General features: G+C 67.0%; 53 protein-coding genes and 1 other RNA gene (1 of these 54 running past the window's edge). 21 read left to right on the top strand and 33 right to left on the bottom strand.

The window, feature by feature from the left end:
- Positions 1–50 precede the first annotated feature (50 nt).
- The 3 genes from aat to RZE77_RS13040 are packed head-to-tail and all read left to right on the top strand — an operon-like array spanning position 51 to position 2428.
- Positions 51–806 carry a leucyl/phenylalanyl-tRNA--protein transferase gene (gene aat, locus RZE77_RS13050; RefSeq protein ID WP_319432318.1) on the top strand — a complete coding sequence of 252 codons (756 nt, stop codon included), beginning with the start codon at positions 51–53 and terminating at the stop codon, positions 804–806.
- Entirely contained in the window at positions 803–1552 is a 750-nt protein-coding gene (locus RZE77_RS13045; protein WP_319432316.1) for an arginyltransferase, read from the top strand. Before aat ends, RZE77_RS13045 begins: the two co-directional genes overlap by 4 nt.
- A 30-nt stretch (positions 1553–1582) precedes the next feature.
- On the top strand, positions 1583–2428 hold the full coding sequence (locus RZE77_RS13040) for an IclR family transcriptional regulator (protein WP_319442186.1): 846 nt from the start codon (positions 1583–1585) through the stop codon (positions 2426–2428).
- Between the two features lie 58 nt (positions 2429–2486).
- On the opposite strand, the gene RZE77_RS13035 is transcribed toward RZE77_RS13040, so the two are convergent.
- The 8 genes from RZE77_RS13035 to RZE77_RS13000 all read right to left on the bottom strand — a co-directional run bounded on the left by RZE77_RS13035 (position 2487) and on the right by RZE77_RS13000 (position 12080).
- Complete coding sequence (locus tag RZE77_RS13035; RefSeq protein ID WP_319432312.1) at positions 2487–3668, bottom strand: serine hydrolase; 1182 nt, start codon at positions 3666–3668, stop codon at positions 2487–2489.
- A 115-nt stretch (positions 3669–3783) separates the two neighbouring features.
- Complete coding sequence (locus RZE77_RS13030) at positions 3784–5322, bottom strand: 2-isopropylmalate synthase (protein ID WP_319442185.1); 1539 nt, start codon at positions 5320–5322, stop codon at positions 3784–3786.
- Between the two features lie 51 nt (positions 5323–5373).
- Complete coding sequence (leuA, locus tag RZE77_RS13025) at positions 5374–7077, bottom strand: 2-isopropylmalate synthase (protein WP_319442184.1); 1704 nt, start codon at positions 7075–7077, stop codon at positions 5374–5376.
- 184 nt (positions 7078–7261) lie between these two features.
- Entirely contained in the window at positions 7262–8086 is an 825-nt protein-coding gene (pssA, locus tag RZE77_RS13020) for a CDP-diacylglycerol--serine O-phosphatidyltransferase (protein WP_021007106.1), read from the bottom strand.
- A 184-nt stretch (positions 8087–8270) separates the two neighbouring features.
- A complete protein-coding gene (ilvC, locus tag RZE77_RS13015; protein ID WP_093019123.1) occupies positions 8271–9287 on the bottom strand; it encodes a ketol-acid reductoisomerase in 1017 nt (338 codons plus the stop codon).
- Positions 9288–9340: 53 nt separating this feature from the next.
- Positions 9341–9613, bottom strand: a complete 273-nt coding sequence (locus tag RZE77_RS13010) for a DUF4282 domain-containing protein (protein ID WP_319442183.1) — start codon at positions 9611–9613, stop codon at positions 9341–9343.
- A 55-nt stretch (positions 9614–9668) separates the two neighbouring features.
- Entirely contained in the window at positions 9669–10160 is a 492-nt protein-coding gene (gene ilvN / locus RZE77_RS13005) for an acetolactate synthase small subunit (RefSeq protein WP_012747479.1), read from the bottom strand.
- Positions 10161–10295: 135 nt separating this feature from the next.
- Positions 10296–12080, bottom strand: a complete 1785-nt coding sequence (locus tag RZE77_RS13000; RefSeq protein ID WP_319442182.1) for an acetolactate synthase 3 catalytic subunit — start codon at positions 12078–12080, stop codon at positions 10296–10298.
- 284 nt (positions 12081–12364) lie between these two features.
- Between RZE77_RS13000 and RZE77_RS12995 the strand changes: the two genes are divergently transcribed.
- The 6 genes from RZE77_RS12995 to RZE77_RS12970 are packed head-to-tail and all read left to right on the top strand — an operon-like array spanning position 12365 to position 15874.
- Positions 12365–12931 (top strand): RNA polymerase sigma factor, encoded by a 567-nt coding sequence (locus RZE77_RS12995; protein ID WP_047783529.1) that lies wholly within the window; start codon positions 12365–12367, stop codon positions 12929–12931.
- Positions 12928–13350 (top strand): DUF3619 family protein, encoded by a 423-nt coding sequence (locus RZE77_RS12990; RefSeq protein ID WP_319442181.1) that lies wholly within the window; start codon positions 12928–12930, stop codon positions 13348–13350. The genes RZE77_RS12995 and RZE77_RS12990 overlap by 4 nt, the downstream gene beginning before the upstream one ends.
- A 50-nt stretch (positions 13351–13400) precedes the next feature.
- Positions 13401–14267: a DUF3106 domain-containing protein gene (locus RZE77_RS12985; RefSeq protein ID WP_319442180.1), complete on the top strand. Its 867-nt coding sequence runs from the start codon at positions 13401–13403 to the stop codon at positions 14265–14267.
- Positions 14268–14281: 14 nt separating this feature from the next.
- The gene (locus RZE77_RS12980; RefSeq protein WP_319442179.1) at positions 14282–14848 is read left to right on the top strand and encodes an RDD family protein; all 567 of its coding nucleotides are present in this window, start codon (positions 14282–14284) and stop codon (positions 14846–14848) included.
- Positions 14845–15252 (top strand): diacylglycerol kinase, encoded by a 408-nt coding sequence (locus RZE77_RS12975; protein WP_021007099.1) that lies wholly within the window; start codon positions 14845–14847, stop codon positions 15250–15252. Before RZE77_RS12980 ends, RZE77_RS12975 begins: the two co-directional genes overlap by 4 nt.
- Positions 15253–15283: 31 nt before the next feature.
- The gene (locus RZE77_RS12970) at positions 15284–15874 is read left to right on the top strand and encodes an LOG family protein (protein WP_319432289.1); all 591 of its coding nucleotides are present in this window, start codon (positions 15284–15286) and stop codon (positions 15872–15874) included.
- Between the two features lie 24 nt (positions 15875–15898).
- Here the strand turns inward: RZE77_RS12970 and RZE77_RS12965 are convergent, their stop codons facing one another.
- Entirely contained in the window at positions 15899–16237 is a 339-nt protein-coding gene (locus tag RZE77_RS12965) for a P-II family nitrogen regulator (protein WP_012747471.1), read from the bottom strand.
- On the bottom strand, positions 16234–17928 hold the full coding sequence (locus RZE77_RS12960; RefSeq protein ID WP_319442178.1) for an NAD+ synthase: 1695 nt from the start codon (positions 17926–17928) through the stop codon (positions 16234–16236). The genes RZE77_RS12965 and RZE77_RS12960 overlap by 4 nt, the downstream gene beginning before the upstream one ends.
- A gap of 19 nt (positions 17929–17947) precedes the next feature.
- On the opposite strand from RZE77_RS12960, the gene RZE77_RS12955 reads away from it, so the two are divergent.
- A complete protein-coding gene (locus tag RZE77_RS12955; RefSeq protein WP_319442177.1) occupies positions 17948–19129 on the top strand; it encodes a GNAT family N-acetyltransferase in 1182 nt (393 codons plus the stop codon).
- 30 nt (positions 19130–19159) lie between these two features.
- Here the strand turns inward: RZE77_RS12955 and ppa are convergent, their stop codons facing one another.
- The gene (ppa, locus tag RZE77_RS12950) at positions 19160–19687 is read right to left on the bottom strand and encodes an inorganic diphosphatase (RefSeq protein ID WP_021007095.1); all 528 of its coding nucleotides are present in this window, start codon (positions 19685–19687) and stop codon (positions 19160–19162) included.
- A gap of 254 nt (positions 19688–19941) precedes the next feature.
- On the opposite strand from ppa, the gene RZE77_RS12945 reads away from it, so the two are divergent.
- Together RZE77_RS12945 and RZE77_RS12940 are read left to right on the top strand one after the other, a co-directional pair.
- Positions 19942–22467: a sodium-translocating pyrophosphatase gene (locus RZE77_RS12945; RefSeq protein WP_319442176.1), complete on the top strand. Its 2526-nt coding sequence runs from the start codon at positions 19942–19944 to the stop codon at positions 22465–22467.
- The gene (locus RZE77_RS12940; protein ID WP_319442175.1) at positions 22467–22835 is read left to right on the top strand and encodes a nuclear transport factor 2 family protein; all 369 of its coding nucleotides are present in this window, start codon (positions 22467–22469) and stop codon (positions 22833–22835) included. The genes RZE77_RS12945 and RZE77_RS12940 overlap by 1 nt, the downstream gene beginning before the upstream one ends.
- 10 nt (positions 22836–22845) lie before the next feature.
- Here the strand turns inward: RZE77_RS12940 and RZE77_RS12935 are convergent, their stop codons facing one another.
- The gene (locus RZE77_RS12935) at positions 22846–23478 is read right to left on the bottom strand and encodes a TetR/AcrR family transcriptional regulator (protein WP_319442174.1); all 633 of its coding nucleotides are present in this window, start codon (positions 23476–23478) and stop codon (positions 22846–22848) included.
- Between the two features lie 114 nt (positions 23479–23592).
- On the opposite strand from RZE77_RS12935, the gene RZE77_RS12930 reads away from it, so the two are divergent.
- Entirely contained in the window at positions 23593–24429 is an 837-nt protein-coding gene (locus tag RZE77_RS12930; protein WP_319442173.1) for a metal-dependent hydrolase, read from the top strand.
- Here the strand turns inward: RZE77_RS12930 and RZE77_RS12925 are convergent.
- From RZE77_RS12925 to RZE77_RS12890, 8 genes are all read right to left on the bottom strand, one after another.
- On the bottom strand, positions 24423–25004 hold the full coding sequence (locus RZE77_RS12925) for a hypothetical protein (protein ID WP_319442172.1): 582 nt from the start codon (positions 25002–25004) through the stop codon (positions 24423–24425). The genes RZE77_RS12930 and RZE77_RS12925 overlap by 7 nt on opposite strands.
- Positions 25005–25226: 222 nt before the next feature.
- Entirely contained in the window at positions 25227–25457 is a 231-nt protein-coding gene (locus tag RZE77_RS12920) for a hypothetical protein (protein ID WP_012747462.1), read from the bottom strand.
- Positions 25444–25812: a hypothetical protein gene (locus RZE77_RS12915; RefSeq protein WP_319442171.1), complete on the bottom strand. Its 369-nt coding sequence runs from the start codon at positions 25810–25812 to the stop codon at positions 25444–25446. Before RZE77_RS12915 ends, RZE77_RS12920 begins: the two co-directional genes overlap by 14 nt.
- Before the next feature lie 17 nt (positions 25813–25829).
- Positions 25830–26729: a DUF6999 family protein gene (locus tag RZE77_RS12910; RefSeq protein ID WP_319442170.1), complete on the bottom strand. Its 900-nt coding sequence runs from the start codon at positions 26727–26729 to the stop codon at positions 25830–25832.
- Positions 26713–28656 (bottom strand): 3-oxoacyl-[acyl-carrier-protein] synthase III C-terminal domain-containing protein, encoded by a 1944-nt coding sequence (locus RZE77_RS12905; RefSeq protein WP_319442169.1) that lies wholly within the window; start codon positions 28654–28656, stop codon positions 26713–26715. Before RZE77_RS12905 ends, RZE77_RS12910 begins: the two co-directional genes overlap by 17 nt.
- A 3-nt stretch (positions 28657–28659) precedes the next feature.
- The gene (locus tag RZE77_RS12900; RefSeq protein WP_319442168.1) at positions 28660–29616 is read right to left on the bottom strand and encodes a fatty acid desaturase; all 957 of its coding nucleotides are present in this window, start codon (positions 29614–29616) and stop codon (positions 28660–28662) included.
- Positions 29600–30388 carry a sterol desaturase family protein gene (locus RZE77_RS12895; RefSeq protein WP_319442167.1) on the bottom strand — a complete coding sequence of 263 codons (789 nt, stop codon included), beginning with the start codon at positions 30386–30388 and terminating at the stop codon, positions 29600–29602. The genes RZE77_RS12900 and RZE77_RS12895 overlap by 17 nt, the downstream gene beginning before the upstream one ends.
- 9 nt (positions 30389–30397) lie before the next feature.
- Entirely contained in the window at positions 30398–31972 is a 1575-nt protein-coding gene (locus RZE77_RS12890) for a phospholipase D family protein (protein ID WP_319442166.1), read from the bottom strand.
- 44 nt (positions 31973–32016) lie between these two features.
- On the opposite strand from RZE77_RS12890, the gene RZE77_RS12885 reads away from it, so the two are divergent.
- A complete protein-coding gene (locus RZE77_RS12885) occupies positions 32017–32571 on the top strand; it encodes a peroxiredoxin (RefSeq protein ID WP_319442165.1) in 555 nt (184 codons plus the stop codon).
- A 20-nt stretch (positions 32572–32591) separates the two neighbouring features.
- A complete protein-coding gene (locus RZE77_RS12880; RefSeq protein ID WP_319442164.1) occupies positions 32592–34025 on the top strand; it encodes an aldehyde dehydrogenase family protein in 1434 nt (477 codons plus the stop codon).
- A 12-nt stretch (positions 34026–34037) separates the two neighbouring features.
- On the opposite strand, the gene RZE77_RS12875 is transcribed toward RZE77_RS12880, so the two are convergent.
- Positions 34038–34931: a ZIP family metal transporter gene (locus RZE77_RS12875; protein ID WP_319442163.1), complete on the bottom strand. Its 894-nt coding sequence runs from the start codon at positions 34929–34931 to the stop codon at positions 34038–34040.
- Positions 34932–35104: 173 nt separating this feature from the next.
- Between RZE77_RS12875 and moaA the strand changes: the two genes are divergently transcribed.
- The 3 genes from moaA to moeA are packed head-to-tail and all read left to right on the top strand — an operon-like array spanning position 35105 to position 38210.
- Positions 35105–36256 carry a GTP 3',8-cyclase MoaA gene (moaA, locus tag RZE77_RS12870; protein WP_319442162.1) on the top strand — a complete coding sequence of 384 codons (1152 nt, stop codon included), beginning with the start codon at positions 35105–35107 and terminating at the stop codon, positions 36254–36256.
- Entirely contained in the window at positions 36253–36903 is a 651-nt protein-coding gene (gene mobA / locus RZE77_RS12865; protein ID WP_319442161.1) for a molybdenum cofactor guanylyltransferase MobA, read from the top strand. The genes moaA and mobA overlap by 4 nt, the downstream gene beginning before the upstream one ends.
- Positions 36900–38210 (top strand): molybdopterin molybdotransferase MoeA, encoded by a 1311-nt coding sequence (moeA, locus tag RZE77_RS12860; RefSeq protein WP_319442160.1) that lies wholly within the window; start codon positions 36900–36902, stop codon positions 38208–38210. Before mobA ends, moeA begins: the two co-directional genes overlap by 4 nt.
- A 31-nt stretch (positions 38211–38241) precedes the next feature.
- On the opposite strand, the gene rnhA is transcribed toward moeA, so the two are convergent.
- A complete protein-coding gene (gene rnhA, locus RZE77_RS12855; RefSeq protein ID WP_012747450.1) occupies positions 38242–38691 on the bottom strand; it encodes a ribonuclease HI in 450 nt (149 codons plus the stop codon).
- A gap of 35 nt (positions 38692–38726) precedes the next feature.
- Positions 38727–39503, bottom strand: coding sequence for a class I SAM-dependent methyltransferase (locus RZE77_RS12850; protein WP_319442159.1), 777 nt, complete (start codon positions 39501–39503; stop codon positions 38727–38729).
- Here RZE77_RS12850 and gloB point away from each other — a divergent pair.
- Together gloB and RZE77_RS12840 are read left to right on the top strand one after the other, a co-directional pair.
- Entirely contained in the window at positions 39502–40281 is a 780-nt protein-coding gene (gene gloB / locus RZE77_RS12845; protein ID WP_319442158.1) for a hydroxyacylglutathione hydrolase, read from the top strand. The genes RZE77_RS12850 and gloB overlap by 2 nt on opposite strands.
- On the top strand, positions 40278–41888 hold the full coding sequence (locus tag RZE77_RS12840; RefSeq protein WP_319442157.1) for a transglycosylase SLT domain-containing protein: 1611 nt from the start codon (positions 40278–40280) through the stop codon (positions 41886–41888). Before gloB ends, RZE77_RS12840 begins: the two co-directional genes overlap by 4 nt.
- 18 nt (positions 41889–41906) lie before the next feature.
- Here RZE77_RS12840 and RZE77_RS12835 read toward each other — a convergent pair whose 3' ends face one another.
- From RZE77_RS12835 to dnaX, 7 genes are all read right to left on the bottom strand, one after another.
- Entirely contained in the window at positions 41907–42740 is an 834-nt protein-coding gene (locus RZE77_RS12835; protein ID WP_405547516.1) for an ABC transporter permease, read from the bottom strand.
- The gene (locus tag RZE77_RS12830) at positions 42737–43633 is read right to left on the bottom strand and encodes an ABC transporter ATP-binding protein (protein ID WP_319442156.1); all 897 of its coding nucleotides are present in this window, start codon (positions 43631–43633) and stop codon (positions 42737–42739) included. The genes RZE77_RS12835 and RZE77_RS12830 overlap by 4 nt, the downstream gene beginning before the upstream one ends.
- Positions 43634–43707: 74 nt before the next feature.
- Positions 43708–44742, bottom strand: coding sequence for an ABC transporter substrate-binding protein (locus RZE77_RS12825; RefSeq protein WP_319432238.1), 1035 nt, complete (start codon positions 44740–44742; stop codon positions 43708–43710).
- A gap of 170 nt (positions 44743–44912) precedes the next feature.
- On the bottom strand, positions 44913–45305 hold the full coding sequence (locus RZE77_RS12820; protein WP_319442155.1) for an MAPEG family protein: 393 nt from the start codon (positions 45303–45305) through the stop codon (positions 44913–44915).
- Between the two features lie 50 nt (positions 45306–45355).
- A complete protein-coding gene (recR, locus tag RZE77_RS12815; RefSeq protein ID WP_025569363.1) occupies positions 45356–45946 on the bottom strand; it encodes a recombination mediator RecR in 591 nt (196 codons plus the stop codon).
- A 7-nt stretch (positions 45947–45953) separates the two neighbouring features.
- Positions 45954–46286, bottom strand: a complete 333-nt coding sequence (locus tag RZE77_RS12810; protein WP_012747441.1) for a YbaB/EbfC family nucleoid-associated protein — start codon at positions 46284–46286, stop codon at positions 45954–45956.
- Positions 46287–46383: 97 nt separating this feature from the next.
- A complete protein-coding gene (gene dnaX, locus RZE77_RS12805) occupies positions 46384–48243 on the bottom strand; it encodes a DNA polymerase III subunit gamma/tau (RefSeq protein WP_319442154.1) in 1860 nt (619 codons plus the stop codon).
- A 177-nt stretch (positions 48244–48420) separates the two neighbouring features.
- Between dnaX and ffs the strand changes: the two genes are divergently transcribed.
- Positions 48421–48517: signal recognition particle sRNA small type (ffs, locus tag RZE77_RS12800), an RNA gene on the top strand.
- Between the two features lie 85 nt (positions 48518–48602).
- On the opposite strand, the gene RZE77_RS12795 is transcribed toward ffs, so the two are convergent.
- The 3 genes in view from RZE77_RS12795 to RZE77_RS12785 are tightly spaced (each overlapping or abutting the next) and all read right to left on the bottom strand, a layout consistent with a single transcriptional unit that may run on beyond the window.
- Positions 48603–49841, bottom strand: coding sequence for a TIGR03862 family flavoprotein (locus tag RZE77_RS12795; protein WP_319442153.1), 1239 nt, complete (start codon positions 49839–49841; stop codon positions 48603–48605).
- On the bottom strand, positions 49838–53101 hold the full coding sequence (locus tag RZE77_RS12790) for a UvrD-helicase domain-containing protein (protein ID WP_319442152.1): 3264 nt from the start codon (positions 53099–53101) through the stop codon (positions 49838–49840). The genes RZE77_RS12795 and RZE77_RS12790 overlap by 4 nt, the downstream gene beginning before the upstream one ends.
- On the bottom strand, positions 53098–55509 hold the 3' portion of the coding sequence (locus RZE77_RS12785) for a PD-(D/E)XK nuclease family protein (protein WP_319442151.1). Its footprint extends 189 nt past the window's final position; 2412 of the gene's 2601 nt are visible here — the last part of the coding sequence; the start codon falls outside the window, past its right edge; its stop codon occupies positions 53098–53100. The genes RZE77_RS12790 and RZE77_RS12785 overlap by 4 nt, the downstream gene beginning before the upstream one ends.

The raw sequence follows: 55509 nt of genomic DNA, 5'->3' as shown, positions 1-55509 counted from the left end.
TTTTCCCGGCCTCGGCCGAAGCGTGGACGAAGCCGTGTATACCTACGGCCATGCAACAACTGCCCTGGCTCGAACCCGGCGACGCACTGCCCGACCCCGCCTCCGCCTGGGGCGAGCACGATCCCGTACCCGGGCTGCTCGCCGCCGGCGGAGCGCTCGACGTCGACACCCTGGTGCACGCCTACGGCCGCTGCGTGTTTCCCTGGTTCAGCGAAGACCAGCCGATTCTCTGGTGGAGCCCCGACCCGCGCATGGTGCTGCAGGTGGCCGAGTTCAAGCTCCACAGGTCGCTGCGCAAGACGCTGGCCCGCTTCACCCAGACCGCCGGCTGCGAGGTGCGCATCGACCACGATTTCGCCTCGGTCATCGCGGCCTGCTCTCAATCGCCGCGCACCGGCCAATCGGGCACGTGGATCGTGCCGGACATGGTGGAAGCCTACCTGGCGATGCATCGGGCCGGCCACGCGCACAGCGTGGAAACCTGGATCGACGGCAAGCTCGCAGGCGGCCTCTACTGCGTGGGGCTGGGGCGCGCTGTGTTCGGCGAGTCGATGTTCACGCGCCGTCCGGACGCCTCCAAGATCGCGCTGGCCGCGCTGGTGTGCCTGTGCCGCCGCTTCCAGGTGAAGATGATCGACTGCCAGCAGAACACCTCGCACCTGGCCAGCTTGGGCGCCCGCGAAATGTCGCGCAGCCGCTTCGTGGCGCACGTGGCCAGGGCCCGGGAACAACAGGGGCCACAGTGGCATTTCGAGCCCGTATACTGGGCAGAACTCCTTTCCGCGCGACCTTCCGGACCGACGTGACGCACCTCAAGGATCTTCCGCTTCACACGCTGCAGTTCTACGCGACGGCGCCCTACCCCTGCAGCTACCTGCCGGACCGCCAGGCCCGCTCGCAGGTGGCCACGCCCAGCCATCTGATCCACAACGACGCCTACTCCGACCTGGTGCTCAGCGGCTTCCGGCGCAGCGGCATGTTCACCTACCGGCCCTACTGCGACGGTTGCCGCGCCTGCATACCGCTGCGCGTGCTGGTCGACAGCTTCCAGCCCAGCCGCAGCCAGCGCCGCGCCGTGAAGCAGCACAAGAACCTGCTGGCGCGCGTACTCAAGCTGTGCTTCGTGCCCGAGCACTACAAGCTCTACCTGCGCTACCAGACCGGCCGCCATGCCGGCGGCGGCATGGACCACGACAGCATCGACCAGTACACCCAGTTCCTGCTGCAGAGCCGGGTCAACTCCCGGCTGGTCGAATTCCGCGAGACGCTGCCGGACGGCACGGCGGGCGCGCTCAAGATGGTGTCGATCCTCGATGTGCTGAACGACGGCATCTCCGCGGTCTATACCTTCTACGAACCCGACAGCAGCGCCGGCTACGGCACCTACAGCGTGATGTGGCAGATCGAGCAGGCCCGCAAGCTCGGCCTGCCGCACGTCTATCTCGGCTACTGGATCGAAGGCAGCGCCAAGATGAACTACAAGGCGCGCTTTGCGCCGCACGAACTGCTGATCGACGGACGCTGGCAAGCACCATCCGATTTCACAAGGTAAAATGGCGCCCGGTCCACACCGCATCGCGCCATGAGAAAAAACCAATCCGACGTTCCTGCCGTTCCAGTCATCCAGGTGATCGAGCGCATGTTCGCGCTGATCGACGTGCTCGCCTCCCGCGAGGAGGCCATTTCGCTGAAGGAAATCAGCGAGAAGACGGGCCTGCACCCCTCCACCACCCACCGCATCCTCAACGACCTGGCGGTCGGCCGCTTTGTCGACCGGCCCGAGGCCGGCAGCTACCGGCTCGGCATGCGGCTGCTGGAACTCGGCAACCTCGTCAAGGGCCGGCTCAACGTGCGCGACGCCGCGCTGGGGCCGATGCGCGAACTGCACAAGCTCACCCAGCAGCCCGTCAACCTCAGCATGCGCCAGGGCGACGAGATCGTCTACATCGAGCGTTCGTACAGCGAGCGTTCGGGCATGCAGGTGGTGCGCGCCATCGGCGGGCGGGCCGCCCTGCACCTGACTTCCACCGGCAAGCTGTTCCTGGCAGCTGACGATCCGCAGCGCGTGCGCAGCTACGCCACGCGGACCGGCCTGGCCGGCCATACGCGCAACAGCATCACGCAACTGCCTGCGCTCGAGCGCGAACTGTCGAAGGCGCGCCAGTACGGCATTGCACGCGACAACGAGGAACTCGAGCTGGGCGTGCGCTGCATGGCCGCCGGCATCTACGACGACCAGGGCAAATTGGTGGCCGGATTGTCGATTTCCGCGCCCGCAGACCGGCTGGACGAAGGATGGCTGCCAAAGCTGCAGGCCACGGCCAACGAAATTTCGGGGGCGCTTGGCTACAAGGATGCTGCAGCCGTGGCGGCGGCAGGCCCTGCGGCAATCGGTACCAGCAGCGCTTCAGGCCCGACCGCAGGCTGATCGACCAGCCTGCGCCGCGGTTCTCGAGATGCCGCCCTTTTCAGGGCGGCTCATTCGATCAACCGGCGACCTGGTAGGCCGCAGTGCTGCGCGATGCAGCCGGCGAGCCCGTCGAGGCGTGCGTGGCCTCGACCCAGCGGCGAACACGTTCCGCATCGGCAATGCGGCTGAACTTGCCGGCCGAATCCAGGAACACCATGATCAGCTTGCGGCCCGCCACCTTGGCCTGCATCACGAGGCACTGGCCGGCTTCGGAGATGTAGCCCGTCTTCTGCACGCCGATTTCCCAATCCGGGCTCTTCACGAGACGGTTGGTGGTGTTGAACTGCAGCACGCGGTTGCCTACCTCGACCTGGTATTCAGGCGAGGTCGACAGCGAGCGCACCGTGGCGTCGGAATAGGCGGCGTTGACGAGCAGCGCGAGGTCCTGCGCGCTCGACTGGTTGCGGCTCGACAGGCCGGTGGGCTCCACGTAGCGCGTGTCCTTCATGCCGAGCATCTTCGCCTTGGCGTTCATGATGCTCACGAAGGTTGCAAGGCCGCCGGGATAGGTGCGGCCCAGTGCATGCGCCGCACGGTTTTCGCTCGACATCAGGGCCAGGTGCAGGAGCTCGCCGCGCGACAGCGTGGTGCCGACCGTCAGGCGCGAACGGCTGCCCTTTTCGGTGTCGACGTCGTCCTGCGTGATGGTGATCAGCTCGTCGTTCGGAAGATGCGCTTCGCTGATCAAGAGGCCGGTCATCAGCTTGGTGAGCGATGCAATCGGGAGCACCGCGTGATCGTTCTTGCTGAACAGCACTTCGTGCGTGTCCTGGTCGATCACGAGCGCAACGCTCGACTTCAGGTCGAGCAGGTCGTCGGTTCCGTGCAGGCCGGCCAGCTGGCCGAAGGACTGGCGCGCAGGCGTTTCAACGCGAACCACCGAGCGGCGTTGCACGGCAACCACGGTCTTGCCGTTCTTCTGGCGAATGGAGGCCACCACGTTGCGGCCGCCACGAACGACCTTCTCGCTTCGATCGGCCTTGCCGCCACGCGGCGCCTTGGCGGAACGTTTGACTTCCACCGGCACCGGCCCCTTGGCCTTCTTGGCCACGGCGGTCTTGGCTGCGGTTGTTTTTTCCTTCTTGGCGGCCTGTGCACCGGACAGCAAAAACGCCGTGGCGCAGAGCGCGACGGCGACGAATTTGACTGCGGGCAAGAACCGCTGGCTGGAAACTCGGCGGGGGCGGGTTTCAGGCATTAATAAATCTCCAGCGGCGAAATTGAGAACCGCAGTGTATCCAAATCAAAAAAGGCACGCAATATCAGTTACTTGCGTCCTGTTCTTCAATCGAATAACAAGAACCGCCTGTCACCTAACCTTGTGCCGCCACTTTCTCAGCTTGGCTCTGTAACTTGTTGAGCGCACTCAAATAAGCCTTTGCCGACGCGACCACGATGTCCGGATCTGCCCCGACACCGTTGACCACCCGCCCCGCATTTTGTAACCGAACTGTAACTTCTCCTTGGCTTTCTGTCGAGCCACTTATCGCGTTGACAGAGTAAAGCACCATCTCCGCACCACTCCTGACGTGCGACTCGATGGCCTTGAGGGAAGCATCGACCGGGCCATTGCCGTCGGATTCACCGGTGACTTCCTTGCCCTGAACGGTGAAAACAACCTTGGCCTGGGGACGTTCGCCGGTTTCACTGTGCTGCGAAAGTGAGACAAAAGCAAACTGTTCGTCAACGTTCGAATGCTCTTCGGCGCTGACGAGCGCAAGGATGTCCTCGTCGAAAATTTCGGACTTGCGGTCTGCCAGTTCCTTGAAACGCGAGAAGGCGGCGTTGATGTCGGCTTCGCCGGCCATGGTCACGCCCAGTTCCTGCAGACGCTGCTTGAATGCATTGCGCCCGCTGAGCTTGCCCAGCACGATCTTGTTGGCGGCCCAGCCCACGTCTTCGGCACGCATGATCTCGTAGGTGTCGCGGGCCTTGAGCACGCCGTCCTGGTGAATGCCCGAGGCGTGCGCAAAGGCGTTGGCGCCCACCACGGCCTTGTTGGGCTGCACCACGAAGCCGGTGGTCTGGCTCACCATGCGGCTCGCGGCCACGATGTGCGTGGTGTCGATGTTGAGGTCCAGGCCGAAGTAGTCCCTGCGCGTCTTGACCGCCATCACCACCTCTTCGAGCGAGCAGTTGCCCGCGCGCTCGCCCAGGCCGTTGATCGTGCATTCGACTTGGCGCGCGCCGCCGATCTTCACGCCCGCCAGCGAGTTGGCCACCGCCATGCCCAGGTCGTTGTGGCAATGCACCGACCAGATCGCCTTGTCGCTGTTGGGCACGCGCTCGCGCAGCATCTTGATGAAGTTGCCGTAGAGCTCCGGAATGGCGTAGCCCACGGTGTCGGGCACGTTGATGGTGGTGGCGCCCTCGTTGATCACGGTCTCCAGCACGCGGCAGAGAAAGTCGGGGTCGCTGCGGTAGCCGTCCTCGGGGCTGAACTCCACGTCGGACACCAGATTGCGCGCAAAGCGCACAGCGAGCTTCGCCTGCTCGTGCACTTCGTCCGGCGACATGCGCAGCTTCTTTTCCATGTGAAGCGGCGAGGTCGCGATGAAAGTGTGGATGCGCCCGCGCGCCGCGCCCTTGAGCGCCTCGGCTGCGCGCGAGATGTCGCGGTCGTTGGCGCGCGACAGGCCGCACACCGTCGACTCCTTGATGATGTCGGCAATCGCCTTGACGGCTTCGAAGTCGCCGTTCGAACTGGCTGGAAAGCCCGCTTCGATGACGTCGACCTTGAGCCGTTCGAGCTGCTTGGCAATGCGCATCTTCTCGTCGCGCGTCATCGAGGCGCCGGGCGACTGCTCGCCGTCGCGCAAGGTGGTGTCGAAAATAATGAGTTGGTCGGTCATCGTGGATCTCCTTGGTTCGTTGGCACCTTGCGCGTACGGCGGGGAACGGCGTCAGGCGAGCTCAACCACCGATTGTGCGCTGTGCGCGCCGCGGGTCCGCGCGCGCTGCACGCCCGAGACAATGGCCTTCAGCGAAGCCGAGATCACGTTCGCGTCGATGCCCACGCCGAACAGCGTCTGGGCGTCGTCCACGCGCAGTTCGAGGTATGCCACCGACTTGGCATCGGCGCCCGCGCCAATGGCGTGCTGGTGGTAGTCCATCACGCGCACGGTATGGCCGGTGGCCTTGCTCAGTGCCTGCGTGAAGGCGTCGATCGGCCCGTTGCCGCGGCCTTCGATGGCGCGGATCTCGCCGTCCCAGGGCAGGTCGCCGCGCAGCACCACCGAGGCGCTGGCGCCCTCGCCTTCTTCCTCGATCACGCGGTGCTGCAAGGAATGCGCGGCCTCGAGGCCGTATTCGCGCACGAACAGCTCCCAGAGGTCGGCGGCAGTGAGTTCCTTGCCGGCCACGTCCATCACGCGCTGCACGGCCTGCATGAATTCCATCTGCAGGCGGCGCGGCATCTCGAGGCCGTATTCGCTTTCGAGCAGGTAGGCCATGCCGCCCTTGCCCGACTGGCTGTTGACGCGGATCACGGCCTCGTAGCTGCGGCCCACGTCCTTCGGGTCGATCGGGAGGTAGGGCATGTCCCAGATGTCGCCGTCCTTGCGCGCCGCGAAGGCCTTCTTGATCGCGTCCTGGTGCGAACCCGAGAACGAGGTGTAGACGAGATCGCCCACATACGGATGGCGCGGATGCACCGGGATCTGGTTGCAGTGCTCGACCGTCGCGCGGATCTCGTCGATGTTCGAGAAATCGAGTTCGGGCGAAACGCCCTGCGTGTAGAGGTTGAGCGCGACGTTCACGAGGTCGAGATTGCCGGTGCGCTCGCCGTTGCCGAACAGGCAGCCTTCGATGCGCTCGGCGCCCGCCATCAGCGCCAGTTCGCCGGCCGCCGTGCCGGTGCCGCGGTCGTTGTGCGGGTGCACGCACAGCACGATCGAATCGCGGCGCGCGAGGTTGCGGTGCATCCACTCGATCATGTCGGCAAAGATGTTTGGCGTGGAATGCTCGACCGTGGTGGGCAGGTTGACGATGCACTTGCGCTCTGGCGTCGGCGCCCAGACTTCCGTCACCGCATCGACCACGCGCTTGGAGAACACGACGTCGGTACCCGAGAACATTTCGGGCGAATACTGGAAGGTCCACTTCGTGGCCGGCTGCTTGGCGGCGAATTCGTTGAACATGCGCGCATGGCTGCTCGCAAGCTCGACGATCTGGTCCTCGTCCATGCCGAGCACCACGCGGCGCATCACGGGCGCCACCGCGTTGTAGAGGTGGACGATGGCGCGTGGTGCGCCCTGCAGCGATTCGAAGGTGCGGGCAATGAGATGGTCGCGCGCCTGCGTCAGCACCTGGATCGTCACGTCGTCGGGAATGCGGTCTTCTTCGATCAGCTTGCGTACGAAGTCGAATTCGACTTGCGAGGCGGAGGGAAAGCCGACCTCGATTTCCTTGAAGCCGATGGCCACGAGCGTCTCGAACATGCGCATCTTGCGGGCGATGTCCATCGGCTCGACCAGCGCCTGGTTGCCATCGCGCAGGTCGGTCGACAGCCAAATCGGGGCCTTGGTCAGCACGGCATCGGGCCAGGTGCGGTCCTTGAGGCCGATCGGGGCGAATGCGCGGTATTTGGCTTGAGGTTGCTTCAGCATGTCGATTTCTCTGTGATGGTTGGAATCAACCAGCAACCCCAAAGACAAACGGCCCGTTGCTGGTGCGAACGGGCCGTGGTGAGGGATTTGCGCGTGCGCTACCGTCTCCGCCCGTGAGGGAGGGCTAGTAGGGCCAGCAGCGAAATCTTGGTCATGAGGATTGGGAATGTAGCACAAGCCGGCTTCAGTTATGCAAGCCCCGCTCGTCGGGCTCTTCGGTCGAGGTGCTGATCACGCTCGCCTGCTGCCCCTTGGCCTTGCGCCACGCATAGACCACATAGCCGCTCAGGCCATAGGCCACGAAGAGGCCGAAAAGCACCGTGGGCGGATGGATGTTGATGACGGCGATGCCGAGCGCAATGAGCACGATCACCACGAAAGGCACGCTCTTCTTCATCTGGACGTCCTTGAAGCTGTAGAACGGCGCATTGGTGACCATCGAAAGTCCCGCATAGAGCGTGAACGCGAAGGTGATCCACGTGATCTGCGTCCACGAGAGATACAGCACCTCGCCGCCGCGTTTGCCCCACTCGGTCATGAGCCAGATGAAGCCGGCCACGAGCGCCGCCGCCGCCGGCGACGGCAGCCCCTGGAACCAGCGCTTGTCGACCACGCCGGTATTGACGTTGAAGCGCGCCAGGCGCAGCGCCGCGCAGGCGCAGTACACGAAGGCCGCGATCCAGCCCCAGCGGCCCAGGCCCTTGAGCGACCATTCGTAGGCGATGAGCGCAGGAGCGGCCCCGAACGAAACCATGTCCGACAGCGAATCCATCTGCTCGCCGAACGCGCTCTGCGTGTTGGTCATGCGGGCCACGCGGCCGTCCAGGCTGTCGAGGATCATTGCGGCGAAGACGCCGAGCGCCGCAAGATCGAAGCGCGCGTTCATCGCCATCACGACCGAATAGAAGCCGCCGAACAGCGCGGCGAGCGTGAACAGGTTCGGCAGTATGTAGATGCCCTTGCGGCGCTTGCGCGGCGGCACCTCGTCGGGAACCGTGTCGTCATGCATTGAATTTGCCTCCGTCCCTCGTGGGCACTGCGCGAACAGCTATCCGTCCGATAGCTTCCTGGTCTGTAAATCGCATGGGTTCGCAGTGTAGTTCAGGGGGATGGTTCGCCCCCTCATGAAAAAAGGCCACCCCGGCGGGTGGCCCTCGGAAAACGGGTGCCGCGGCACCCGCTTCATTGGCGGATCAGTTGCGGGTCTGGTCGACCAGCTTGTTCTTCTTGATCCACGGCATCATCGCGCGCAGCTTCTCGCCGACGACTTCGATCTGGTGCTCGGAGTTCAGGCGGCGGCGGCTGATCAGCGTGGGAGCACCCGCAGCGTTTTCCAGCACGAAGCTCTTGGCGTATTCGCCGGTCTGGATGTCCTTGAGCACTTGCTTCATGACCTTCTTGGTCTCTTCGGTCACGATGCGCGGGCCGGTGACGTACTCGCCGTATTCGGCGTTGTTCGAGATCGAGTAGTTCATGTTGGCGATGCCGCCTTCATAGATCAGGTCGACGATCAGCTTGAGCTCGTGCAGGCATTCGAAGTACGCCATTTCGGGCGCGTAGCCGGCTTCCACCAGAGTTTCGAAACCGGCCTTGATCAGCTCGACCGTGCCGCCGCACAGAACCGCCTGTTCGCCGAACAGGTCGGTCTCGGTTTCTTCGCGGAAGTTGGTCTCGATGATGCCGGCCTTGCCGCCGCCGTTGGCGGTGGCGTAGCTCAGCGCGAGGTCGCGCGCCTTGCCGGTCTTGTCCTGGTGCACGGCCACGAGGTGGGGCACGCCGCCGCCTTGCGTGTAGGTGCTGCGCACGGTGTGGCCGGGGGCCTTGGGAGCGACCATCCACACGTCGAGGTCGGCGCGCGGCTGAACGAAGCCGTAGTGCACGTTGAAGCCGTGCGCGAAGACGAGCGATGCGCCTTCCTTGATGTTGGGTGCCACGTCGTTCTTGTAGACGTTGGCGATCTGCTCGTCGGGCAGCAGGATCATGACCACGTCGGCGGCCTTCACGGCGTCGGCCACTTCGGCGACCTTGAGGCCGGCCTTCTCGACCTTGGGCCAGGAGGCACCGCCCTTGCGCAGGCCGACCACGACCTTGACGCCGCTGTCGTTCAGGTTCTGCGCATGCGCATGGCCTTGCGAGCCGTAACCGATGATTGCGACCGTCTTGCCCTTGATGAGGCTGAGGTCGGCGTCCTTGTCGTAGTAAACCTTCATGATGCGTCTTTCCTATTTAATCTCTGGCACCCCCTGCGCGGGGGTGCGTTCACTCACAGTTGACCGGAGGGATTCCGGTCCTTCATTTGCTGGTTGATGGACACGAGGTTGTCGTGAATGCGGAACAGCAGGATCAGCAATTCGCTGTAGACGCGAACCATGATCGCGCCAAAAATCAAGATGGCGATGCCGGTAAGAATGCCTCTGAAGCCGCCGCTGAAAAGCGCGCCCACGCCGGAAATCAATACCACCAGCAACCCCAGGAAATACAGTATCCGGATGACGATCGGGGTGACCATCTTCTCGAAGCCCAGCAGGTCTTGCATTACCTTCTCCTCGTGTGTTGGTTTAGGACAGTGGAACTGAGGGGATCTTCACCCCCTACACGCGCAGGATGCGCTCGCCGCGCCCGATGCCGCTGGCACCGGTGCGGACAGTCTCGAGGATAGCGCTACGGTCGATCGCTTCCAGGAAAGCGTCGTTCTTGCCGTGGTCGCCGGTGAGCTCGATGGTGTAGCTCTTGTCCGTGACGTCGATGATGCGGCCGCGGAAGATCTCGGCCATGCGCATCATTTCCTCGCGCTCCTTGCCGACCGCGCGCACCTTCACCATCATGAGTTCGCGCTCCGTGTACGCGCCTTCGGTCAGGTCGACGACCTTCACCACTTCGATCAGCCTGTTGAGATGCTTGGTGATCTGTTCGATCACGTCGTCCGAGCCGGCGGTGACGATGGTCATGCGCGAGAGGCTCGCGTCCTCGGTCGGCGCGACGGTCAGCGATTCGATGTTGTAGCCACGGGCCGAGAACAGGCCCACCACGCGGGAAAGAGCCCCCGGCTCGTTTTCCAGCAGCACTGCAATGATGTGTTTCATGTTTGCGTGACTCCTCTTTTCGCCTGCGCGGAAGCTTTCGCTTTCGCCGCCCTCCCCCGTGCACGGTAATGCGCGGGCTCGGCGGGCAATAGATTCGTCAGTAAGAGTGGTTGAAGCGAATGTGCCGGGGATCGATCAGAGATCCTCGGAGCCCAGCAGCATCTCGGTGATGCCCATGCCGGCCTTGACCATCGGGAACACGTTCTCGGTGGGGTCGGTGCGGAAATCCATGAACACCGTGCGGTCCTTGAGCTTGCGTGCTTCGCGCAGCGCCGGCTCCACGTCCTGCGGACGCTCGATCAGCATGCCGACGTGCCCGTAGGCCTCGGCCAGCTTCACGAAGTTGGGCAGCGCATCCATGTAGCTGTGGCTGTAGCGGCCGGAGTATTCGATCTCCTGCCACTGGCGCACCATGCCCAGGTAGCGGTTGTTGAGCGAGCAGATCTTGATCGGCGTGTTGTATTGCAGGCAGGTGGAGAGTTCCTGGATGCACATCTGCACCGAGCCTTCGCCGGTGATGGTGAACACTTCGGAATCGGGCTTCGCGAGCTTGATGCCCATGGCGTACGGAATGCCCACGCCCATGGTGCCCAGGCCGCCCGAGTTGATCCAGCGGCGCGGCTCGTCGAAGCGGTAGTACTGCGCGGCCCACATCTGGTGCTGGCCCACGTCCGACGTGATGTACGCGTCGGCGTCCTTGGTCATGTTCCAGAGCGTTTCGACCACGTACTGCGGCTTGATCACGTCCTTGTTGCCGCGGTCGTACTTGAGGCAGTCGCGCGAGCGCCAGGCCTCGATGGTCTTCCACCAGTCGGCCAGCGCGCCGGCGTCGGGCTTGGTGGTGCTCTCGCGGATCATCGAGATCAGCTCGGTGAGCACGTCCTTCACGTCGCCGACGATCGGGATGTCGACCTTCACGCGCTTGGAGATGCTCGACGGATCGATGTCGACGTGGATGATCTTGCGTTCGTTCGTCGCGAAGTGCTTGGGGTTGCCGATCACGCGGTCGTCGAAGCGCGCGCCCACGGCCAGCAGCACGTCGCAGTTCTGCATGGCGTTGTTGGCTTCGATGGTGCCGTGCATGCCCAGCATGCCCAGGAACTTGCGGTCGCTCGCCGGATAGGCGCCCAGGCCCATCAGCGTGTTGGTGACCGGGTAGCCGAGCATGTCGACCAGCGTGCGCAGTTCGTTGCAGGCGTTGCCCAGCAGCACGCCGCCGCCCGTGTAGATGTAGGGGCGCTTGGCGTTCAGCAGCAGTTGCAGCGCCTTGCGGATCTGGCCGCCGTGGCCCTTGCGCACCGGGTTGTACGAGCGCATCTCGACCTTGTCGGGATAGCCGGCGTACGGCACCTTCTTGAACGAAACGTCCTTGGGCACGTCCACCACCACCGGGCCGGGGCGGCCGCTGCGGGCGATGTGGAAGGCCTTTTTCATCGTCATGGCCAGGTCCTTCGGATCCTTGACGAGGAAGTTGTGCTTCACGATGGGGCGGGTGATGCCCACGGTGTCGCATTCCTGGAAGGCGTCCAGGCCGATGGCGGCGGTGGGCACCTGGCCCGAGATGATCACCATCGGGATCGAGTCCATGTACGCCGTGGCGATGCCGGTGACCGCATTGGTCAGGCCGGGGCCAGAGGTGACCAGCGCCACGCCGACCTCGCCGGTGGCGCGCGCATAGCCGTCGGCCGCGTGGACGGCTGCCTGCTCGTGGCGTACCAGCACGTGCTGGATGGTGTCCTGCTTGTAGAACGCGTCGTAGATGTACAGAACCGCGCCGCCGGGGTAGCCCCAGATGTACTGGACGCCTTCGGCCTGCAGTGCCTTGACCAGCACTTCAGCGCCCATGAGTTCTTGCGTTGGGTTGCCGGCGCCAGAAGACGCGGCTGCTGCGGAAGCGAGTTCCGCCTTCGAGATTTCCATGATCAACCTTTGGAGTTTTTTCGGGAACGAAAAACCTTGGGTGCCCCTTGCCAACCCTTGTGGGGCCGCGCCAGGACTTGAGGCCAAAGCCATGAGCGGACTGATGTTCCGCCGGACCGTGACCCGTTTGCCTTTTGACTTGCAGCGCGGATTATGACATTGATGAGCCCGCCGCCGCGCAGAAATCCCCGTGAAAAGGCACCGGGGCATAATCCGCGGCAGAAAAACACAAGCGCTTCCCGACTCCCCATTTCCCACGCGGCGCCCGCGGCGCCCCCTCTCGCTTGGCCACTGAACAAGAACTTTCCGACTTTCTGAAGAGCGTCGAACGGCGCGCTTTCAAGCGCTCGGTCTACCACGTGCGGGACGAGGAGGCGGCGCTCGACATCGTGCAGGACAGCATGATGAAGCTGGCGCAGCACTACGGCGACAAGCCGCCGGAAGAGCTGCCGATGCTGTTCCAGCGCATTCTTTCGAATTGCACGCTCGACTGGTTCCGCCGGCAGAAAACCCGCCGTGCCCTGTTCTCCAACCTCGGCGACTTCGAATCCGCCGGGGACGACGGAGATTTCGATCTGCTGGAGAACTTCGTCTCGCCAACCGACTCCAGAGAAACGGAGAGTGCCGAGGACACGACCCGCCGCGCCCAGGTCTTCCACGAGATCGAAGAACAGATCGCGGCTTTGCCAGGTCGTCAACGCGAGGCTTTCCTGATGCGTTACTGGGAAGAAATGGATGTGGCGGAGACGGCCGCTGCAATGGGCTGCTCCGAAGGCAGCGTCAAAACCCATTGTTCGCGGGCCGTACACGCCCTGAGCAAGGCGCTCAAAGCCAAGGGAATTTCGCTATGAACACTAAGGTTCCAACCTCTTCTTTTGCTGCCGAGGATCAATTCGGCCGGCGCGTCGCTGCGCGGCTGTCCGACGGCAGCCAGGAGCTGCCGCACGACATCGGCGAGCGGCTGCGGGTGGCGCGCGCACAAGCCGTCGCCATGCGCAAGCAGGCGCCCCAGTTGCGCTCGGCTTCGGTGGTCATGCAGTCCGGGCATGTGGCAACGATGGGCGGCGGCTGGTGGACCCGCATCGGGTCGGTGGTGCCCCTGCTCGCGCTGGTTGCAGGGCTGATCACCATCAGCGTGATGCAGGACGAGGACCGGGCGAGCGAACTGGCGGAAGTCGATTCCGCCCTGTTGACGGACGATCTTCCCCCTGCCGCCTACACCGACCCCGGTTTTGCCCAGTTCCTCAAGGCCGATGGCGCTTCCGACTGAGTCATTTCTCTGTTGAACGAATGCGACGCCCTCCCGTTTCCCGCACCGATATGCCCCGCCCGCTGCGCCCGCCAACGTCGGGCGCTGTCATTTGGGCGGGCGCGCTTGCCGCTGCGTTGTTCGGCCTGACGCTCGCCGGCGCCCAGCCCCGGTCCGAGCCGCCGCTCAAATCTGCCGGCGGTGCCGCGCAGGCGGCAACGGCCTCGGCTTCTTCGTCTTCGAAGACCGCTCCGGCGACCAAGCCGTACTGGAGCGAACTCAGCGCGGAGCAGCAGCAGGCGCTGCGGCCGCTCGCGTCGCATTGGCACGCCCTGAACCCGGGGCACAAGCGCAAATGGCTGGCACTGTCACGCAACTACGCGAACATGTCGGCCGATGACCAAACCACCCTGCACAGCCGCATGATCGAATGGGCAGCCCTGAGCAATCAGCAGCGGGCCCAGGCGCGCCTCAACTTTGCCGAGGTGAAGCGCGTCCCTGCCGACGAACGCAAGGCCAAGTGGGAGCAGTACCAGGCCCTGAGCGAGGAAGAAAAGCGGCGGCTGGCGGAGCGCGCCCCCGCCAAGCCGCGCGGTGCCGCCATTCCGGTGCGTCCGGTTCCTGCACAGAAGCTGGTGACGGTACCGGCCGTGACGCCTGCCGGGCAGCACACGCCCCGCATCATGCTGGCCCCGCCTGCCTCGCCCCTGCCGGCCGCGGCGCCTGCCGCCGCCGTCGTGGTGGCGTCGCCGCCGGAACGCGTCCCGTCCGCCGTGTCCACGCCCTCCCCGCCCGACGCTTCCAGCGCCGCGTTGCAGCCAATTCCGGCCGAGGCCCAGGTGCCCATGCCATCATCGGCGGCCACCACCCAGGTTCCGCCGCCATCGTCCGCCTCCAACCCTGCAGGCCGTGGCGCCGAGCAGTCCTCGCCCCCCTGATTCCCAAGGTTTCGATGGCTTCACATTCTTCCGAGTTCTCGGAATCGAATCCCTCCTCATCGCTTGCAGACACTCCCTCCAGCGCTCCTCTTCTGATAGTGCCCGGCCTGTGGCGCCGAATGGCATGCTGGCTGTATGAAGGCATGCTGCTGTTCGCGGTGGTGTTCGTCGCGGGCTGGCTGTTCAGCACGCTCGGCCAGATGCGGGATGCCATGGATTCCCGCCGGCACCTGCTCCAGGCCTTCCTGTTCGTGGTGTTCGGCGTTTATTTCGTCTGGTTCTGGGCGCGCGGACAGACGCTGGCCATGAAGACCTGGAACATCCGCATCGTCGATACGCACGGGCGCCCCATCACCCAGACCCGCGCCCTCGCGCGCTACCTGCTCAGCTGGATCTGGTTCCTGCCGCCGCTGGCCGCCATCGCGCCTTTCAAGCTTTCGGGCGGAGAATCCACGGTGCTGATCTTCGGATGGGTCGCCGTCTGGGCATTGCTGGCGCGCTTTCACCCCGAGCGCCAGTTCTGGCACGACGCCTGGGCCGGTACGCGGCTCATAACCTCCAAGCCGATGAGCCGCCGATGAGTGCCCTCCCCAAGCTTCCCGATCCCGCCGTGAACCCGCAGAAGGCCCGCAAGGGCCTGGAGCGGGTATGGCATGCCACCCTGATCTCGCTGCACGGCCTTCGCGCAGGCTGGAGCGAGCCGGCGTTCCGCCAGGAAGCCATCATGGCCATCGTGATGATCCCGGCGGCCTTCTGGCTCGGCCGCAGCTGGATCGAAGTGGCTCTGCTCGCCGGCAGCGCCATCCTCGTGATGATCGTCGAGCTGCTCAACACCGCGGTCGAGGCCGCCATCGACCGCATCGGCCCCGAATGGCACGACCTCTCCAAGCGTGCCAAGGACATGGGCAGCGCCGCCGTGCTGCTGTCGCTCACGCTGTGCGGGGGCATCTGGCTGGCGGCGCTGTGGCAGCACTTCGCGTCATGAAGACGCCCGCCGCACGAGGCATGATGGCGGCATGAATCCTGAATTTTCGATCTGTGTGTATTGCGGCTCGCGACCCGGCGAGCGAGTGGAGTTTTCCAGGGCCGCGGAAGCGGTCGGCCAGTGGATCGGCCAGCACCGCGGCCAATTGGTCTACGGCGGCGGACGCACCGGCCTGATGGGCACGGTGGCCGAAGCCACCCGCAACGCCGGCGGCCGCGTCGTCGGCATCATTCCCAAGGCGCTGGTCGACCGGGAACTGGCCAACCCTCTGTGCGACGAGCTCCACGTGGTCGACACCATGCACGAGCGCAAGGCCATGATGGGCGAGCGCGCCGATGCCTTCGTCGCGCTGCCGGGCGGCATCGGCACCTTCGAGGAATTGTTCGAAATCTGGACCTGGCGCCAGCTCGGCTACCACGACAAGCCCACCGGTATTCTCAATACCGCCGGCTACTACGACGGCCTGCTGGGCTTCCTGGCGCACAGCGTGCGCGAGGGCTTCATGGGCGATTGGCAGATGGAGCTGATCCGCACCGGCACCAACCCCACCGAACTGCTCAGCGCGCTGCGCGCCGAAGTGCCGCTGCACCCCCGCGACGACCGGTTGGCCGAAAACCTGTAGCGCGCTTCCCGAGGGCGGGCTTTTTCAGACGGCGTTCTCGTTTTCCTCGCCGGTGCGGATGCGCACGATGCGCTCCACGCCGGTGACGAAGATCTTTCCGTCGCCGATCTTGCCAGTGCGCGCGGAATTGACGATGGCTTCGATGCAGCGCTCCACGTCGCCTTCGTTGACGACCACTTCCACCTTCATCTTCGGCAGGAAGTCGACCACGTATTCCGCACCACGATAGAGCTCGGTATGCCCCTTCTGGCGCCCGAAGCCCTTGACCTCGGTCACTGTGAGGCCGGTAACGCCCACCTCAGCCAGGGCTTCGCGTACGTCCTCGAGCTTGAAGGGTTTGACGATGGCGGTGATCTGCTTCATGGTTTTTGCGCTCCGGCGGTTTCGTTGAACTTGCTGGTGATAGGGTAACGCCAATCCTTGCCGAAACTCCGGTGGGTCACCCGAATGCCCACAGGCGCCTGGCGCCGCTTGTATTCGTTGATCTTGATGAGCCGCGCAACCCGCTCGACCACCGCGCGCTCGTAGCCGGCGGCGATGATCTCGTCGATGCCCTCGTCGTCCTGCATGTAGCGTGCCAGGATGCCGTCGAGGATGTCGTAGGGCGGCAGGCTGTCCTGGTCGGTCTGGTCGGGCCGCAGCTCGGCGCTCGGGGGCCGCGTGATGATCCGGTCGGGAATCGGCGAAGCGCCGGTGCCGTACGGGTCGTGGGCATTGCGCCAGCGGGCCAGCGCGAACACGGTGGTCTTCAGCAGGTCCTTGATGACCGCGAAGCCGCCCGCCATGTCGCCATAGAGCGTGCAGTAGCCGGTGGCCATCTCGCTCTTGTTGCCGGTGGTGAGAACGATCGAGCCGAACTTGTTCGACAGCGCCATCAGCAGGGTGCCGCGGATGCGGGCCTGGATGTTCTCCTCGGCCGTGTCCTCGGGCAGGCCCTTGAATTCCTCGGCCAGGGCACCCTTGAACGACTCGAAGGTGTGCTTGATCGAGATCTCGTCGTAGCGCACGCCCAGGCGGGTGGCCATTTCGCGCGCATCGATCCAGCTGATGTCGGCGGTGTAGGGCGAAGGCATCATGACGGCACGCACCTTGTCCTTGCCGAGTGCATCGACCGCGACGGCAAGCACCAATGCGGAGTCGATGCCGCCCGAGAGCCCCAGGATGGCGCCTGGAAAGCCGTTCTTGCCGATGTAGTCGCGCACGCCCAGTACCAGTGCATCCCACAGTTGGGCTTCCGCTTCGCGCGGCGCAGCGATGGCCGAAGGCGCCGCCACCACGCCCACGCCCTGGGGCGAGCGCTCCAGCTGCATGAAGACCAGGCTCTCCTTGAAACTCTCGGCCTGCATGGCCAGCGCGCCGTCGGCCTGCAGCGCAAAGGAGGCACCGTCGAAGACCACTTCGTCCTGCCCGCCCACCAGGTGCGCATAGACCAGCGGCAGGCCCACGGCGCGCGCGCGGTCGGCCATCCGCGCCACGCGCTCGCCTTCCTTGCCGACGTGGTAGGGCGAAGCGTTGATGACGGCCAGCACTTCGGCGCCCGCCGCGCGGGCCAGTTCGGCCGGCTCGTCGAACCAGGCGTCTTCGCAGATCAGCACGCCCACCGAAACGCCGCCGGCCTCGAACACGCAGGTGCCCTGCCCCGGCGTGAAGTAGCGGCGTTCGTCGAACACCTGGTAGTTCGGCAGTTCGCGCTTGGCGTAGGTCTCGAGGATGCGGCCTTCCTTGATGACGCTGGCGGCGTTGTAGCGCATCTGCACCGCCACCGAGCGGCTGCGCAGGCTGCCGCCGGTCGGATGCCCCACCACCACGACCATGTCTTTGAGATCGGCCAGCGCGGCGGCAATGCCTTTCACGGCATCATCGCAAGCTTCGGTGAAGGCGGGCCGCAGGAAAAGATCCTCTGCCGCATAGCCGGCGATCGAGAGTTCGGGCGTCAGCAGAAGACGCGCACCTTGGGCATGGGCCTGGCGCGCGGCATCGACGATTTTCCTGGCGTTGCCGGCGAGGTCGCCCACCACAAAATTGAGTTGCGCGATGGCGAGCTTGAGCGTCATACGGAAGGAAGAAAAAGGCTTGAACGATTATGTCATTCGGGTGGTGGCGTCGCTGTCGGACCTGGACCCGAAAGCATGGAACGCCCTGCTCGCGGCCGAGGCGCAGCCCTCGCCCTTCATGCGCCATGAATATCTTTCGGCGCTGCAGGACAGCGGCAGCGCCTCGCCCGAAAGCGGCTGGATGCCGCAGTTCATCACCCTGTGGTGCGGCGACGAGTTGCGCGCAGCCTGCCCGGCCTACATCAAGACCCACTCCTATGGCGAGTATGTCTTCGACTGGGCCTGGGCCAATGCCTACGAACAGCACGGGCTTGCCTACTATCCCAAGGCGGTGGTGGCCGTGCCGTTCACGCCGGTGCCCGGCGCACGCCTGCTGGCCCGCGATGCGCAAGACCGCACGCTGCTGGTGCAGGCGCTGGTGGCCTGGTGCAGGAAGGAAGAACTCTCGTCGCTGCATCTGCTGTTCGGCGCGGACGCCGACATTGCCGCCTGCACCGAAGCGGGCCTGATGCTGCGCAACACGGTGCAGTTCCACTGGACGAATGCCGCCCCGGGGGAATCAGGCGAAACAGCCGGCTACGCGGACTTCGAGGCCTTTCTTGCCAGCCTGTCGCACGACAAGCGCAAGAAGATCCGCCAGGAGCGCCGCAAGGTGGCCGAGGCCGGCGTGACCTTTCGCTGGTCGCGCGGCGCAGGCATCGCCCGATCGGACTGGGATTTCTTCTACCGCTGCTATGCACGCACCTATCGCGAGCACGGCAACCCGCCCTATCTTTCGCGCGATTTTTTCCAGCGCATGGCCAACACCATGCCCGAAGCCTGGCTGCTGTTCGTCGCCGAGCGCGAAGGACAGCCGATTGCCACAAGCCTGATCGCCCTGTCCACCCATGGGGACGATGCGCTGGTGGCCTACGGCCGCTACTGGGGCGCCGTGGAGCGCGTCGACTGCCTGCATTTCGAGGCCTGTTACTACCAGCCGCTGGCCTGGTGCATCGCGCACGGCGCCAGGCGCTTCGAAGGGGGCGCGCAGGGCGAGCACAAGATGGCGCGCGCATTGATGCCGGTCAAGACCACCAGCGCCCACTGGCTGGCGCACCCCGGCTTCGCCGACGCGGTCGAGCGCTTTCTCGAGCGCGAGGGCGAAGGCATCGAGAACTACATGGACCACCTGGGCGAACGCAGCCCCTTCAAGGCCGGCTGAGCGGCCGGCCGCGAACACCCCGGAAGCCGATTACTTCTTGTAGGCAGCAATGCCGTCGACAACTTCCTTTTTGGCCGCGTCGATGCCTTCCCAGCCCAGCACCTTGACCCACTTGCCGGCTTCCAGGTCCTTGTAGTGCTCGAAGAAGTGGCTGATGGCCTTCAGGCGCATCGGGTTCACGTCGTCGACCGACTTCCAGTGGCTGTAGATCGGCAGCACCTTGTCGGTGGGCACGGCCAGCACCTTGCCGTCGACGCCGGCTTCGTCTTCCATCATCAGGATGCCGAGCGGGCGGCACGGCACCACCACGCCGGGCAGGAGCGGGTACGGCGCGATCACCAGCACGTCGACCGGGTCGCCGTCGCCAGAGAGGGTCTGCGGCACATAGCCGTAGTTGGCCGGGTAGTACATCGCGGTCGTCATGAAGCGGTCCACGAAGATCGCGCCCGATTCCTTGTCGACTTCGTACTTGATCGGGTCGGCATTCATCGGGATTTCGATCACGACATTGAAGGCGTCGGGGATGTTCTTGCCGGGGGAGACTTTGTCGAAGGACATGACGTTTTCGAGTAGTTGAAAAGTATGAGGAGAGATGGGGACAAACCCGGAGTTTACTTTCCGTGTCACGGCCCGGTCGCACGCGTTCTTGTTTTTGCCTGTAAATTGCGCCCGTTGGCCAATCGGCTCCGCACCTCGGTGCTGCGAGCTTCGAGGAAGCAACGCGACGGAAAACCTGGGTCCCGTACGCGTTGCGCGCAGGACCCATGCTGTCCGTCTCCACTAGTCACAACGAACGAATGGAGAAGCAAAGCATGATCGGCAACACCCCCTTGATACTCGCCATCGTCTGCGGCCTCGTGGCCGTCGGCTACGGTTTCTGGGCCCGAAGTTGGATTCTCGCCAAGGATCCGGGCAACGCGCGGATGCAGGAAATCGCGGCCGCCATCCAGGCCGGCGCATCGGCCTACCTCGCCAAGCAGTACACCACCATTGCGGTGGTCGGCGTGGTCCTGGCCATTCTCATCGGCATCTTCCTGGACGCGACCACGGCCGTCGGCTTCGTGGTGGGCGCGGTGCTTTCGGGCGCCTGCGGCTTCATCGGCATGAACGTGTCGGTGCGCGCCAACGTGCGCACCGCGCAGGCGGCCACGCAAGGCATCGGCCCGGCGCTCGACGTCGCGTTCCGCGGCGGTGCCATCACGGGCATGCTGGTGGTGGGGCTGGGGCTCCTGGGGGTCTCGGTCTTCTACTGGTTCCTGGCGGGCAACGGCAATCTCACGCCGGACCGCAGCCTCTCGGCCATCCTCAATCCGCTGATCGGCTTTGCCTTCGGCTCGTCGCTGATCTCGATCTTCGCGCGGCTGGGCGGCGGCATCTTCACCAAGGGCGCCGACGTGGGCGCCGACCTGGTGGGCAAGGTCGAAGCGGGCATTCCCGAAGACGATCCGCGCAACCCGGCGGTCATTGCGGACAACGTGGGCGACAACGTCGGCGACTGCGCCGGCATGGCGGCCGACCTGTTCGAGACCTATGCCGTCACGCTGATCGCCACCATGGTGCTGGGCGCGCTGATGGTCACGGCAGCGCCGCTCAACGCGGTGCTCTATCCGCTCGCGCTGGGCGGCGTGTCGATCATCGCCTCGATCATCGGCTGCTTCTTCGTCAAGGCCTCGCCGGGCATGACCAACGTGATGCCGGCGCTCTACAAGGGGCTGGCGGTGGCGGGCGTCCTGTCGCTGATCGCGTTCTGGTTCGTCACGGGCTGGCTCATCCCCGACAACGCCATTGCCCCGAGCGGCAGCCAGCTCAAGCTGTTCGGCGCCTGCTTCGTGGGCCTGGCGCTCACGGCCGCGCTGGTGTGGATCACCGAGTACTACACCGGCACGCAGTACAAGCCGGTCCAGCACATCGCGCAGGCCTCCACCACGGGCCACGGCACCAACATCATCGCGGGCCTGGGCGTCTCGATGCGCTCGACGGCATGGCCGGTGATCTTCGTCTGCATCGCCATCATGGCCTCGTATGCGCTCGCCGGCCTGTTCGGCATTGCGGTGGCGGCCACGGCCATGCTCAGCATGGCGGGCATCGTGGTGGCGCTCGATGCCTATGGGCCCATCACCGACAACGCCGGTGGCATCGCCGAAATGAGCGAGATGCCCGCGAGCGTGCGCGACATCACCGACCCGCTCGACGCCGTGGGCAACACCACCAAGGCCGTGACCAAGGGCTACGCCATCGGCTCGGCCGGCCTCGCCTCGCTGGTGCTCTTTGCCGACTACACCCACAAGCTGGAGAGCTTCGGGCTGAACATCAGCTTCAACCTGAGCGACCCGATGGTGATCGTCGGCCTCTTCATCGGCGGGCTGATCCCCTACCTGTTCGGCGCCATGGCCATGGAAGCCGTGGGCCGGGCGGCCGGCGCGGTGGTCGAGGAAGTGCGCAGGCAGTTCCGCGAGATCCCCGGCATCATGGAAGGCACCGGCAAGCCCGAGTACGGCAAGGCCGTGGGCATGCTGACCGGCGCGGCTATCAAGGAAATGATGATTCCCTCGCTGCTGCCGGTGGTGGTGCCGATCCTGGTCGGGCTGGTGCTCGGGCCGAAGGCGCTGGGCGGCCTGCTGATGGGCACCATCGTGACCGGACTGTTCGTCGCCATCTCCATGTGCACGGGCGGCGGCGCATGGGACAACGCCAAGAAGTACATCGAGGACGGCCACCACGGCGGCAAGGGCTCCGAGGCGCACAAGGCGGCCGTCACCGGCGACACCGTGGGCGACCCTTACAAGGACACGGCCGGCCCGGCGGTGAATCCGCTGATCAAGATCATCAACATCGTGGCGCTGCTGATCGTGCCGCTGGTGGTCAAGTTCCACGGCGGCGATGCGGCCGCGGCCGTGCCGCACAAGGTCGAGACGCCGCCGGCCGCCACCGCGCCTGCTGCTGCGCAGCCCTCCGCACCCGCAGCACCGGCGGCAGCAGTGGCCTCCGGCACCGTGGCGGCCGCCGAGGCCGCGGCCGTGAAGGTCGAGAACGGCGTGGTGAAGTTCTACTTCGAGAGCGGCAAGGCCGAGGTCGCGCCCAATGCCAAGGAGGCGCTGGCCGACGTCATCAAGGCCGTGCAGAGCGGCAGCGTCCTGCTTGTGAGCGGCTACCACGATGCGAGCGGCGATCCGGTCAAGAACGCCGAACTCGCCAAGCAGCGCGCCATGGCCGTGGGCGATGCGCTCAAGGCCGCCGGCGCCCCCGCGGACAAGATCGAGCTTGCCAAGCCCGAGCAGACCCAGGCGGACGGGCCCGCGAGCGAAGCCCGCCGCGTCGAAGTGAAGGTCAAGGCCTGATGCCCACCTCGGAAAGACTCGAAGCCTTCATCGCCACAGTGGAAAGCGGCGCGCACGCCCAGGCCATCGAGGACTACTACACCGAGGACGCGACCATGCGCGAGAACCAGGCCGAGCCCCGGCGCGGCCGCAGCACGCTGGTTGCGCGCGAGCAGGCCACGCTGGACCGCACCGCCTCGGTGGTTTCGACCTGCGTGCGCCCGGTGTTCGTGAACGGCGACCACGTGGTGATCCGCTGGATCTTCGATTTCCGCTTCAAGGACGGCAAGGCCATGCGCATGGAAGAGCTCGCCTGGCAGCGCTGGGAGGGCGAGCGCATCGCCCAGGAAGAGTTCTTCTACGACCCGGCGCAGGCCAGGCCCGCCTGACGTTCTCTTGCTACCTGGCGCTCTCTGCCGCCACCGCGCGCACCAGGCGCGTGGCCGGCGGCACCAGTTGGCCGAGCTCACCCACCCGGTCCTGCTCGATGGCCTGGAGCACCAGCTCATTGATGCCGCCCACCACGGTCATCGCCATTTCACTCGTCAAATGCGCCACGGGGCCGCTGTGCGCGCCATCGCCGCTGTTGATGGCCGCCTGGATGAAGCCGGCGATTTCGCCGTTCACCCGGCGCCGCGCCGCCAGCCCCGGCATGCCAAGGCCGAGGATCTCGACGAACAGCGTGCGCAGCAGCGCCGGGTCCTGCGCCAGGTAGTCGAAATACGCGGTGATCGCCCGCTCCACCTGCGCATGCCAGGGCTGGGCCGGATCGAAGGCTTCGCTCACCGCGCGCAGCGCCAGCTTGCTGGCCGCCTCGTACAGCGCGATCAGGCACTCCGACTTGGTCGTGAAGTGCTCGTAGAAGGTGCGGCGCGAAACGGCGGCCTCGCGCACGATGTCGGCAATGGTGGTGTCCGCGTAGCCCTTGGTGGCCACGGCGCGCGCCATGCCTTCCAGCAACCGGGCGTAGTGCTCGTGGGCCGGTTCCCCGGAGGGAGCGGCAAAGGCTGGCTTTTCGGTCGCGATGCTCATGGAGAAGACATTTTCCTACGCATTGGTACTTGACGGTACCAGTCCCGGCGCGCACCATTCCGGGAAATTGGTACGAGCGTGTACCGTACCGCATTTTTCCAAGGAGCATCCGCCATGACCGACCTTGTCGTGCGCCGCCTTCTGATCGACCTGCAAACGCCGTTCGGCCGCAGCTGGTGCGGCGGCGACGCATTCTCCACCGCCTTTTTCAATGCGCTGTCGATGAGCTTTCCGTTCGGCGAGCAGTTCTTCATCGATGCCGTGCGCGACGCCGCGGCCACGCTGCCGGCGCAGGTACAGGAAGAGCTTCGCGCCGATGTGCGCGGCTTCATCGGCCAGGAGGCCACGCATCGCCGCATTCATTCGCTTTTCAATGCGCACCTGCAGGACCAGGGCCTGGTGGACGGCTGGACGCCCCGCGCCTCCGGGCGCATGCAGTTGCTGGAGGGCGCCGATCCCCGCCATGCGCTGGCAGCCACCGCCGCCACGGAACACTTCACCGCCATGTTCGCCGAATGGCTGCTCGCCCACCCCCAAGTGCTCGACGGCGCCGAGCCGCGGCTGCGCACCATGTGGCTCTGGCACAGCGCCGAAGAACTGGAGCACAAGGCGGTCGCCTTCGACATCTACAAGGCAGCGCAAGGATCCGACGCCTGGCGCAAGCGCTGGTTCCGCCGCGTGACGCTGATGTTCCTGGGCGACCTGATGCGCCAGACCGTCGACAACCTGCGCCGCGAAGGCCAACTGTGGAAATGGGCGACCTGGAAGAGCGCCGCGCGCATCCTGCTTGGCAGAGGCGGCCTGTTCAGAAGCAACCGGAAGGCCTGGCGCAGCTACTTTCGCGCCGATTTCCATCCGGCGCAGCAGGACAGCAGCCTGTCGGCCCGCTGGCTCGAGAACAACCGCGCGCAGTACACGCCGGTGGGCGCGGCGCCGGAGGCTCTTCAGTAGAAACTGGCCCTGTGGTTGGGCGGGCTGATGGCCGCCCGCTGTTCGGGGCGCATCGCCAGATCGTGCAGCGTGTCGAAGTCCGAAGGGGCATCCGGGATGCGCATCACGGTTTCCTGCTCGGTCAGCGACGCCACCCACAGGCCGGCAGCCGACTCGGCAGGCTCGTCGTTGGCAAAGGTGCCGTCGCGGATGTAGAGAGTTTCGCCATCGGGACGTTCGGCGTGCAATTCGATCAGGCGTGAAATCGAAAAGTTGTAGGTCACCAGCTTTTCGCGCGTATTGCGGTCCTTGCCGCCGCAATTGAACGAGCCTTCTGCTGCAATGACGATGCAGGAGCCCTCCACGCCCTCATCGACATGGCTTCCGGTGCGCCAGATGGCATTCGGAAGGCGTGCGCGCACCTTGTCGATCACCAGGTCGCGCTGCTTGTTGAGGCTGCCCAGCGGCGGAACCAGCGAGCGCAGTTGGCGCAGGCGCTCCGCAAAAATGTTGTCCATGAGGAATTCCACATGGTGCGTCGCACTGCCGGAGGAACGCTTGACCACCTGCATGACCACGTGGCGCGACTTGTTCATTGCAGATTCCTTCCGCAAATCGCCCGGCATCGGGCGTTATTGCATATACACAAAATCATTTGCCATCGACTACAAATTAGAACTTTTGACTGATGCAATAAATGCATCAATTGTGTCTAACTGTATATCGATTGCAGCGGATTTGAAAAGAAAATCTGCAATGCGCGCGCTCGGGCATGTCGCCAAGGCGTCGCGCGGCCCTGCTAGGCCGGCGAATCCGATTTATTCAAGGGATTCGTCGAGCGCCTTGCACGAGGGTGCGCAAACGGTCTGCGACTTGCCCAGCACCTGGCGGGTGCGCAATTGCGACCGTACGCGGTGCTTTCCGCACATGAAGCAGGACATGGTCGCCCCGCTGAACGATGCCGAGGCACGGAACGGGGAGCCCGGTGCCTTCGACTTGTAACGCAGGCCATCAGCCACAACGGCGGTCTTGACCTCAGCTTTGGCCATCGGCTTTGTCCTTTTTCGGTTCGGTGTAGCGCATGGCGCGTGCAATGGCTTCTCTCGCGCTGACTTCGGCTGCAAGCGCCGTGTCGAGCGCCGAGCGGCAGAGGCCGGCATGTTGGTAATTGAGGTTCTCGTAGACCTCGGCGGCGGCAGGATAGGCGTCGAGCAGACGCCCCAGGTCGGCGCCCGGTTCAACGTCGTTGAATTCGTGCACCAGGTGTTCTACCACCGAACGGTATTGCTCGGCGCCTACGGGGACGGCGCTGTGCTCAAGCCGCTCCAGCAGTTGAGCCAGCACGTGGGTCACTGCCAGATCGGTCTTGGGAGACGGATTATGGGTCGTGTTCATGGATTGCATCTGGGGGCAGCATACGCTTATGCAAGTGGCTGCTCCGGCGTGGGGGTCGCCCCGTGCGCGGCCTGCATGCGCCGCAGCAGGCTGTGCAGCATCTCCGTCGACAGCCCGTGGATGACCAGCCGGTGCCCGGCCCGCAGGGTCGACAGCGGCACCAGCGGATGCTTGTTGTTCACCAGGATGAGGTGCTCGGGGGCGCCCAGCAAGGTGGCCGCGTAGATGCCGATGGTTTCATCCAGCTGCAGCGAATTGGCGGCGCGCCAGAAGTCGTTGTCGGTCAGCATCAACTGGTACAGCGGCGTGAAAAGCTCGATGGCGCTTTGCAGGTCGAGGAAGTTGAGCCTGCCGTGCGGCATGTCCGAAAGCCGCAGGCCCGGGTCCCTGATCATCGAAAAATCGACCTGGGGCGCCTTGTCCAGCACCAGCCCCTTGTCGCGCAGCGCCTGGTTCAGCCGGATCACGAAGTTGAAGAGATTCAGGTCGTGCTTCAGGAAGGTCTCGTCCTTCAGGGCGTCGATGTCGGCCGGCTCCAGCGGCGAGGTGCCCACGGGTGCCGGCGAATTGCGGCCGATGAAGCCCAGCACCTGCGAGCCGAGGTGAAAGTGCCGCAGGATCAGCCAGTTCGCTTCCGGCGAGACGAAGCGCTTCAGCCCCCAGGCCAGCAGCCGGTGCAGCAGCTTCGAATGCGACCAGTTGCGCGGCACGAACACTTTCACCACCTGGATCAGGATGATCGTGAGCCGCGCCACCGGCCGCAGGAACGGCAGCAGGTACTGGCGCGAGCCCGAACTCGAGTCGGCCAGCCACGCCGCCTTGACCTCGTCGGGCAGCGGCGTGCTCTGGTCCAGGTAGAGCGCGAGCCAGGGACTGGGGTCGCGCTCGTCGTGCCCCTTCGAAAGAAAATCAGGCGTTCGGCTCATGTGGCATCCGCTGTGTGATGTGCTGAAACTGCATCAGGTACAGCGCGGCCGTGTGGCGCGCCGTGCCGATGATCTGGCGGGCCGCCCGGCCCCGGCCTTCGGCGCCCTCGCCGCCTTCCACGGCCATCACCATCTCGACCGCGGCGAGCCAGCGGTTCAGGTGGTTCTCGTCGTTGTGGCCGTGGTATTCGAGAAAGCGGAAGGCATCGGGCGGCAGCTTCAGGCCGGCCTTGATCAGCGGCAGCAGCGCGGGAACGATGCGCTGGCCCGTGCCCTCGATGATGTAGATCGCGCCCAGCAGGCCGATCGGGTTGCGCGTGGCGGCCAGGCCGTGCAGGTAGGCGTTGAGCGCCTCTCCACCGGGGTTGCGGTGCAAGTCGTCGATCCGCGCGACGGTGCCGCCGGCTTTGCGGTAGTCGCTGAAGAGGATGTTGAAGTCGTCCTGCTCCTCGCCTGCATGCACGTCGATCAGTTCGGCCAGCGCCTGGTAGGGCCCCGTCAGCGAAGCGGCGCCTTCGCGCATCCAGCGGCTGCCTTCGCGCACCTGCGGGATCCACTGCTCCATCCAGTTCAGGTAGTCGGGCAAGGCAAGGCGGCGCTCGCGGATCTGGCGGATCAGCGGCGTGCGCCAGGCGCGCGAGCGGTAGTCGTGCCAGATGCCGGCCAGTTCGGTCAGCAGTGCGCCAAGGCCATCGGGCGCGGCGGCCGGATCATGCGGCGGCGCGATCGCGGCTTCTTCATTCGGCGCCGCGTCGGCGGTCGTGCGCGGAACGGCCACCGCCCGGGCAGGCACCTCGGCCGCCTCGAGCTCCAGCAGCATGTAGGCGGCCATGAAGCGCCCCGACTCCGGCACATAGCAGAAGATCTGTTCCCCGGGCTTCAGCGCTTTGGTGTGCAGGAACTCCGACAGCATGACCAGGATCGACGCGGCCCCCGTATTGCCGCGCCAGGCCAGGTTGCTCCACCAGCGTTCGCGCGGAATGGAGAGATCGGCCTTGGCCATCAGGTCCTCGACCACGGGAATGAATTTCTCCGACGAGTAGTGGCACAGGAAATGGTCGACCCGCTTCGGATCGAGCCATCCGCCCTGCACCAGCGTCGCGTATTCATGAATGCCGATGTCGAACAGGTGCGGCAGCAGGCGAATGTCCTGCCGCAGCGACAAGGCACCCGCCGCCTCCGCCTCGGCCCACGAGCCGAAATCGAGATGGCCGCGCGCGCGGTCCTCGGTCAGGCCCAACTGCATGCAGACCGGATAGTCCCCCGAGAACGCGCGCTGGTGCACCCACTTGAGCCGCAGGCGCAGCCCCGGGTTGCCGGCCAGCGCGGGCGTGCCATCGGACAGCAGCAGCGCGCCCGCACCGTCGGAGAGCATCCAGCGCAGGAAGTGCGAGTCGAAGTCGGTCTCGTAGCCGCGCGCCGCAAAGCGCGAGCGCTTGAAAAGCCGCGACGGCATTTCGCTGGCCACCGCCAGCGCGCTGCGGTGCGCCCCCAGCTCGATGCCCTGCGCGGCCGACTGGATGGCCGACACGCCCGCGGCGCAGATGCCGTGCACCGACAGCGTTTCCATGGGCGGCGCCGCCAGTTCGCCCTGGATCATGTTGGCAAAGCCGGGCATCAGCGTGTCGCCGCCCGACGAGCCGCTGGCCAGCAGCGACACGCGCGACAGCTCGGCGCCGCCGCGCTGCAGGCAGTCGCGGATCGCGCCGGCCGCCAGCTGCGCATTGGTGTGGCGCGTCATGCCCTCCTCGTCAATCGCATAGTGCCGCGTGAGGATGCCGTTCTCGGCCAGGATGCGCCGCTTGATGCGCTCGGACATCCGGTTGAGCGGCGCGATGTAGGCATCCATGCGCTCGTTGGGAATGGGCTCGCCGGGCATGAAGTAGCCGGCGCTCTCGATGTAGACGCGTTGGAATGGGACGGGCATGGTTCAGTGGGTTGAAGACTCGGGCGGCACGGGCACGGACGGCATCAGCGGGCGGCTGCGAAAACGCGGCCACAGCGCCCCGAGCACGAACACGCGAACCATGTAGGGCACCAGCCCCTGCTCGTTGAGCGCGGGGTCGACCCGCGCGCGGTAGCGCGTGCGGTGCAGCTGCGTGAGCTCGGACCAGTGGACATGCGGGTTCTCGTGATGTGCGGTGTGCAGGCCGATGTTGAACAGCAAGGGGTTCACCAGCCCCTCGAAATTGCGCGCGTAGTTCAGGCGGGTACCCGCGGTATCGCGCCGCGCCTCCACATCCGGCACGGGCCGGCGTCCGTCGGCATGCGCATGCTGCAGATAGTTGGTCGCCAGCAGCCAATGCAGCCCGTGCAACTGCGGCACGATCACCAGCAGCAGGGCCTTGCGCCAGTCGAGCAGCAGCAGCGCGCTCCAGCTGCCGAGCCACAGGGCGTACTGCGCCATGCAGTAGCGCCAGGGGCCCGGGCGGTGCCTGCGAAGCCGGCCGAGCCAGCCGAAGAACACCGGCACCAGCACCCACACGGCCTGGAACGGATGCAGCAGGTAGCCCCGCAGATGGTTGGTGTCGCCGCCGAAGCGGTAGGTGCGCGCCACGTCCCGCGGTCCGTGGCGGTGGCGATGGTGGTTGGCCACGTGCGCCGGCCAGAAGACGAAGGTCGGATGCCCCTGCAGCAGCGTGATCCAGAAGTCGGTGAACCGGTTCATGCGCCGCCCGCGCCACATGCGCAGATGCACGTGGTTGTGGTGGATCACGCCCACGCCCAGCGTCAGGAACAGCATCGGCGCATAGAGCTGCAAGGCAAAGCCATGCACCCACTGCCATGCCGCCAGCGCCGGGAGCGCCGCCAGGTACGCCAGGCTCTGCCAGTCGCGCCCATGGCGAAGGCGCGCCGGCCGGCGCGGCGCCTCAGGCCGGCGTGCCATGCTGCCGTTGGCGTTGCTGCTTCTCGCGGAAGGCCAGGAACTGCGGCTCGGCCGCGTCGGCGGCAATGCGCGTGCCGAACAGCCGGTCCATGAAAGTGAACTGGAAGCCGTAGTTGCCGCTGTGGCAGGCGTGGTGCAAATGGTGCCGGCGGCTCGCGGCAAACCAGTGGCTGTACGACGCCCGGGGAAAGAAGTCGTAGTTCGAGTGCCCGATGCTGTTGAAGAACAGGCTGAACAGCGGCACCGACGCGAGTGACCAGAAGCTGAAGTCGTGCAGCAGCATCGGCAGCAGGATCACGTTGCCGAGCATCACCGCCTCGACCGGATGAAAGCTGTAGGTGGCCCACGGCGTGGTCACGACCGAACGGTGGTGCGGCCCGTGAAAGCGCCGCAGCCAGCGCGTATGCAGCAGCCGATGGTTGAGCCAGAAATGAACGTCGTTCCAGATCGCCAGCACCAGGACTTCGGCCGCGACCTGGCGCCAGCCCGCGTCGGCATCGAGCCGCGCCCAGCCCAGCTGGAGCAAGCCCCACGGAAACACCATGCCCAGCCCGAACACGAGCACCGACACGCCCGACTGCGCCATTTCGCGGCGCAACTGCCCCGGCTGCAGCGGCCGCGGGTCGAGCCCGCGCCCGATGCCGAGCGCGGGCAGCACCCGCCGGGTCAGCAGCCAGTTGAGGGCGCCGAATCCCAGGTAGATGCCGCCGAAAAAGACCAGCCCCCAGCACATCACCTGGAAGGCCGACAACGAAATGAAGCTTTGCGCCATCCCCCGAGGCTACAGCAGCATTTCGGGAACCAGAGGCGCGATGATCAGGTTGTGCAGCCGCTGGAAAAAGCTCGACTCCGGCTCCGACGTGAGGATGACCTCCTTTTCGCCATCGGTCGTGAGCCACTGCAGCGTGCCGGTGTCCTTGGCAAGGCGCAGGCGGTACGAGTTCTGCAGCTTGCTGATGTTGATGACGCGCAGCATCTCGCGCGCCAGCTGCGGGCTGTCGACCACCACGCCCATCTCCGTGTTCTGGCTCGCCGAGCGCGGATCGAGGTTCATCGAGCCGATGAAGATGCGCGTCTTGTCGATGGCGGCCGTCTTGGAGTGCAGCCGCCCCAGCGATTTGCCGAACATGCCGAAGCGCTCGCCCGCGGTGGTGCGCTGCGGGCTCAGCTCGTACAGATCGGCGCCGCTCTTGAGCAGCCGCTCGCGATAGCGCACATAGCCGGCGTGCACCAGCGGTTCGTCGTTGGCGGCCAGCGAATTGGTCAGCAGCGTGAGCTTCACCTTGCGCCTGGCCAGGTCCTCGAAGGCCGCCATGCCGCGCTCGCCGGGCACCAGGTAGGGCGAGGTCAGGTCGACCTCGACCTTGGCCTCCATCAGCAGCGTCCAGACCTTCATCGTCACGCTGGTGGCAATGGCTTCGTCCTCGGTCATCGTGGTGGGCTTGGTGGGCGGATCGGCAATGGCGCGGGCTTCGCCCCACAGCAGCCCCATGCGGCCGCCGTCGAGTTCTTCCGCGATCGGCCCGTAGCCCAGCACGTCGGACGGCGGGAGCACGATCTTCGGCGGCGCCGCCGCCATGCCGATCCAGGCGTCGAAGTCGGCAACCGTGGGCGTGCGGCCGCCCTCCCCGCGCACGATGTCGGCAACGGGCCAGACCTGCTCGCTGTTCCAGTAGGCATCGAAGATCGATTCGAGCTGCGGCAGCACCTTGCCCACCAGCAGCGCGTCCATGTCGATGAAGTTCTGCGCCTCGCTCAGCACGAAATACTCGTCGGCGATGTTGCGGCCGCCCACCACCGCCATGACGCCGTCGGCGATGAAGAGCTTGTTGTGCATGCGGTGGTTGAGCCGCCCGATCTCGTGCGGCGAGGCCGCGAAACGCGAGAGAAAACCGTTGCGTCCGCAGCAGAACGGATTGAACAGCCGCACGTCCACGTTGGGCGTGGCGGAAAGCGCCAGCAGCAGCTGCTGGCTCCGGGCGGTGTAGAGGTCGTCCACCAGCAGCCGCACCTGCACCCCGCGACCGGCCGCCTCGCGCAGCGCACGCATCAGGAGGCGGCCAGTGGCGTCGTTCTCGAACTGGTAGTACTGGACCACCAGCGAGCGCTGGGCGCGCTCTGCAAGCTGGACGCGCGCGTCCAGCGAGTACACGCCGAGCGGCATCAGCCTGAAACCCGAGTGCTCGCCGGGCGGCGTCGAGGCGGCCGCGATCCTTGCCAGCGCGGTGGACGGATCGGCCGCGGCGGCATTCACTGCCGCCCGCTCGCGCGCCGGCGGCAGCGAGCCGCAGGCCGCCAGCGCCGCGGCAATGGCGCCGGCAAGACAGATCCGCAGAAGTCGGGTCAAGGGGTTCATGATGGCATCCTAGAATTCGTTTCACACCTGCTCGGAGTTACACCATGCCAAGACCGATCCTCTCATGCATCGCACTGATGTCGGTCGCAGCCGGGCTGGCATTCCCCGCCCGGGCCGCGCTGGACATCGGCGACCCGGTGCCCAAGTTCACCGCCACCGCTGCGCTGGGCGGCAAGACCTTCCGCTATTCGCTGGCCGATGCCCTGGCCAAGGGGCCGGTGGTGGTGTACTTCTTCCCGGCGGCCGACTCCAGCGACTGTTCGATCGAAGCGCATGCCTTCGCCGAAGCCATCGACCAGTTCGCCGCGCTCGGCGCCACGGTCATCGGCGTGTCGGCCGACGACATCGACACCCTCTCCAAGTTCTCGGTCAAGTCGTGCCAGAGCCGCTTTCCCGTGGCTTCGGACGAATCGAAGTCCGTGATCAACGGCTTCGACGCCCTGATGCAGACCCGACCCGACTTCGCCAACCGCCTGTCCTACGTGATCGCGCCGAACGGCAAGGTGGCCTACTACTACCAGAACCTGAATCCGGACAAGCACGTGGAGCGCATGCTCAACGCAGTGCGGGCGCTGCCGCGGCCGGGCGCGCCCCGGTAGCGGGTGCAAAATCCCGTCCCATGCAACTCAACTTCATCGCCAACGCCGACGTCCCGTCATCCTCCGGCCGCACCCTGCAGGTGCTCGACCCGTCCGACGGCCAGCCTTTCGACGAAATCCAGCGCAGCAATGCCGCCGACATCGACTCCGCCGTGCGCGCGGCGCGCGACTGCTTCGAGGGCGTCTGGCACAAGGTGAGCGCGGCCGACCGCGGCCGCCTGCTCTACAAGCTCTCGCAGAAGGTTGCCGAGCACGTCGACGAACTCGCGCTCATCGAGCAGCGCGATTGCGGCAAGCCCGTGAAGCAGGCCCGCGCCGACGCGCTCGCGCTGGTGCGCTATTTCGAGTTCTATGCCGGCGCCTGCGACAAGCTGCACGGCGAGACCATTCCCTACCAGGACGGCTACAGCGTCTTCACCTGGCGCGAGCCGCACGGTGTCACGGGCCACGTCATTCCGTGGAACTACCCGATGCAGATCTTCGGGCGCAGCGTGGGCGGCGCGCTGGCCGCCGGCAACGTGTGCGTGGTGAAGCCGGCCGAGGATGCCTGCCTTTCCCTCATTCGCGTGGCGCAACTGGCGGCCGAGGTCGGCTTTCCGGCCGGCGCGCTCAACATCGTGACAGGCTACGGCCATGAAGTGGGCGATGCGCTCGCTCGGCACGAAGGCATCGACCACATCAGCTTCACCGGCAGCCCGAAGATCGGCACGCTGATCCAGCAGGTGGCGGCGGAGCGGCATTGCCCGGTCACCCTCGAGCTCGGCGGCAAAAGCCCGCAGATCATCTTTGCCGACGCCGACCTCGACGCGGCCATTCCGGTGATCATCAACGCCATCGTGCAGAACGCCGGCCAGACCTGCTCGGCCGGCTCGCGCGTGCTGATCCAGCGCGGCATCTACGAGCCGCTGCTCGAGCGCCTCGGCCATGCCTTCGAGGCCTTGCGCGTCGGCCCCGCGGCCATGGACCTGGACGTCGGTCCGCTGATCCGCCAGACGCAGCAGCAGCGCGTGTGGGATTTCCTGAGCGACGCCCAGGTGGCGGGTATCCCCATGGTGGCCCATGGCATCGTGGTCGACGAGGCGCCCGAAACCGGCTTCTACCAGGCCCCCACCCTGCTGCGCGACGTGCCGGTGAACCACCGCCTGGCGCAGGAAGAGGTGTTCGGCCCGGTGCTCGCCGCGATGCAGTTCGCCGACGAGGACGAAGCCGTGGCGCTCGCCAACGCCACGCAGTTCGGCCTCGTGGCCGGGGTCTGGACGACCGACGGTGCGCGCCAGTTCCGCATGGCCAAGCGGGTGCGCAGCGGCCAGGTGTTCATCAACAACTACGGCGCCGGCGGCGGCGTGGAACTGCCGTTCGGCGGGGTCAAGTCGTCGGGCTACGGGCGCGAAAAGGGCTTCGAGGCGCTCTACGGCTTCACCACGCTCAAGACGGTGGCCATCAAGCACGGTTGAAAAAAGCCGGTCCTACCCGAGTGCCGTGTCCAGCAGCATCATCAGCACGAAGCCGAGCATCAGCCCGCTGGTCGCGAAGCTCTCGTGCCCCTTGCGGTGCGACTCCGGGATGATCTCGTGGCTGATCACGAACAGCATCGCGCCGGCCGCAAAACCGAGGCCCCACGGAAGCAGCATGGCCGAGTGGCCGATCACGGCCGCTCCCGCCACGGCGCCCAGCGGCTCGACCAGCCCGGACGCCATTCCGATGAGCACCGCGAACCCGCGCCGGTAGCCCGCCGCCAGCAGCGCCACCGCCACCACCAGGCCTTCAGGCACATCCTGGATCGCAATGCCAGTGGCCAGCGCGTCGGCGCGCAGCCCGTTGCCGGCCGCGTAGCCCACGCCGATCGCCAGGCCTTCCGGCAGGTTGTGCAGCGCGATGGCAAACACGAAGAGCCAGGTCCGGCGCAGCCTGTGCGCAGCCTGGCCTTCGAGACCCTTGATGAAGTGCTCGTGCGGCAGCACGCGGTCCAGCAGCATCAGCGCGGCACCGCCCAGCAGAATGGCCGAGCCGACGACGCCGCCCGCAGCCCAGCTGCCGCCGCCGAACACCTGCGCCAACCGGGCGGCCTCCAGCCCGGGAATGATCAGCGAAAAGGCGCAGGCCGCCAGCATCACGCCGGCGCCAAAGCCGAACAGCGTGTCCTGCAGGCGGTCGGGCAGCTTCTGCGAAAACAGCACCGGCAGCGTGCCGAGCCCGGTGGCCAGCGCGGCAACCGAGCCGCCCAGCAAGGCGCTCCAGACCACCGGGTCTGCGTGCACGAATCGGAAGAACCGGAACATCAGCGCGAGCGCGCCTGCGGAAATGATCGCCAGGCCGAAGCGCTGGCGTGCGGAAAGATCGGCGCGCAGGATGGAAGGCACGGGTCGCAAGCTCCTTGGGTTGAAAGAAGCCCTTTGCGTCCATTCGAGTGCTGCGTACTCGGGCGAGCGAATGATAGTAATTCTCAACAACGCCGTCCAGCCAACGAGTTGCCTTTCGAAGTAGCCCTTTTCGGATTTGCCCATGCCCGATGGAGTAAATTGCCCGTTGCCCCATGAACCGCAAAAGCACCACCGTCATTCCGCTCTCCGAGATCGGCCGCGCGCGCCCCGCCGTGGCGGTCCCGGACGTTGCCGTGCCCGCCACCGGGCGGCTGCTCGACCGGCTGGGCCGGCCGCTGACCGACCTGCGCATCAGCGTGACCGACCGCTGCAACTTCCGCTGCAGCTATTGCATGCCGAAGGATGTGTTCGACAAGGACTACCAGTACCTGCCGCACAGCGCGCTGCTGAGCTTCGAGGAAATGACCCGCCTGGCCCGCCTGTTCGCGGCCCATGGCGTGCGCAAGATCCGCCTCACCGGCGGCGAGCCGCTGCTGCGCAAGAACATCGAGGCGCTGATCGGGCAACTGTCTGAAATCCGCACCCCGGGCGGCGAACCGCTCGCGCTCACGCTCACCACCAACGGCTCGCTGCTGCAGCGCAAGGCAGCCGCACTGGCCGCCGCCGGCCTGCAGCGCGTGACCGTGAGCCTCGACAGCCTGGACGATGCGGTGTTCCGCCACATGAACGACGTCGATTTTCCGGTGGCCGACGTGCTCGCCGGCATCGAGGCGGCGCTGGCCGCGGGCCTCGGCCCGCTGAAGGTGAACATGGTGGTCAAGCGCGGCACCAACGAGCAGGAAATCCTGCCGATGGCGCGCTACTTCCGCGACCACCACGGCGGCAAGGTGGTGCTGCGCTTCATCGAATACATGGACGTGGGCGCCACCAACGGCTGGCGCATGGACGAGGTGCTGCCCTCGGCCGAGGTCATTGCGCGCATCGGCGCCGAGTTCCCGCTGGCGCCGCTCGAGCCCAGCGCGCCGGGCGAAACCGCCCAGCGATGGGCCTACGCCGACGGCGGGGGAGAAATCGGCGTGATCAGCAGCGTGACCCAGGCCTTCTGCCACGACTGCAGCCGCGCGCGCCTCTCCACCGAGGGCAAGCTCTACCTGTGCCTCTTCGCGAGCGCGGGCCACGACCTGCGCCCCCTGCTGCGCGGCACCGCCACCGACGAGGACATCGGCTCCGCCATCGGCCACATCTGGCAGGGCCGCGCCGACCGCTATTCCGAACTGCGCGCGCTCCGCGGCCCCGACGGCGGCGAGCACGATGCCAACGACCCCGCGCCGCGCCGCGTCGAAATGAGCTATATCGGCGGATGACCCCAAAAACACAAGATTCCATTTCCCCCGGCGAGATCACCGGCCTGCTGCTGGCCGGCGGCCGCGGTTCGCGCATGGGCGGCATCGACAAGGGCCTGCAGAACTTCAACGGCTCGCCGCTCGCCATGCACGCCGTGCTGCGCCTGGGCATGCAGGTGGGCGAGGTCATGATCAATGCCAACCGCAACCTGGCAGCTTATGAATCCTTCGGCGTTCCGGTGTGGCCCGACAGCCTGGCCGACTATGCCGGCCCGCTCGCGGGCTTCCTGACCGGCCTCGAACGCTGCGAAACGCCCTACCTGCTCACCGTGCCCTGCGACACGCCGCTGTTTCCGCTCGACCTGGCGAGCCGGCTGGCCGAGGCCCTGGTGGCCAACGACGCGGAAATTGCCATGGTCAGCGCGCCCGAGGCCGCCGCCGAACCCGGCGCGGCGCCGGTGCTGCGGCCGCAGCCGGTGTTCTGCCTGCTGCACACCACGCTGCTCGAAAGCCTGGTGAACTTCACCCAGTCCGGCGGCCGCAAGATCGACGCCTGGACCGCGCAGCACCGCACGGTGCTCGTGCCCTTCGACCGGCCCGGCGATGCGCCCGACGCCTTTTTCAATGCCAACACGCTGGCCGAACTGCACGCGCTGGAAAACCGATGAGCCGCATCGCCGACATTGCCGCCGCCCTTGCCGGCTATGACCCCCAGGCGCTGAGCGTCCAGGGCGTCCAGGCTTTCCTGGCGCAGCTCGTGGGGCCCGCCGTGGTGTCCGAGCGCGAAGACGTCGCGCTGCGCGAAGCGCTCGGCCGCGTGCTGGCCGAAGACATCATTTCGCCGGTCAGCGTGCCGCCCCACGACAACTCCGCGATGGACGGCTTTGCCTTCGACGGCGCGATCCTGCGGGACGATTCGCCCACGGACGCCTCCATCGAGCTGCGCGTGGTGGGTACCGCCTTGGCGGGCACGGCCTGGCGCGGCGCGCTGGCTGCCGGCGACGCGGTTCGCATCATGACGGGCGCGGTCATGCCCGAAGGGCTCGACACCGTGATCCCGCAGGAATTCTGCAAGGTCGACGGCGACCGCGTGCGCTTTCCCGCCAAGGTGCTTCGGCGCGGCGACAACCGCCGCTTCGCGGGCGAAGACCTCATGCAGGGACAGCCGGCCCTGCGGCGCGGCGAGCGCCTGTCGCCCGCCGCGCTGGGCATGGTCGCCAGCCTGGGGCTGCCTTCGGTGCCCGCGCTGCGGCGGCTGCGCGTGGCCTATTTCTCGACCGGCGATGAGATCCTGAGCCTGGGCGAGCCGCCGCGCGAAGGCGCGGTGTACGACAGCAACCGCTACACGGTGTTCGGCCTGCTCACGCGGCTGGGCTGCGAAGTGATCGACCTGGGCCTGGTGCGCGACGACCCGGCCACGCTTGGCGCCACGCTGCAGCAGGCCGCGGGCCAGGCCGACGCCATCATCACCAGCGGCGGCGTGAGCGTCGGCGCCGCCGACCATACGCGCGCCGTGATGCAGCAGCTTGGCGACATGGCTTTCTGGCGCGTGGCGATGCGCCCCGGCCGGCCGATGGCGGTCGGGCTCGTTCCGCGCAGCCAGCAGGCCGCGCCAGGCTCGGCGGTGCTCTTCGGGCTGCCCGGCAATCCGGTGGCCGTCATGGTCACCTTTCTTGCCTTCGTGCGGCCCGCCCTGCTGCGCATGATGGGCTGCCACGAGATTGCCGCCGCGCCGCCGCCCCTGCTGCGCGCGCGCGCAGCGAGCGCCATCCGCAAGAAGCCCGGCCGCACCGAATACCAGCGCGGCTTCGTGCGCGCTGTGGCCGGTGCGCTGCCCGAGGTTCGCATTGCCGGCAACCAGGGCTCCGGCGTGCTGAGTTCGATGGTCGAGGCCAACGGGCTCGTGGTGCTGCACCACGACCAGGGCAATGTGGCCGCGGGCGACGAAGTCGACGTGATGATGCTGGAGGCATAGCCCCGCCACGGGCCGCGCACTCAGCAGCGGCTCAGATCCGGCCCAGCGCCTTGTCCACGCCCTTGTTGGCAAGCATGTCGGCGCGCTCGTTGCCGACGTCGCCCGAATGGCCCTTGACCCAGCGCCATTCGATCACGTGGCCCCCTTCGGCCACCAGCTTGTCGAGTTTCTGCCAGAGCTCGACGTTCTTGACCGGCTGCTTGGTCGAGGTGCGCCAGCCCTTGGCCTTCCAGCCGCGGATCCATTCGGTGATGCCCATGCGCACGTACTGGCTGTCCAGGTAGAGAATGACCTTGCAGGGCCGCTTGAGCGCGGCCAGGCCCTCGATCACGGCGGTGAGCTCCATCCGGTTGTTGGTGGTGTTGAGTTCGCCGCCGAACAGTTCCTTTTCGGTGGCGCCCGACTTGAGCCACGCGCCCCAGCCGCCGGGGCCGGGATTGCCTTTGCACGCACCATCGGTGTAGATCACGACTTCGTTCAAAACGCTCTTTTCCTTCTTCTTTCAATATTCGATATTCAATCGGCGCGGTCGGCCTTGGCCTTGTGCATCTTGCCTGCAATGGGTACCGGCGCCGTGGCGCGCGCCGCCGCGCGGCGCCAATCGGCGCTCAGCAGGCGCATGCCGCGCACCCGCTTGACGGCCACCAGGAAGTACACCGCACCGAAGATGGGCCACCAGCGCTCGCCGGCGGCGTCCATCCAGCGGCAGCGCTCGAGCCACGCCTCGCTGCGCACCGCGGGCCGGTAGACGCCGAAGCGTCCCGATTCCACCTCGAAGCTCAGGAGCCGCAGCCAGTCGCGCATGCGCCAGTAGCCGATGAACTCGCCGCCCTCGGGCAAAAAGAGATCGCCGAAGCCGAGCTTGCGGTACAGGTGCGCGCGGCGCTGCCGCATGCCCCAGAGGCTGGCCGGATTGAGCCCGCAGATCACCACGCGGCCCTCGGGCACCAGCACCCGCTCCACTTCGCGCAAGGCCGCATGGGGGTCCTGGCTCAGCTCGAGCGCATGCGGCAGCACTACCAAGTCGAGGCTGTTGGCGGCAAACGGCAGCGCCGCAAAATCGGTGAACAGCGCAGCCCTGCCGGACGGCTGGCCGGGTTCGGGCAGTGCCAGCCATCGATGCGGCATGCGGTTGGTGCGCAGGCCATCGACTCCGGCGGCGCCGAGCTGCAGCGCGTGGTAGCCGAAAATATCCGCCACGGCCTCGTCGAACTGGGCCTGCTCCCACGCGAGCAGGTAGCGGCCGGGGGGGGTCGCGAACCAATCCTGCAAACCTATAATTTGACCGCTCATGACCCTTGTTCCGCTGCCCGCCTTCGCTGACAACTACATCTGGATGCTGCAGGACGGATCCAACGCGATCGTTGTGGACCCGGGCGACGCCCAACCGGTGTTCGACGCCTTGGCGCGCGACAAGCTGCAGCTCGCCGCGATTCTAGTCACGCACCATCACCCCGATCACACCGGCGGCGTGGCCGCGCTCCATGCGGCCACCGGCGCGCCGGTCTTCGGCCCCGCGCGCGAACGCATTCCGGAGCCCTTCCAGCCGCTGTCGCATGGCGACAGCGCCGAGGTGCTCGGGCTGCGCTTCGAGGTCATCGACGTGCCGGGCCATACGGCCGGCCACATCGCCTACTTCCTGCCCGCAAGCGCAGGCCGGGCGCCGCTTCTTTTTTGCGGCGACACGCTGTTCTCCGGCGGCTGCGGCCGGCTGTTCGAAGGCACGCCGGCGCAAATGCTGGCTTCGCTCGATGCGCTCGCCGCGCTGCCGGGTGACACCCGCGTGTGCTGCGCACACGAATACACACTTGCTAACCTGCGTTTCGCCCGCGCGGTGGAACCCGGCAATGCCGATCTGACTCAGTACAGCGCGCACTGCGAAAGCCTGCGCGCGCAGGGGCAGCCCACGCTGCCCTCGCAACTGGCCACCGAACGCCGGATCAACCCTTTTCTTCGCAGCCGCGAAGCCACTGTCCTTAGAGCGGTGCGCGAGCACGCCGAGCTTTCCGCCGATGCGGCCGAAGCCGACGTGTTCGCTGCGCTGCGCCAATGGAAAAACGACTTCCGATGAAACTTATCGCTGCTGTCTGCCTTGCAGGCTCACTGTTGCTCGCGGGCTGCGCGGGCACTACCAGCTCGTCTTCCTCCTCCACCACATCCGCGCAACCCACCGCCGGCGGCACCGGCTCCAAGGCCTCCGGCAGCGCGGCGCCGGTCTACCCGGGCGGGCCGCTCACCCCCATCACCAGCAGCGAAGCCCATTCGCAGAGCGTCGTCACGCTGGCGCCGCCCGCCGACATGTGGGACCGCATCCGCCGCGGCTTCAAGATGCCGAACCTCGAGAGCGACCTGGTGCGCGACCGCGAGCAGTGGTATGCCACCCGGCCCGACTACATCCAGCGCATGACCGAGCGCTCGAACAAGTACATCTTCCACATCGTCGAGGAACTCGAGCGGCGCAACATGCCGACCGAACTCGCGCTGCTGCCGTACATCGAGAGCGCATTCAACCCGCAGGCCATTTCCAGCGCGCGCGCCGCGGGCATGTGGCAGTTCATGCCCGCCACCGGCACCGACTTCGACCTGAAGCAGAACATCTTCCGCGACGACAGGCGCGACGTGGTGGCCTCGACGCGCGCCGCACTCGACTACCTGCAAAAGCTCTACGGCATGTTCGGCGACTGGCAGCTCGCGCTGGCCGCCTACAACTGGGGCGAAGGCAGCGTGAGCCGCGCCATCGCCAAGAACCAGCGCCTGGGCCTGCCCACCACCTACAGCGATCTTTCCATGCCGGCCGAAACGCGGTTCTACGTGCCCAAGCTGCAGGCGGTGAAGAACATCGTGGCCAATCCGCAGGCGTTCAACACCGAGCTGCCGCTGATCGCGAACCACCCGTATTTCCAGACCGTGACGCTCACGCGCGACCTCGACGTCGAACTGGCGGCCAAGCTCGCCGACATCCGGCTCGAGGACTTCCGCGCCCTCAACCCGGCCGCGCACAAGCCGGTGCTGCTGGCGGCCGGCACGCCGCAGATCCTCTTGCCCTGGGACAACGCGGCCGTGTTCCAGCGCAACTTCGATGCGTACTCGCAAGGCCAGTACGCCAGCTGGACGGCATGGGTGGTTCCCAACACGATGACGGTGGCCGACGCCGCCCAGCGCTCGGGCATGAGCGAGGCCGACCTGCGCGCGCTCAACAGCATCCCGCCGCGCATGCTCATCAAGGCCGGCTCGACGCTCATCGTGCCGCGCGGCGCCCGCGTCAAGGAAGACGTGACCGCGCTGGTGGCCGACAGCGGCCACCTGAGCTTCCAGCCCGAAATCGTCAATCGCCGCACCACCGTCAAGGCGGGACGCAACGACAGCGTGGCCAGCATCGCGCGCCGCTACAAGCTCAAGCCCGACAGCGTGGCCGAGTGGAACGACGTCAAGCTCAACCATTCGTTCAAGCGCGGCTACAGCGTGGTGGTGTACCTGCCGGTTCGCGCTGCGCCCGAGGCGCGCGTCGGGTCGGGCGCGGCACGGGCGCGCGGCCGCGCCGCCGTTGCCACCAAGCGCGGCGGCAGCCCGGTGAAGGCGGTTGCCGCACGCGGCAGCAACGTGGTGAAGTCGCCGGCAGGCAAGCAGGTCGTGCGCGAGAAGCGCGGCGGCACGCCGTCGAAGAAGAAAAAGCGCTGAAGCGGGCGCACCGCAGCGCTAGAGTTTTTCGGTCTCCCCGCTGCGCGGCTGCCACTTCATCAGCCGCTTCTCGATCAGGCCGACCAGGCCGTCGAGCAAGAGCGCGAAGGCCGTCAGCACCACGATGCCGGCAAAGACGGTGTTCACGTCGAAGGTGCCTTCGGCCTGGAGGATCAGGTAGCCCACACCGCGCGCCGAACCCAGGTACTCGCCGACCACCGCGCCGACGAAGGCCAGGCCCACCGAGGTGTGCAGGCTCGAGAACACCCAGCTCGTCGCGCTCGGCAGGTAGACCGTGCGAAGCAGCTGCCGCTGGTTGGCGCCGAGCATCTTCGCGTTGGCCAGCACCACCGGGCTCACCTCGCGCACGCCCTGGTAGACGTTGAAGAACACGATGAAGAACACCAGCGTGACGGCCAGCGCCACCTTGCTCCAGATGCCGAGGCCAAACCAGAGCGCGAAGATGGGCGCGAGGATCACGCGCGGCATCGAGTTGGCGGCCTTGATGTAGGGATCGAGGATCAGGCTCGCGGTGGGTGCCAGCGCCAGCCAGAGTCCGCAGGCCAGGCCGAGCACGGTGCCGATGCCGAAGGCCAGCACCGTTTCGAGCAGCGTGGTGCCCAGGTGCCGGTAGATGTCGGCATTGCCCTTCAGGCCCTCAGGAAACAGCAGGTTCGGCGGCACCTCGAACGGCAGGAACCAGCTCCAGATGCGCCCCGCCACCTGGATCGGCTCGCCAAGGAAAAAGGCGATCTGCTGGTTGCGCGACGCCAGGTGCCAGCCCACCAGCAGCACCCCCAGCAGCACCAGCTGCCAGAAGCGTGCATTGCGTTCGTTCAGGCGCGGCATCATGCGGCCTTCCTCAGCTGCTGCGCATAGCCCTTGAGCACTTCGTCGCGCAGCACCTCCCAGATCTGCGTATGCAGCTCGACGAAGCGCGGCTGAGTGCGCACCTCGGCCACGTCGCGCGGGCGCGCGAGATCGATGGCGAACTCGCCGATCGGATGCGTGGCCGGGCCGGCCGACAGCACCACCACGCGGTCGCTCATCGCAATGGCTTCGTCGAGGTCGTGCGTGATGAAGAGCACGGCCTTCCGACCTTGTGAGCCCCCGGGCGCTGCGCGCCCACCCCCCGAGGGGGTGAGCTCCGGCCTTGGGGCGGCCCGGCGGCCTCCGCTCGGCGCGCTCCAGAGTTCGAGCACCTCGTTTTCCATCAGCTGGCGCGTCTGGATGTCGAGCGCGCTGAAGGGCTCGTCCATGAGGATGATGTCGGGGTCGAGCACCAGCGTCTGCGCCAGCGCCACGCGCTTGCGCATGCCGCCCGAGAGCTGGTGCGGATAGCGGTCGCCAAAGCCCGAGAGGCCCACGCGAGAAAGCCAGGCCTCGGCCTGTTCGCGTGCATCGGCGTCGGACACGCCGCGGTACTGCAGCCCCACCATCACGTTGTCGATGGCGCTGCGCCACGGCATCAGCGCCTCGGTCTGGAACATGTAGCCGGCGCGCGCGTTCACGCCCGCCAGCGTCTGGCCGAAGACCTTGATGGTGCCCGACGAAGGCTCGAGCAAGCCGGCGCCCACGTTCAGCAAGGTCGACTTGCCGCAACCCGTGGGGCCCACCACCGAGACGAACTCCCCTGCTCTCACGCGCAGCGTGGTGTCGGCCACCGCGGTGTAGCGCTGGCCCGGATCGTCCTTCGAATGGAAGGTGCAGCTGATGGAGAGAAGCTCGAGTGCGTAGTCGGACATGTCTGGCAGGAATTCTGGCATTGGCCGCCACAAGAAAAAACCCGGCCGAGGCCGGGTCGCGGGGACGTTCGGAGTCAGGCTTTGAACCTGTCTTTCGCGCGCCTAGCAAAATCGTTGGTGTAGGTCTTCATGAGATCGATCTTGTCGGGCTTCACTGCCGTGTCGAAGCTCGAGATCGCGGTGAGCGCCGTCTTGGGACCGTCGGCCGGCACGAGGCCGTCGGTGGCGATCGATTCGCGCACCTTGTCGAAGGATGCGAGGTACAGCGCGCGGTCGCCGAGCAGGTAGGTTTCGGGCACCGTCTTGATGATGTCGCCGGGCCCGGCGGTCTGCAGCCACTTGAGGCCGTGGACGATGGCATTGGCCAGCGCCTGGCAGGTGTTGGGATTCTTCTGGATGAAGTCGACCGGCGCGTAGAGGCAGGCCGCGGGCATCGGTCCACCGAACACCTGCTGCGTGCCCTTGAGCGTGCGCGTGTCGCTGATGATCTTCACGTCGCCCTTCTGCTCGAGCATGGTCATGACGGGGTCGGTGTTGCTGATGGCGTCGATCTGGCCCGAGCGCAGCGCCGTGAGCGCGCCGGCCGCCACGCCCACGCCGATGTAGCTCACGTCGCTGGCCTTGAGGCCGCCGCGCGACAGCACCAGGTTGGCCACCATGTTGGTCGAGGAGCCCGGCGCCGAGACGCCGATCTTCTTGCCCTTGAGATCCGGAATGCCGGTGTAGCCCGCCATGTTCTTGGTCGACACGCCCACCGCGATCTGCGGCGCGCGGCCCTGCAGCACGAAGGCCTGGAAGAACTGGTTCTTGGCCTGCAGGTTGATGGTGTGCTCGTACGCGCCGGAGCACACGTCCGCCGATCCGCCCACCACGGCCTGCAGCGCGCGTGCGCCGCCTGCGAAGTCGGAGATCTCGACGTCGAGGCCTTCGGCCTTGAAGTAGCCGAGCTGTTCGGAGATGGTGAGCGGCAAATAGTAGAACGCCGCCTTGCCGCCCACCGCGATGGAAATCTTCGTCTTCTCGAGCTTGGCCTGCGCAAAGACCCGCGGCAACGCAATGGTTGCCGCAGCGACTGCGGACACTGTCATGAGGGTTCTGCGGTGGAGCATGGAGCAATCCTGCGGGCGCTTGATTCTGGTGGACTGAATCGAGCTTAGGGGTGCGCCCCCGTTGCCTGCATCGGGGTCATCCCGTGCGGGTTTCCACGTAAGCATGAAGGCCTCCACGAGGCCTGTGCCGAACGGCCTGCTGCGCGCTGGCGCAGAGGCTTTTTTCGCTCTTAGCGCGCGATAAAAAGGATCGCGATATTGACCACGAAACCGAGCGCCCAGACCGCGCTGCGCACGGAGCCGATGCCCTTGATGTAGACCGCGATATAGATCGCACGCAATACGACATAGGCCGCTGCCAGCATGTCGAGCCGCGCCTGATTGGCGCCGAGCTGGTGCGCAATGATCACCGCGCCGATGAAGAACGGAAGGCCTTCGAAGCTGTTGGCCTGCGCGCTGTTGGCACGCGCGCGCCAGCCGCTTTGCTTTGCGGCCCAGTCGCGCGGCTGCACGTTGTCGCGTGGACCGAAGCTGCCGGCCTTGGCGATCCATGCCGCGAGATACGGCAGGCCGCAGGCGATGAACACGCACCAGTAGGCGACGGTGAGCAAGGAAAAGGTCATGGGGGTTGCTTGTCTCCGTTCAGCGCAGCGGCTGCAGCGGCCGCTGCGCGCTATCGGCGGTCCACCAGGGCATGCGCGATGGTGCCGAGATCCACGTATTCGAGTTCGCTGCCCGCGGGCACGCCGCGCGCGAGGCGCGTCACGTTCAGGCCGCGCTGCCGGAGCGCTTCGCCGATCACGTGCGCGGTGGCTTCGCCCTCGGCCGTGAAGTTGGTGGCCAGGATGACCTCGCTCACGGTGCCGTCCAGCGCGCGGTCGAAGAGCTTCTGCAGGCCGATGTCCTTGGGCCCGATGCCGTCGAGCGGACTGAGCTTGCCCATCAGCACGAAGTAGTAGCCGCGGAAGGCACCGGTGCGCTCGAGCGCGGCCTGGTCGGCCGGCGTCTCGACCACGCAGAGCTTGCCTGCGTCGCGGCGCGTGTCCAGGCACACGTTGCAGACCGGCGCTTCGGTGAAAGTGTTGCAGCGCTCGCAATGCCGCACGTTGCCGGCCGCCTGCTGCAAGGCGCGCGCAAGCAGTTGCGCGCCCTCGCGGTCATGCTGCAGCAAGTGGAAAGCCATGCGCGAGGCCGACTTGACGCCGACACCCGGCAGGCGGCGCAGCGCATCGACCAGGGCGTCGAGCGAACTGGCGTCGGCCATCAATGGCTCAGAACGGCAGCTTCATGCCGGGCGGGAGGCCCGGCATGCCCGCGGTGAGCTTGCCCATCTTCTGCTCGCTGGTTTCCTCGGCCTTGCGCACCGCGGCATTGAAGGCGGCGGCCACGAGGTCTTCGAGCATGTCCTTGTCGTCGGCCAGGAGGCTCGGGTCGATGGTGATGCGCTTGACGTCGTGCTTGCAGGTCATCACGACCTTGACGAGGCCCGCGCCCGACTCGCCTTCGACCTCGATGGTGGCCAGTTCTTCCTGGGCCTTCTTGAGGTTGTCCTGCATTGCCTGCGCCTGCTTCATGAGGCCGGCCAGTTGTCCTTTGTTGAACATCGTTGGTCCTGATTGGTTGGAATGGGGGAAGGATAAGAGAGATGGCGGCCGATGCCGAATGCCGCAGGAGCCGGCACGGTTTTTCAGTGGTGTTCCGTCAGGCGGGCTTGAGTGTTCCGGGCACGATCTTCGCATCGAATTCGCGCATCAGCATCTGCACTTCGGGATCGCTGCGGATGGCCTCCTCGGCCACGCGCTGGCGCTCGTCGGCCGCCTGCTTGTTGCGGCGCGCGGGGCTGTCGACCACGCCGCCGATTTCAATGGCGAGCTTCACGCCGTGGCCAAGCGCGGCCAGCGCATCGGTGAGCTTGTCGCGGGCCGAAGGCTGGTTGAGCAGCTCGCGCTCGACGCGAAGTATCCACTGGTCGACGTCGCGCGCCACCAGCTGCGACTGCAGCGCGAGTTCGCGCGCCAGGGCGTTGATGCTCTCGGCCGCGATCATCTGCGTGACTGTGGCGTGCCAGAAGTCGCCGTCCTCGCTCGGCGGAATCGGCGGCGCCGGTCCGCGCTGCTCGTCGGGGCGCGGCACGTCCCGCTGGCTCGGCGGCGGCTGCACGCGCATGGGAACGGCAAGCACCCGCGGCGCCTCTGCAGCCGGCGAGGGCTCGGGCTCGGCGGAAGGCCGGGGCCCGTTTGGCCGTACGGGCTCGCTGACCACGGCCAGGCGCTGGCCGGCCGGCGCCGGGTTGGACCGCGGTACCGGCGCAGCCACGGAAATCGCCGTTGGCGGCGCGGCGATCGCCGCCGTGGCTTGTTGAGCCGGCGCTACGGACGCAGGGACCGAAACCGCCCGGGCGGCTTCATTCAGAGTTTTTTTTTCCGCGGAGGCCGAAGAAGCGGCCGCGTTGGAAGGCTTGAAAGCCAGGAGCCGCAGCAGCACCATGGTCAGCGCCGCGTACTCGTCAGGCGCCAGCCCCAGTTCGCCGCGCCCGTGCAGGCACAGGCTGTAGAGCAACTGGGTTTCGTCGGCCGGCATCAGCGACGCGAGGCGTGCCGTGTCGGCCGCGTCGGGGTCGGTGGCCGAATCGGCCGATTCCGCCCGCGAGGGCACCGCCTGCAGCACGGCCATGGCCTGCAGCACCGCGGTCATTTCTTCCAGCGTGGACGCGGCGGACATGCCGTCGCGCCGCAGTGCCTCGGAGGTGTCGACCACCGTCCGGCCATCGCCCTGCGCAAGCGCCTCGATCAGCTTGAACACATGGCCGCGGTCCACGCTGCCGAGCATCTGGCGCACGCCGTTTTCGAGCAGCTCGCCGTTGCCGAAGGCAATGGCCTGGTCGGTGAGCGACAGCGCATCGCGCATCGAGCCGCGTGCGGCGCGCGCCAGCAGGCGCAGCGCCTGCGGCTCGGCCGGCACCTGTTCGGCCTGCAGCACGCCCGTGAGGTGCTCCAGCACCGTCTCGGGCGCCATCGGCCGCAGGTTGAACTGCAGGCAGCGCGACAGCACCGTGACCGGCACCTTCTGCGGATCGGTGGTCGCGAGCACGAACTTGAGGTATTCCGGCGGCTCCTCGAGCGTCTTCAGCATCGCGTTGAACGCGGTGTTGGTGAGCATGTGCACTTCGTCGATCATGAAGACCTTGAAGCGTCCCTGCACCGGCTTGTAGACCGCCTGCTCGAGCAGCGACTGCACCTCGTCCACGCCGCGGTTCGATGCCGCGTCGAGTTCGGTGTAGTCGACGAAACGGCCCGAATCGATGTCCTTGCAGGCCTGGCACACCCCGCAAGGCGTGGCCGTGATGCCGCCCTGCCCGTCCGGCCCCTGGCAATTGAGCGACTTGGCCAGGATGCGCGAGACGGTGGTCTTGCCCACGCCCCGCGTTCCGGTGAAAAGATAGGCGTGATGCAGGCGCTGCGTGGTCAACGCGTTCTCGAGCGCCTGCACCACGTGCCCCTGGCCAACCATCTCACCGAAGGTTTTAGGACGGAACTTGCGAGCGAGCACGAGATAAGACATTGCGGGCATTCTAAAAGGCGCCGCACCGGCCTCGCCTTCACCCCGCAATCAAAAAAAGGCCGGTTTTTTCGTGGGATACCGCGGAACCGGCTCCGCCGGGCCGCCGGTATCGCCCCCAGCAGGGGGTGGGCGAAGCGACACGAAGTGCGCGCAGCCTGGGGGGTTACAATAGCCTTTGACGGGCCTCCCTGCATGGTGAAGTGGCCAACCGGGTCAGGTGGGGAACCAAGCAGCCCTAACTGCGTAGTCAGTGCCAGGGGTAAGGCTCGTCAACCTCTTCAGCCGCTCGTTTCACGAAAATCCAAAGTGAAACGCAGCTTGCAAAAACCTCCAGCAGAAATTTCCCGGACGCGAGGCCTTCACAGGCCCAGCGTCCGGATCGCGCCGCGCGCCGCGGCCGCGCCGCTGGCCATCGATGCCGTCAGCAGGTAGCCGCCGGTCGGCGCCTCCCAGTCGAGCATTTCCCCCGCCACGAACACGCCCGGCACCACGCTGGCCATGAGCCCTTCGTCGAGCGCCTCGAAGCGCACGCCGCCTGCGGTGCTGATGGCTTCGTCCATGGGCCGGGGCGCGACCAGCCGCAGCGGCACGGCCTTGATCGTCGCCGCCAGCTGCACGGGGTCCTGCATGGCTTCGCGGCTCAGCGCCTCGTGCAGCACGCCGGCCTTGATGCCTTCCAGCCCGAGCCGGCTCTTCAGATGGCTGCTGAGCGAGCGGGCACCGCGTGGATGCTTGACGGCCGCCAGCACCTGCTCGGCGCTGCGGTCGGGCAGCAGGTCGAGCAGCAGCGTGGCGCTGCCGTGCGCGGCGATCTCGTCGCGCAGCAAGGCCGACGCCGCATAGATCAGGCTGCCCTCGATGCCGGTGGCCGTAGCAACGAATTCGCCCTTGCGCGCGAAGCGGCGCCCCTGGCTGTCGGTGAACGAAATCGCGACCGACTTGAAGGGCTGGCCCGCGAAACGGCTCGCGAAATGCTCGCTCCACCCTGCCCCGTCGAAGCCGCAGTTGGCAGGCAGCAGCGGCGCGATGTCGATACCGCGCGCCTGCAGCCACGGCGCCCATGCGCCATCGGAGCCCAGCCGCGCCCAGCTCGCACCGCCCAGCGCGAGCACCACCGCATCGGCCTTCACGATGGCCTCGCCCGTCGGAGTGGCGAAGCGCAGCGAGCCGACGGCTAGCGATGCGTCGCCGAGCCAGCGGTGGCGCATGTGGAACTGCACGCCCGCCGCGCGCAGCCGGTGCAGCCAGGCGCGCAGCAGCGGCGCGGCCTTCATGTCGGTCGGAAACACGCGGCCCGAGGTGCCGACGAAGGTCTCGATGCCGAGGCCGGCCGCCCATTCGCGCACCTGCTGCGGACCGAAGCGCGCGAGCATCGGTTCGAGCTGCGCACGGCGCTCGCCGAAGCGGGTCATGAACACATCGAAGGGCTCCGAGTGCGTGAGGTTCAGCCCGCCGCGGCCGGCCAGCAGGAACTTGCGGCCCACCGAGGGCATGGCGTCGTAGACGCGCACCTGCACGCCGGACGCGCTCAGGACTTCGGCCGCCATCAGGCCGGCCGGTCCGCCGCCGATCACGGCGACGGTTTGGGAAAGAGTCATTCGAGAGTTACCAGTTCGCCCTGCCCGGTCAGGAACGCGGCGCGCACCAAGGTACCGGGATAGGCATGTTGCACGGCCGCGCGGTAGCGCTGCATCTGTGCGATCAATTCCGCATCCCGTTCGGGGCGCGCAGCGGATTTGTAGTCGAGGATCCACCAGGCACCGCTGGCGCGCTCGCGCACCAGGCGGTCGATGCGCAGCGTCTCGCCTTCGTGGACCAGCGTCACTTCGTTGCCGTGCCAGTCGATCATGCGCTCATCCCAGGCCCATGCGCCGGCGCCCGCGCGAATGCGCTCGGCCAGCACCGCGGCGCCGCGCGCCTGTTGCGCGTCGAGCATGAATTCGCGGGCCGCGGCGCGCACATGCGCGGGCGGCAGCGCCTCGCCCGGCAGGGCCCATTCGAGCAGCCGGTGCATCGCCTGGCCGAAGGCGGCAGCACGCGCATCGACGGTAGCGCCAACGGCTTTCCTGGTGGCTGGGAGTTCCTTGGCCGCAGGTGCGAGGACGGGCATCTTCTTCATCGAGAAACTGCCGGCCCCGGTCTCCACCGGCAGCGCGACCAGCGGCTCATCGGCTTCGACAGGTTCACACATCGATTCAAGCCGCGACCACCAGCTGCCCTCGTTGGCCCGGGCCGGCTGCACCGACGACAGCACGAGGCGCTCGCGCGCCCGCGTGGTCGCGACGTAGAGGCCGTTGAGCTCCTCGCGGTGGCGCGCGCGCTGCTCTTCCTCGAGCAGCGTGGCCGCGCAGCCGGGCGGTGTTTTTTCGCTCGCCAGGAAAACGAAGCGCGTGGGCGCGCTGTCGCTGCCTTTCCATTCGACCAGCACGCCCATGGTCTGGGCGCGCGGCGGCGGCGCGTCGCAGTCGAGCATGAGCACGGTGTCGGCCTCCAGGCCCTTGGCGCCGTGCACGGTGAGCAGTTGCACTGCATCAGGCACGGCGACGGATGGCGCCCTGACGCCGCCGGCGCGCAGCACGCGCACCAGCGCATAGGGCGTGGCAAAGCGCGCGCCCTCGATCTCGAGCGAGGCCGCCAGCAGCCCGCGCAGATTGGCCAGCGCGCTCTGGCGCATGGCCGACGGCATGGCGGCGCCGAACCTGGCCAGCACATCGCCATCGTGAAAGATCGCACTGAGCGCATCGTGCGGCGGCAATGCGGCGAGCCAGCGCTGCCATTGCTTGAGCCTGGCGCCGGCCGCGACCAGTTCCGCCGGCAGGCCCTCGCCTTTCTGGACCAGCGCGAACCAGCTCGACGAAGGGTGCTCGCGCTGGCGCAGCGCCAGTTGCACCAGCGCATCGTCGCCGATGCCGAAGAGCGGCGACTTGAGCGCGCGCGCCAGCGAGAGGTCGTGCGCGGGGGACACCAGCGCATCGATCAGCGCCACCACGTCCTGCACTTCGGGGGCATCGTGCAGCTCGTTCTTCTCGGGCTGCTGCACGGGAATGTGGCGCTGGCGCAGCGCGTCCTGCATGGCGGACAGCCGGTTGCGGCGGCGCGCCAGCACCATGATCTGGCGCGGCGGCGTGCCATCGGCAATGCGCTGCGCGACCCAGCGCGCGGCCTGCTCGCATTCCTTCTGCAGCAGCTGCTCCTCGGGCAGCACCCGCGGCGTGACGAGGCTGTCGCGCCAGTGCAGCATGCCGTCGTCCGCGGGCGCGGCCTCGGCGGTGGTATCGAGGGCGCCGCGATCGATGGGCGGGAGCTTGAGCAGCTCGCCCTGATCGTTGCGTTCGGTGGTGTGCGCGCGGTAGCCGTCGAACTCGCCGGCGTCCTGCGCGGCCAGCATCGCCTGGTTGACGAGGCCGACCACCGCACGCGCGTTGCGGTGGGTGTGGTCGCAATTGAGCAGCTCGCCGCCCAGCCCTTCGCGCACGAATTTCTTCGCGGCGATGAACACCTGCGGCTCGGCGCGGCGGAAGCGGTAGATGCTCTGCTTCGGGTCGCCCACGATGAAGACGCGCGGCGCCTTGCCGCCCGCGCCGGTGTAGGCGCTGAGCCAGCCATAGAGCGCCTGCCACTGCAGCGGATTGGTGTCCTGGAACTCGTCGATCAGCAGGTGCGCGATGCGCGCATCGAGCCGCTCCTGCACCCAGCCCGACAGCGCCGATTGGCCCAGCAGCAATTGCGCGGCCTGTTCGACGTCGTTCATGTCCACCCAGCCGTGGGCGCGCTTGACCTCGGCGAAGGCGGAGATCAGAAGACGCGTGAGGCGCGTCATGCGCTGCTGGTAGAGCCAGGCCGCGTGCTGGGCCTGCGCAGCGCAGAGGGTCTGGAGCTCGGTCTCGGCTTCCTGCGCGGCGGGGTATTTCTGCAGGTTCTTGTTGAGGCGGTCTTCGGTGGCGACGAAGAAATTCTTGCGCAGGTGCGCGAGCGCGGCCGCGAGCGACTCCTGCGGCGGCTGGCCGGTGCCGAACACGTCGATGATCGCATCGGCCGCTTTCTGCGGCGTCTTGTTGGCTTCGCGGCCGAGCGCGGCGGCGCGGTCGAGCCAGCGGCGCCGGATCGTTTCTCCTCGCAGGGCATCGGTCGGCTCGTCCAGTCCCTCGAGCGACGGATGGAGCACGCTGAAATGCTGCACCGCCGACGCCGGGTCGGACAGCGAGAACTCGACCCGGCGCGTGAGCGCTTCGCCCAAGGCCTTGGCGGTTTGCGACCGGCCGTAGGTGGCGACGACGGCGTAGTAGTCGGCCAGCGCCTCCTTGTCGGCCGTCACCGCTTCGAAGAAGGGGCGCCAGGTCCGCGAGCGCGCCTCGGCATCGTCCTCGAGCAGTTCGTAGTTCGCGGGCAGGCCGAGTTCGCGCAGCACCGCCAGCGGCGCATTGCGCAGCAGGCCCGCAAACCAGGCGTGGAAGGTGCGGAACTGCACCGGCCGGCCGCCTTCGAGCAGGCGCCTGTAGAGGCCTTGCAGGCGCGGCACGGCGGCCAGCGCGGCATCGGGCTCGACGCCGCGGATCACGAGTTCGCGCACCAGCTCCTCGGGGCTGCGCTCGGCGAACTGCTCGAGCCATTGGTCGAGCCGCTCGCGCATTTCGCCGGCGGCCTTCTTGGTGAAGGTGATGGCCAGGATCTCGTGCGGCTCGCAGGCGGTTTCACCCTCTTCGAGCAGCGCGCGCAGGATGCGCGACACCAGCATCCAGGTCTTGCCCGCACCGGCGCAGGCTTCGACGGCCACCGAGCGCCGCGGATCGCAGGCGACGGTGTAGAAGGCCTCGCGCGTGACGTGCCGGCCGTTGTGTTCGTAGGCGGCGCCGTTCATTGCGCGGGTCCTCCCTCGGCCGGAGGCGAAAGCGGGGGCTGTTCGATCTCCCAGAAATCCTTGCGGCAGAGACCACGCGCCGCGCAGTAATCGCAGACTGCGCCTTCGCCCAGCGGCGGCAGCGCCGCGCCCTCGGCGATCCGGGTGAAGTCGTCGAGGATGCCGGCCACCAGCGCATCGCGCGCCTCCACCACCACGGGCTGCTCGACGGTCTGCGTGCCGGACGACTTCTCGCCGACGTTGACGTAGGCCGCGCGCAGCGTGTCGTCGGCCACCAGTGCGGCATAGAAGGCGAGCTGCGTGTCCTCGGTCGGGTCCTTCACGCGCTCCTTGGTCACCGCAGCCGATTCGGTCTTGTAGTCGATCACGAAAGCCTGGCCGTCCGGCATGCGGTCGATGCGGTCCAGCCGGCCGACCAGCTGCAGGCTGCCCAGCGGCTGTTCCATCCAGGGCTCGGATTCGGCGAAGACGGCGCCGCTCGCCTCGTGCCCGGCAAGCCATTGAAGGTAGCCGTCGCGCACCGCCGGCCATGCCGCGGCGAAGGGCAGGAACTCGGCATCGGACAGTCCGAACTCGCGCGTGGCGCGCTCGGCCGCCGCGCTGATGTACGCCACGCGCTCGGCGGCATCGCCGGTCGGCTTTTCTTTCAGCGCCTCATGGAAATGGCCCAGCACCGCATGCAGCCAGTTGCCGAAGTCGCGCTTGTCGACCTCGGCATCGAGCTCGTCGGCGCTGCGCAGGCCGAGTTGCCGCAGCGCGAAGAAGCGGTAGGGACAGCGGCGCAGGTCTTCGTAGACGCTGGTGGAGATGTTGCGCAGTGGCAGCAGCCCCCCCGACGGGGTCGGATACAGGGTCGGCTGCAGCGCCACCTCGCGCGGCGTGCGCGGGTCCGCCGTCATTTGCAGGGCGTGGTCGAGCTGCAGCGCCTGCACCAGCGGGCTGGGGCGCACCGGCTCGCCGCTCGCATCCGACTGGCGCCACAGCACTTCGCAAAAAGGGTTGCACAAGGCCGCGGCCCAGGCCGAGCGTTGCGCGGCCTCGAGCGTTTCGCGCGCGGGCAGGCCCAGCTCGGCGCGCTGCGCCGCGCTCCAGTTGCCGGGCGGCTCGGGCGATGCGGGCAGGCGCCGATCGTCGCAGCCGGGAATGACCACGGCGCCGAACGCGCGGCCCAGCAATTGATGCAGCGGCAGCACCACCACCTGCGGCGCCTCGCTGCCGGCGGGCGGCACGAAGCTCGCGTCCTCCAGCACGTCGCGCACCCAGGCCGTGAACTCGGCCAGCGTGTGGCGTCCGCCGGGAAATTCGTCGTCGTCGTCGTCGCCGTGGGCATCGGCATCGAGCCACAAGGCGCCGATCACCTTGGCGCCGGCCATGTCGGCCGCGAGCGGCTCCCATTGCTCCCCGGCCTCCAGCAGTTGGCGCAGGGCGCGCAACCAGTCGGCCAGGGGCCGCGAGCGGGCCATGGCCATGCGGCGGCCTTCGACGGCTTCGGTGAAAGGCAGCAGCGCGATGTCCTGCGGTTTCTCGCTGCGCGCGGCCTGGCCGCACCAGGCGGACCACTCGCGCACACCTTCGCGCCGCAGCCGGGCTTCGAGCGCCAGGGTGGCGAGCGCATCGCCGTCGGCGCCGCTCTTGAGCCATTCGAGCACCTGGTCGCTGCCGGCGTCGTGCGCGCAGGCGCGCAGCGCGCTCATCACGGTGGCGGCGGCGCGCGTGGTGGAAAGCTTCCAGCCGGTTTCGTCGTGCGCCGTGACACCCTGCGCCTGGAGCTGCGCGCCGATGCGCCGCGTGAGCGCCCGGTCGGTCGCGATCAGCGCCACCGGCGCGCGGCCCTCGGCCAGGTGCCGCAGCACGCAGGCGGCCGCGAGTTCGGCTTCGTCTTCGGGATCGGCGGCGATGTGCGCGGCTGCCGTGGCGACTGCAAGATTCGTGGGCACCAGCGAGAGATGGATGGCGCGATCGCCCCACAGGCTGCAGAGCGTCTGCGTGAGCGGATCGGCCTGGAAGCCCTCGAGCACGATCAGCGCATCGACCTGCGCACGCACCGTGTCGCGCAGCAGCACATCGGTGGCGTAGCCCGAATTGGCGGCCCAGGCCACCGCGACGCGGATCAGCGCGCTTTCGATGCGGAACCATTCCGACTCGCTGCCCGCATCGGCCACCTGGGCCGCGCGCTGCGCCCATACGCTGCCGCGCACCTCGGGCAGCGCCGCGGCCGCCAGCGGCGCCAGCTGGTAGGCCAGCTCGACCACCCGCCCGGCCAGCGCGAAGCGTTCGGCGGCAAAGCCGGCCTGCGACAGCAGCGCCTGCGCCGTGACCAGGTCGCGCGCCATGTCGAAAGCGATGTCGTAGCCGGTGGGCAGGAAGCCGCCCGCGCTGCGCGCCCAGTTGCGCGTGGTTTCGAAGCG

It is taken from the genome of Variovorax sp. SPNA7, assembly GCF_033807855.1.
GTDB classification, from domain to species: Bacteria; Pseudomonadota; Gammaproteobacteria; order Burkholderiales; family Burkholderiaceae_C; genus Variovorax; species Variovorax beijingensis.
Note: the sequence above shows the minus strand (reverse complement) of the source record. Positions and strands in the feature narration are given on the sequence as shown.

Excerpts from the sequence above, each read along its gene's own strand:
- aat (WP_319432318.1), top strand. The coding sequence starts at position 51 with ATGCAACAACTGCCCTGGCTCGAACCCGGCGACGCACTGCCCGACCCC.
- RZE77_RS13040 (WP_319442186.1), top strand. The coding sequence starts at position 1,583 with ATGAGAAAAAACCAATCCGACGTTCCTGCCGTTCCAGTCATCCAGGTG.
- RZE77_RS13035 (WP_319432312.1), bottom strand. The coding sequence starts at position 3,668 with ATGCCTGAAACCCGCCCCCGCCGAGTTTCCAGCCAGCGGTTCTTGCCC.
- RZE77_RS13030 (WP_319442185.1), bottom strand. The coding sequence starts at position 5,322 with ATGACCGACCAACTCATTATTTTCGACACCACCTTGCGCGACGGCGAG.
- leuA (WP_319442184.1), bottom strand. The coding sequence starts at position 7,077 with ATGCTGAAGCAACCTCAAGCCAAATACCGCGCATTCGCCCCGATCGGC.
- pssA (WP_021007106.1), bottom strand. The coding sequence starts at position 8,086 with ATGCATGACGACACGGTTCCCGACGAGGTGCCGCCGCGCAAGCGCCGC.
- ilvC (WP_093019123.1), bottom strand. The coding sequence starts at position 9,287 with ATGAAGGTTTACTACGACAAGGACGCCGACCTCAGCCTCATCAAGGGC.
- RZE77_RS13010 (WP_319442183.1), bottom strand. The coding sequence starts at position 9,613 with ATGCAAGACCTGCTGGGCTTCGAGAAGATGGTCACCCCGATCGTCATC.
- ilvN (WP_012747479.1), bottom strand. The coding sequence starts at position 10,160 with ATGAAACACATCATTGCAGTGCTGCTGGAAAACGAGCCGGGGGCTCTT.
- RZE77_RS13000 (WP_319442182.1), bottom strand. The coding sequence starts at position 12,080 with ATGGAAATCTCGAAGGCGGAACTCGCTTCCGCAGCAGCCGCGTCTTCT.
- RZE77_RS12990 (WP_319442181.1), top strand. The coding sequence starts at position 12,928 with ATGAACACTAAGGTTCCAACCTCTTCTTTTGCTGCCGAGGATCAATTC.
- RZE77_RS12985 (WP_319442180.1), top strand. The coding sequence starts at position 13,401 with ATGCCCCGCCCGCTGCGCCCGCCAACGTCGGGCGCTGTCATTTGGGCG.
- RZE77_RS12980 (WP_319442179.1), top strand. The coding sequence starts at position 14,282 with ATGGCTTCACATTCTTCCGAGTTCTCGGAATCGAATCCCTCCTCATCG.
- RZE77_RS12975 (WP_021007099.1), top strand. The coding sequence starts at position 14,845 with ATGAGTGCCCTCCCCAAGCTTCCCGATCCCGCCGTGAACCCGCAGAAG.
- RZE77_RS12970 (WP_319432289.1), top strand. The coding sequence starts at position 15,284 with ATGAATCCTGAATTTTCGATCTGTGTGTATTGCGGCTCGCGACCCGGC.
- RZE77_RS12965 (WP_012747471.1), bottom strand. The coding sequence starts at position 16,237 with ATGAAGCAGATCACCGCCATCGTCAAACCCTTCAAGCTCGAGGACGTA.
- RZE77_RS12960 (WP_319442178.1), bottom strand. The coding sequence starts at position 17,928 with ATGACGCTCAAGCTCGCCATCGCGCAACTCAATTTTGTGGTGGGCGAC.
- ppa (WP_021007095.1), bottom strand. The coding sequence starts at position 19,687 with ATGTCCTTCGACAAAGTCTCCCCCGGCAAGAACATCCCCGACGCCTTC.
- RZE77_RS12945 (WP_319442176.1), top strand. The coding sequence starts at position 19,942 with ATGATCGGCAACACCCCCTTGATACTCGCCATCGTCTGCGGCCTCGTG.
- RZE77_RS12940 (WP_319442175.1), top strand. The coding sequence starts at position 22,467 with ATGCCCACCTCGGAAAGACTCGAAGCCTTCATCGCCACAGTGGAAAGC.
- RZE77_RS12935 (WP_319442174.1), bottom strand. The coding sequence starts at position 23,478 with ATGAGCATCGCGACCGAAAAGCCAGCCTTTGCCGCTCCCTCCGGGGAA.
- RZE77_RS12930 (WP_319442173.1), top strand. The coding sequence starts at position 23,593 with ATGACCGACCTTGTCGTGCGCCGCCTTCTGATCGACCTGCAAACGCCG.
- RZE77_RS12925 (WP_319442172.1), bottom strand. The coding sequence starts at position 25,004 with ATGAACAAGTCGCGCCACGTGGTCATGCAGGTGGTCAAGCGTTCCTCC.
- RZE77_RS12920 (WP_012747462.1), bottom strand. The coding sequence starts at position 25,457 with ATGGCCAAAGCTGAGGTCAAGACCGCCGTTGTGGCTGATGGCCTGCGT.
- RZE77_RS12915 (WP_319442171.1), bottom strand. The coding sequence starts at position 25,812 with ATGCAATCCATGAACACGACCCATAATCCGTCTCCCAAGACCGATCTG.
- RZE77_RS12910 (WP_319442170.1), bottom strand. The coding sequence starts at position 26,729 with ATGAGCCGAACGCCTGATTTTCTTTCGAAGGGGCACGACGAGCGCGAC.
- RZE77_RS12905 (WP_319442169.1), bottom strand. The coding sequence starts at position 28,656 with ATGCCCGTCCCATTCCAACGCGTCTACATCGAGAGCGCCGGCTACTTC.
- RZE77_RS12900 (WP_319442168.1), bottom strand. The coding sequence starts at position 29,616 with ATGGCACGCCGGCCTGAGGCGCCGCGCCGGCCGGCGCGCCTTCGCCAT.
- RZE77_RS12895 (WP_319442167.1), bottom strand. The coding sequence starts at position 30,388 with ATGGCGCAAAGCTTCATTTCGTTGTCGGCCTTCCAGGTGATGTGCTGG.
- RZE77_RS12890 (WP_319442166.1), bottom strand. The coding sequence starts at position 31,972 with ATGAACCCCTTGACCCGACTTCTGCGGATCTGTCTTGCCGGCGCCATT.
- RZE77_RS12885 (WP_319442165.1), top strand. The coding sequence starts at position 32,017 with ATGCCAAGACCGATCCTCTCATGCATCGCACTGATGTCGGTCGCAGCC.
- RZE77_RS12880 (WP_319442164.1), top strand. The coding sequence starts at position 32,592 with ATGCAACTCAACTTCATCGCCAACGCCGACGTCCCGTCATCCTCCGGC.
- moaA (WP_319442162.1), top strand. The coding sequence starts at position 35,105 with ATGAACCGCAAAAGCACCACCGTCATTCCGCTCTCCGAGATCGGCCGC.
- mobA (WP_319442161.1), top strand. The coding sequence starts at position 36,253 with ATGACCCCAAAAACACAAGATTCCATTTCCCCCGGCGAGATCACCGGC.
- moeA (WP_319442160.1), top strand. The coding sequence starts at position 36,900 with ATGAGCCGCATCGCCGACATTGCCGCCGCCCTTGCCGGCTATGACCCC.
- gloB (WP_319442158.1), top strand. The coding sequence starts at position 39,502 with ATGACCCTTGTTCCGCTGCCCGCCTTCGCTGACAACTACATCTGGATG.
- RZE77_RS12850 (WP_319442159.1), bottom strand. The coding sequence starts at position 39,503 with ATGAGCGGTCAAATTATAGGTTTGCAGGATTGGTTCGCGACCCCCCCC.
- RZE77_RS12840 (WP_319442157.1), top strand. The coding sequence starts at position 40,278 with ATGAAACTTATCGCTGCTGTCTGCCTTGCAGGCTCACTGTTGCTCGCG.
- RZE77_RS12835 (WP_405547516.1), bottom strand. The coding sequence starts at position 42,740 with ATGATGCCGCGCCTGAACGAACGCAATGCACGCTTCTGGCAGCTGGTG.
- RZE77_RS12830 (WP_319442156.1), bottom strand. The coding sequence starts at position 43,633 with ATGTCCGACTACGCACTCGAGCTTCTCTCCATCAGCTGCACCTTCCAT.
- RZE77_RS12825 (WP_319432238.1), bottom strand. The coding sequence starts at position 44,742 with ATGCTCCACCGCAGAACCCTCATGACAGTGTCCGCAGTCGCTGCGGCA.
- RZE77_RS12820 (WP_319442155.1), bottom strand. The coding sequence starts at position 45,305 with ATGACCTTTTCCTTGCTCACCGTCGCCTACTGGTGCGTGTTCATCGCC.
- recR (WP_025569363.1), bottom strand. The coding sequence starts at position 45,946 with ATGGCCGACGCCAGTTCGCTCGACGCCCTGGTCGATGCGCTGCGCCGC.
- RZE77_RS12810 (WP_012747441.1), bottom strand. The coding sequence starts at position 46,286 with ATGTTCAACAAAGGACAACTGGCCGGCCTCATGAAGCAGGCGCAGGCA.
- dnaX (WP_319442154.1), bottom strand. The coding sequence starts at position 48,243 with ATGTCTTATCTCGTGCTCGCTCGCAAGTTCCGTCCTAAAACCTTCGGT.
- RZE77_RS12795 (WP_319442153.1), bottom strand. The coding sequence starts at position 49,841 with ATGACTCTTTCCCAAACCGTCGCCGTGATCGGCGGCGGACCGGCCGGC.
- RZE77_RS12790 (WP_319442152.1), bottom strand. The coding sequence starts at position 53,101 with ATGAACGGCGCCGCCTACGAACACAACGGCCGGCACGTCACGCGCGAG.